Below are 57,671 nucleotides of genomic sequence, written 5' to 3'. Positions count from 1 at the left end.
TGTGGCGGTATACATCATCTGGATTATGTCCGAGCCCCTGGCGCTGTTCTTAATGCAGTTAGCGGTGGCCTTTGGCGAAGGCGCGTTCGGCTGGGATGCACCGGGCAATATGGATAGCCGCGCCCTACAGGCACGGGTGCTGGTGATTGGCTTGTTGATCACCATGGTGCTGCGCTTCGCACCTAAAGGCCTGCTACCCGAGAAGATCAAAAGCCACAGTTGATGGGACACTGGGTATGACTGGCGAGCTAAGCCCCGCAGGTAGCAGCGTTTGCGCGGCACTGCACGCAGTGGTGGTCGCCCAATCTGGCGCTAACGATCACGCTACTTCGCTGATTGCGCTTCCAGCTCTTCGAACAATCGCGCCACTGCTTCAGCTCCGGGATCAATATGCCCCCGGAGCTGCTCGGCGTTGATATAGGCAGCGCGCCCCGCGTTTGCCTTTACGATGGTAGCGGTATGAATAGCCCCTTTTCGCGCCGCTCTGGCGGCGGAGGCGAAGCTTTCTTCGAAGGCATCCAGGGCGGGTTTTAGGGCATCCACCATGGTTCTGTCGCCTAACTTCGCGCCCCCAATTTGCTGCATCCGGTTGAGCCCCTCCTTCAGCGCAGCGACCCTGGGTAGTCCGCTGGACGCTGCATCTCCTGCCGCGGAGAAGAAAATAGCCAGCAGCACGCCAGAGGATCCCCCCATGGTCTGGCTAAGCGCCTGCCCTATGGCGCGGTAAAGCTGGGGATGATCGGCCAGGGGCATTCTATCCAGCGTGTTTAACAGGGCTCTTGCGGCTCCAGCGAGGGTTGATCCGGTATCACCGTCACCTGACTTGGCATCCAGTGCATTCAGATCCGCTTCGGAGTCGATCAGCACCTGACACCACCTCGTCAGCAAGTTGGCTGTCTGATCATGCCAGGAAGGAGTAGGTTGAATAGGCAGTAAGCCGTCGGGAAGCTCTCGTAGAATGATTGGCCTGATGCGCTTGCAGCCAGGCCAGGCGCTGGGGCCACAGGTCGCAGCGAGTAAGGCTTCATCATCCTGGGCGAGCGGATAAACCGATACGGAAAACCCCTGCATGGCCAGTGACGTCATCATGGGCGCTGGCCCGACGATGAGTTTCAGGCGGCTGGCAATGGAAGACGTCAGAAGCTCGTTGGCGAGTACCGACATTTCCAGTGCCGACGCGCCGCCGAGGTTGTTAAGCAGAACCGCATGGGGCTGTTTATCCATGACGGTGGCCAGCTTTTCGGCTACGGCGGCAATGGCGTTTTTCGCGCCGTCGCAAGTAATCTGCTCAACCCCTGCCTCGCCATGGATGCCAAGCCCGAGCTCCGCCATCCCAGGGGGAATGCGTTGCTCTTTGGGCGAGCCGGGCACGCGACAGGTATCCAATGACATGCCGATGCTGTGGGTGTTGGCGATCACCCGCTCAGCGGCTTTGGTCAGGGTTTCAAGATCGGCATCCTGTTCGGCCAATGCCCCGGCTATCTTATGAACAAAGAGTGTGCCCGCCACACCTCGTGCCTGCGGGAGGTCGGGCAAGGCAATGTCATCGTCGACCACCACCATGCCCACCTTGTGTCCTAAGGCACGGGCACGCTCGGCTGCCAGCCCGAAATTCAGGCGGTCGCCCGTATAATTCTTGACGATCAGCAAGCAGCCCGCCGATCCGGTAACCGCCAGTATTGCGGCTAGAACCGCATCGACCGATGGTGAGGCGAAGACGTCACCGCAGACAGCCGCGGTTAGCATGCCCTTGCCGACGAAGCCGGCATGGGCCGGTTCGTGACCAGAGCCACCGCCAGAAACCAACGCCACTCGGGACTTATCCCAGTCGGCCCGCACCACCACTCGAATATGAGGATAGCCATCCAGGCGTGCCAACTGGCCATCGGATGCCCTGATAAGTCCGTCGATCGCGTCGGTGACGGCGTCTTCTTTGCTGTTGATAAAGTGCGTCATGATCTCGCCACCTCTCCTTGTTCGTACAGCCTCCCCCCTGCCCCTACCCAATATAATCGGATACCGCACGGTTGGCGCTCTGGGGACTTGAAATTTTGTCGTTTGCCACCAGCTATTTTTTTGTCAAGGGGCAACCCGAGACGTTGAGTATTTCGATTTACGTCATAGGTAGCAAGATCAGATAGGAGGTGACGTATGAATTTGCAAAAACTCTCTCCCTGGAACTGGTTCAAGAGCGAAAATGCAGATACACCGACTCCGCCGTCCAGCGTGGAGGCGCGCCGCAGTGAGCTCTCCCCATTCATGGGTATGCATCAGGAGTTGGATCGCTGGATGGACAGTGTCATGCGGCAGTTCGGCATGCCCTCACTGGAAAGTCGCGTTGGCGACCTGCCGGGCCTTCTGCAACCGCGGCTCGATATTGCCGAACACGACAGCGAGTATGTGATCAGCGTCGAGGTGCCGGGGGTCGAGGAGAAAGATCTCTCTATCTCCCTGGATGATCATCGCCTGGTCATTGAAGGTGAAAAGCGTCAGGAGAGCCATAGTAAAGATAATAAGCTCCATCGTATCGAGCGCTCCTATGGTCGGTTACAGCGCGTGCTGGATCTGCCTGGGGATGCCAAGGCCGAGGATATCAAAGCCTCTTTCAAAAATGGCATTCTGACGATACGGGTGCCGCGCAGCGAGCAGGCTAAGGCGGCTCGCCGTGAAATCCCCATTCAGTAAACGTGGTTGCTGACGTCATGGGGCTCGCCGACTGGCGAGCTTTTTTTTTGCTGCGCCAGGCATGGCGCTGGCTGGGTTACCTGAAGTGTCGGCAATTTAAGCGATAAACGACCACAAGGTGGGCCTGGCCAAATGAAAAATGCCCAACTTTAATAAGTCGGGCATTTTTAACACTAATGCTGAGAATTAAAGATCAACCTGACCTTTGCTGGTAAAGGTGCCGTCTTCTACAGCCATCTCAACCACTACACCAGGTACGTCACCGTTGTCATCGAACTCATGAGAGCCAGAGGCGCCTTCGTAGTTGATTTCGGTGCCTGCGGCAATCAGTTCAACCGCTTTTTCCCACTCGCCAGGCAGAATGACCTCGCCGGGGGCGCTGGAAACACTGCGCAGTGCTTCGGAAAGGCCTTCACGCTCGGCGCTGCCGTTCTGCTCAATCGCCAACGCGATCAGGAAAGCAGCGTCGTAAGCTTGGGCAGCAAATACCGCACTTGGATCTAAATCAGCGGCTTCGGCAGCTTCGATAAAGATATCAGTACCGGGCAGATCAGGGCTGCCGGGGCGCGTAGCGATCATGCCATCCAGCACGTCTGCACCGATGGCTTCAATAAGGCTATCGCCGACCATGCCGTCAGCACCTACGTACTGGGTAAACATACCGCTTTCATAGGCTTGACGCAGCACGGTCTGACCTGAGGTGTCGGCGTAGGCCAGCACAACGAGAGTATCCACGCCACTGACTGACAGTGAGCCTAGCTCAGAGCGATAATCCGCGCGGTTATCTTCGTGGGCAAGGTTCTCAGTAATCTCACCTCCGCCGGCTTCAAAAGCGGCGCTGAAGGCGTCTGAAAGCCCCTGACCATAATCGTTGTTGACGTAAGTGACCGCCACAGCGTCGATACCTTTTTCAAGCAGCAGCTTGGCAAGGATCTCCCCCTGAAAAGCATCCGACGGCACGGTACGGAAGACGAGATCATTATCGTCCAGCTCGGATACCGCAGGGGCAGTAGAGGCAGGCGATACCATCAGCACACCACCGGGAATGGCGGCGTTGTTAGCTGCGGCAATGGTCGCACCAGTACACAGCGCACCGACAATCGCGGTGACATTTTCCGAGTTCACCATGCGGTCAGCGGCGTTAGAAGCAGCCGATGCATCGGAACAGGTGGTATCGCCAGACGGCATCACCAACGTTTGGCCATCTAGAATGCCGCCCTGCTCATTGATCTGCTCTACGGCTAGCTGAGCACCTTCAAAAATTGGGGGCGTTAAACTTTCAATTCCCCCGGTAAAGCCGCCCAAGAAGCCAACTTTGACCTCCGCCTGTGCGAATCCGGTCATTGCCAGGGTCGAGGCCGCCACAGCGGTGACTAATGCGCGCTTATTGATCATGTTATTTGTCGCTCCCAGTATTTTAAGAGATTGTTTAATTTTTTAGTGTGCCTCAGCGGTCAATCGTTAAGGCTGCTATTAATCTGGAACTGGAATGGCAAAAACACAAGCATCTGTTTCTAACGCTAGTTTGCAAAAATGCACTATAGCCAGCGCTCAAGCTTAAGCGTATGGCTTAACCAGGCGTTGAAATGGCGCCAAAAACTCCCCGGCTCCGTGGTTAAAATTTCCATGTCTCCATCGCGCTCCAGGTGCCAGTTCAATTCGCCTTGGGGTGTGAGCACCACACGGTAGCTCAGTGAAGGGTCTCGGCCTAACGCCACTAACTCATTAAAGGCGTGTATCAGCGACTCGCTGCGGGCCAGGACACCAATTTCCGTATTCCAGTAGATGGAGCGTGGGTCAACGTTGAACGAGCCGACAAAAAGCTGGTCGTCAAAGCGTAACGCCTTAATATGCAGCGCCGAAGCAGAGGCGCCGGGCACTCGCATATCCTCATCCGCGCCTGCCTCCTGCTCTGGACGCAGCTCGTAAAGCGCCACTCCGTGGGATAACAGCTCTTCACGCCAGGGCGCGTAAGCACCGTGTACCACCGCGGCATCCGTGGACTCGAGTGAGTTGGTAATAATTTCGACGGTCACGCCCTGGTCGGCCAACTCGGTCAAGCGCTTCACCCCTTGTTCGGTGGGCACAAAGTAGGCTGATATGATCACCAAATGCTGATTCAGCGACGCAGCAGCGGTTAAATCACCGAGTAGCGTATCTCGCCATTCAGGGGTTGTTGATGACAGCTTACCGGGGGTGTCCCACAGAGCCAGCCCTTCACCCCAGTGCAGGGTTTCCCAAGGTGGTGCGCTGCGCGGTTTACGGCGCAGCTCGGTAAAATATTCCGAGTCGGCGTTGTTATCCAGCCAATCCTCAAGCTCGGTTTTGAGTATTTGCCAGGCGCTATCATCCACTTGATGATAGCGCTCAATGGGCTGCGCCAGACCGTGATTCCAATAAAGGTCAAAACTATCCGACAGCGCTGGCACCACATCGCCAATGGCCACAAAGTCCAAATCGGCGAAATTGCGCGAATCGTTGGCATCAAAATACTCATCGCCCAGATTGCGCCCGCCGACAATGGCGACACTATTATCTGCCACCCACAGCTTGTTATGCATGCGTCGATGCTGCCGTGCAGGATCAACCACCGAGGCCAAAACTCGCGTGAGCATATGGCCACGCCCCACCGCTAACGGGTTAAACACCCGCACATGAATACTAGGATGGCTTGCCAGAGCGGCCAGTCGATCATCTTGGCCAATGGCGCCAATATCGTCGACCAGCAGGCGCACCCGAACGCCCTCTTCCGCCGCTTTAATCAGCTGCGCCAGGATCAAACGCGTGGTCTGGCCATCGCCCAATAGGTAGGTTTGAATATCCAGCCCGCGCTGGGCTTGGCGAATCAATCCCACCCGCGCAGAAAAAGCTTCTTTACCGTCAGCCAGTAGCGCGAACCCGTCGGGGTCGGACTGCTCCGCCAGCGCCTGATGGGCTTGACCACCCAACCATGTATCGCGCGCATCTGCTGGCGCCAGCGCGATGTGGTGTTCGCGTATCACAGCGTGGGTACACCCCACCAACAGACTGCACAGAACCAATATGCTCAGCCAATGAAGCCAACCATTGGCGTTAGGCATCGTCATGGTCTTTGGCTTCAAGGCGCTCTGCCCAACGCTTGCGGGCTAGATTGCGTCGGTAAAGCCGCACTAGGGCAATCGATAACGCCGTGGCTAACATGCCCGCGAGCACCACACCCTGCCAGGGGCGTGCTGCGTTTTCCATGACGGTCTCCAGGGTAATAATCAGAATTAAGCCAATCGCCTGGGAGCCGATCGCTAGCGCGCGCAGCTTATCGAAAGCGGGTGGGGGCATAACGTCTCCGTAATTTTCAGCTCGCATGATATGGTCTCCAGTGTACCTGCTTCACGGCATGCTAACGGGAAACCTAAGTTAAAAAATCTAAGTTAAAAACCTGAACGGGAAACCCATGAACGCCATTGCTCTCGGCCCGCTACTGATTTCGCTACCACGCCTTTACGCCGTTGGCTGCGCACTGCTACTGCTGCTCTGCGCGCGCTTCTTGTTAGGGCTGCCCCGCCCGGCTCAGCAGCGCTGGTTTACCGGGCTTATTATTGTTTGGTTAGTTGGCGCTCGAGTGGGCCATATTCTGCTCAACCTGGATAGCTATAGCGACGCCCCGCTTGAAGCGCTCAAAGTCTGGCAACCCGGCTACCACGGCCTGTGGGGGATGGCCGCAGGATTGGTATGGACGGCTTGGACGCTACGGGCGCGGTTACTGGCTATGGGCGGTGCGATGGCCATGCTAATCGCCGCCTCCAGCCTATGGCTGGTGCTGGTCACCCTGGCGCCCCTGGGCAATGAATTTGCGGTTGACGCCCTACCGGAGATCACCCTTGAGGATGTGGAAGGCAATGAGGTGCATCTGCCCTCACTGACCGACAACGCTGACCTGATTATCGTCAACCTGTGGGCGACCTGGTGCCCCCCCTGCCTGCGTGAAATGCCGCTGCTTGAGGAGGCCGCCCAGCGCGAAGGGGTTAGCGTGGTGGTCGCCAACCAGGGAGAAGACCTGCTACCCATGGTGCGCTACCTGGATGAGCAGCAGCTTGAGTTTCGCTACGCTCTGCGTGACCCCAGCCAGCAGCTGATGGCGCTTTTTCAAGCACCGGGATTGCCCACCACCGTACTGTTCGACGGCCAGGGGAATACCCTGGATGTCCACGTTGGCGAGCTTACCCGCGCCCAGCTGGATCGCTGGTTAAAAGATTGATGCCGATACACCTTAATCCCCCCGCTGCTTTGCGTTAGAATCCCCCGCCCTGTTGCCGCCGGTGCTCACGACCGGCGGCATACGACCCGTTTTGCAGACTCCCCCGAGGCATCATGAGCGATTTTTCTCCCGGCCAACGCTGGATTAGCGACGGCGAAGCTGAGCTTGGGCTCGGCACCGTGCTTAACTGCGACGCCCGTAGCGTTACCATTTTGTTCAGTGCCAGTCAGGAAACCCGTACCTACAACACCCGCCAGGCCCCGCTCACCCGCGTTATGTTCGGCAGCGGCGACCGCGTACTCTCCGCTGACGGCTGGCAGATCGTTGTCGATGACAGCAAAGAGTCCAACGGCCTGATCACCTATATCGGTGAAGATAAAGAAGGCAATCTGCGCGAGCTGCCCGAGGCCAAACTCGCCGATACCATGCAGTTCGACCAGGCCCGCGACCGCCTGCTGACCGGCCAGGTGGATCGCAACGACTGGTTTGATTTACGTTTTCGCACCCTGCACCACTATCAGCGTATCGAGCAACACAGCGCGCTGGGCTTTTCCGGGCCGCGCATAGACCTGATTCCTCACCAGCTCTACATTGCCAATGAAGTCGCCAACCGCCATGCGCCCCGGGTTCTGCTGGCGGATGAGGTGGGCCTAGGTAAAACCATTGAAGCCGGGCTGATTCTGCACCGCCTGCTGCTCAACGGCCGCGTTGAGCGGGCGCTGATTCTGGTGCCCGACAGCCTCACCCACCAGTGGCTGGTCGAGCTGCTGCGGCGCTTCTCGCTTAACGTCACGCTGCTGGATGAAACCCAAAGCCAGGCCCACGGCAGTTACAACCCCTTTGAGAGCGCCCAGCTGGTGTTAGCCAGCCAGGGCTGGCTATTTGCCAACCCGCAACGCCAGGAGCAGGCGCTGGCCAGTCAGTTCGATCTACTGATCGTTGACGAAGCGCATCACCTTGACTGGAGTGAAGAGGGCAGCGGCCCCGGCTACCGGTGCGTCGAACAACTTTCGGCGGTGATTCCCGGCCTGCTGCTGCTCACCGCCACCCCCGAGCAGATGGGCATCAAGAGCCACTTTGCCCGCCTGCGGTTGCTGGACAGCGAGCGCTACCACGATCTTGAGCGCTTCAAAGCCGAAGAGAGCCACTACACCGAAGTGGCCCGCGCCATCGATGCCTTGGAGACACTGCCTGACGACCCTAGCGCCCGTACCGACGTCTCTGCAGTAGCCGATGACCGCGACAGCCAGGCGCTGCTAGCCATCCTATGCAACCCTGAGGCCAGCAAAGAACAGCAGGACGCCGCTCGCGCCCAACTGAGCGAAGCGCTGCTGGATCGCCACGGTACCGGCCGAGTGATGTTCCGCAACAGCCGCCGTCACGTAGGGGGCTTCCCGGAGCGACGCCTCAACCTAGTGCCCTTAGCGCTGCCTTCGGCCTACCGTCGCGTCGTGCGCCGCTTAGAGCGCGATGATGATTACCTCGACGAACTGCTGATCGAGACCGGCATGGATCACCCCGACGTGCTGATCTATCCTGACGCGGCCTACCGCGAACTCAGCAATGACCCGCTCAACGGCGAAGACTGGTGGCACATCGATCCGCGGGTTAACTGGCTACTGGAAAAGCTTAGCGACGACAGTGAGAACGGCTTCGCCAACGAGAAAGTCCTGGTCATTGCCCACCACCGGGAAACCGCCGAAGGGCTTGCTGAAGGGCTACGGGTGCTGGGCGGCTACCACGCACCGGTGTTCCACGAAGACCTCTCCCTGATAGAGCGTGACCGCGCAGCGGCGGCGTTTGCCGATGAGGATGAAGGCGTTCAGGTATTGGTCTGCTCAGAAATTGGCTCGGAGGGGCGCAACTTCCAGTTCTGCCGCCATCTGGTCATGTTCGATATGCCACAGCATCCGGATCAGCTCGAACAGCGCATCGGCCGCCTGGATCGCATCGGTCAGCGCCACGCCATTGAGCTGCACATTCCGACTTTTGAGGGCAGCCCCGGCGAGCGCCTACTGCGCTGGTACCACGAAGGGATGGATGCGTTCAGCGCCCCCCATGGGGTCGGCAACGAGCTGTTTGATGCCTTTGGTGACGCCTTGGCTGACGCCCTGCTGGATGATGAGGCACTTGACGAGATCATCGCCGAAACCCGTGCGATGTTTAGCGCCAAGCTGGCGGAGCACGATGCAGGCCGTAACCGTCTGCTTGAGCTCAACGCCTGCCGCCCCGCCCGCGCTCAGCAGGTGATCGACGCGGTGCGCGAGCTTGACGATGACGCCGCCCTGCCGCGCTATATTGAGCGAGCGCTGGATATTTTCGGCGTGGATAGCCAAGAGATCGGCAAAGGCTTAATGCACCTGCAGCCCAGCCAACATATGCTGGATGGCCTGCCGGGTCTGGTTAAAGGTGAAGAGGGCTTTACCGCCACCTACAGCCGCGCCCAGGCGCTGGCCCGCGACGATGTGCAGCGGCTCTCCTGGGAGCACCCATTGCTGAGGGAAATGATGGGCCGTGTACTGGATGGCACCATGGGCAACTCGGCGCTCGCTCTGCTGCGCCACGATGCCATTCCCAGCGGCCGCTTGATGGCTGAACTCGTGTTCCGCACCCACTGCCCGGCGCCCAAGAAGCTGCACCTTAACCGCTTCTTGCCGCCCACCGCAGTACGCTTACTGCTGGATGAATCAGGCGCCAATCTGACCAGCAAAATCTCTTTCACCGGCTTGGGCAAAAACCTGCAGAAGGTTAACAAGTCGCTGGCACGGGATTTGATCAAGAGCCGTCACGACCAATTGCGTGAACTGCTTACCCAGGGTGAAGGCGAAGCCGAGCGCCAGCTGCCCAGCATCGTCGAGAACGCTGAAGCGCGCATGCGCGCCCAGCTGGACGCCGAGATTGCGCGCTTAACGGCACTTGCCGAGCACAATCCGGCGGTGCGCAGTGCTGAAATCGACGCGTTAAAAGATGAGCGCAAGGCGCTTAGTGAAGCGATTGAGAACACCCGCCTGCGGCTTGACTCAGTACGGGTGATTATCACCGTTGATGCTGACCGCTAGTCGTTAAAGTAAACGGCACAGCGGCGGCGTTAGGGTGCCGCGGGGGCGCTGTAAACCCGTCCCTGGGCGCTACTTTCGCCATCTGACCGCCATGGATGGCGGAAATGCCGGAATTGTTGGGAACATTTTCCGGCCATGGCGAAAGACCCCCGCTTTACCCTAACGCCGCCGCAAGTTGGGCTCGCTAATAGCTAAAGAATCGCCTCAAGCGCCTTGTCTAGAGTAGGGTATTGGAAGTTAAATCCTGCCTCTTCCAGGCGCGCGGGGCGCATATCTGCCCCGGTCAGCAGTAGCCGCGACATTTCTCCAAAGCCCGCCTTCAAGACAAAAGCAGGTACTGGGAAAATGGCCGGGCGGTTGAGATGACTGGCCAGGGTTTTAGTAAAGGTAGCATTGGTCACCGGGTGCGGAGCGCTGCCATTGAAGGCACCGCTCAAGCCCTCTTGATCGATGAGAAACAGGATCGCTGCGACTAAGTCGTCGCGGTGAATCCACGGCATAAACTGCTCGCCGCTACCAAAACGGCCGCCTAACCCCAGCTTAAACGGCGGCAGCATCTTCTCCAGGCTGCCTCCACCCGCCTCTAGCACTAAGCCAATGCGCACAATCGCCAGCCGCACGCCCATGGCCTCAATAGGCTTAGCGGCTGCCTCCCACTGTTTGCACAGACGATGGGCGAACTCATCGTTGGGCATTGTTTCCTCGGTTACCACGCGCCTGCCCTGATCGCCGTAGTAGCCCATTGCTGACCCCGATACCACCACCTTAGGCAGCGGCTGGCCGTTAGCTTTGAGCTGTTCGCAAAGCGCCACCAACTGCTCGGTCGCCGCCACCCGGGAGTTAATCAGTTTGGCTTTCTGCTCATCGCTCCAGCGCTTGGCGGCAATCGGCTCACCGGCCAGGTTAACCAAGGCGTCCGGCGGCGACTCAATGAACGCCTGGGCACTATCGCGAATGTCACAATTGTTCGGCAAACGATCCCGCACTTGGTGAGGCGAGCGGGAGACCACCTGCACCTCGTGACCCTTTTCAACTAACTGCCGGCATAGTCGCTGGCCGACAAAGCCACTGCCTCCGGTAATTAATACGCGCATGGGGTTTTGCTCCTGTTAGATGGCATCGTTGCAAGCCTTCATGGCTGCACTATTGCATAACGGCACTGTTTAGATTCATAACGGCACTATTTATAAAGGCACTGCTTATAACGGCCCTATTTACCGCTGCTTACAGCTGCCTTGGGATAGAAACACAGCTAAGCAAATATAATTAAGATTAAATTGTACGATATTTATACACAAATGCTACAATGCGCTTTCACAACGATTAATTCGACCTCTTTTTCACGTTGCGAGTGCTCATGGCCAAACTGCTACCGCCGCTTCCCGCCTCTCAATCAGTCGCTATCATCGGCGCAGGCATCTCAGGACTTGCCTGCGGAGAGGTATTGGCCAGCAGTGGCGCCAACGTCACGCTGTTTGATAAAGCCCGTGGCCCCGGTGGGCGTATGTCAAGTAAACGTAGACCCAGCGCAACGCTTGATTTAGGCGCTCAGGCATTCAGCGTGCGCGACGTAAACTTTCAACGCGCGGTCGATGAATGGCTTGCAGCTAGCTGCATAGCTGTTTGGCCAACCCGTACCTATCAGGCTAGTTCACGCGGCTGGCAGGCGCACAATGATGGCCAAAAGCGTTACGCCGGCGCGCCCAGAATGAGCGCCTTGACGCGACATATGGCCGATTCGCTAACGGCCCAGCCCAATGCCGAGCTGCATACCGGTACGCCCATCGCCATGCTTGACCCCACGCCCAACGGCTGGCTACTAATAGACGCTGCCGGGTCTCGCCACGGGCCTTATGCCCAGGTCGTGATTAGCGCGCCTCCTCCTCAGGCCCATGCGCTGATCGAACCCTGGGACGATGCTTTGGCAGCAGCCTGTTTAACCCGAACACAGCGGGCCTGTTGGGCGGGATGGGCAATTTTTGACGGGCCGCTCCCCGCCGTACCCGGTGTTGACCCAGATTGGCAGATGGCGCGTATCACGCATCCATCCCAGGGCTCAGTGCTTAATTCAGCGCTTAATATAGTATCCCGCAATCAAACCAAGCCGGGGCGCAACACACAGCCGGAAAGCGTCAGCTTATTGGCGCAGCTTGAGTGGAGCGAAGCTCATTTAGAGCAGCCTGCCGAGTGGGTGGCAGAACAACTACTCACCGCCTTGAAGGGCATTTTCCCCACTGCAGTCACCTTCCCCCGGCTCGTTGAGACGGGCGCCCACCGCTGGCGTTATGCGCAGCCATCAATTTCTTGTAAGCATGATTACTTATACAGTGAGAATGACTTGGCCCTGTGCGGTGACAGCTTCCGCGACGGCCGCGTTGAGGATGCCTGGCTCTCCGGCCACCGTTTAGGAGAGGCACTAATAGGCCGGTCGGTTCAATAAGCAAGGGGCTTAAATGATTAAGAAGGATTCTTATAAAGGTTGTACCGGGTAGCGACAAGTTGTACAAATGGGCATACAGTATCGTGCTAATGTTTAGTTTTTAAATCAGGCAACCTTTAAATGGAACATGAATCACCTTCGCCGCGGCGAACCATGACAGGCCCCTGCAGCGCCGCGCTGCAGTTAACAAAGAGGTACTGGCGCCCATGAGTCTTAAGGCGACCCACCCACCCGATACGCCACTCTATCCAATACGCGAGGTTTCTCGCTTAACGGGGGTGAATTCGGTCACGCTTCGCGCCTGGGAACGACGTTACGGGCTAATTCGCCCCCAGCGCACTCCGAAAGGTCATCGTCTTTACGCTCAGGACGACATTACCCGCATCGAACGCATCCTGCAGTGGCTCAATCGTGGTGTGCCGGTCAGTCAAGTCGCCGACTTGCTTGACCAGCCAGAGACAATTGAAGCCCCGACACCAGATGCCGGCGACTGGGCAAGCCAGCGCCAGCAGTTGCAAGCAATCATCGAAGCGTTGGATCTTCCCAAGCTGGAAGCGGTTTATCACCAGAGTTTAGCGCTCTACCCGCTAAGTGTGGCCATTAACGAGCTCTGGCAACCGGTCATCTTAACCTTAGAGGCCAAGTGGGCCGTTCAAGCGGATCAGTTAGTGCGCCGCACGTTGGAAGCCTTCCTACGCAGCCAGGTGGGCATCCGCTTGCACTACGCCAATCAGGCTACCCGTGGCCCGCTGATTCTACTCAACGCCATGCCCGACGACCCAGGCCCTCTGTGGGTGCTGATGTCGGCGCTAATGGCCAGCGAACAGGGCTACCGGGTGCAGATGCTTGACCACTCGCTGCCGCTGGAGGATCTCCCCCAGGCAGTCGCGCGGCTGCACTCTTCTATGGTACTGCTCTCTAGCGGTCAGCGGGAGAGCGATAGCTACATTAACCAGGCGCTGCCTAAAGCGGCTGAGGCGCTTAACGTGCCCATCGGCGTATGTGGCGAAGTGGCTCGTCTGCGCGAAAACGATTTGCGCGATGGACCGGTACACATGCTGGGTGATGACCTGCCTCAGGCGATTGCCCGTTTGCGCCCACTGTTACGCGAGTCTGGCGTACTCTAACCAGCACGCTTTTATCCTGGCCGTTCGCCTATGTGCGACCGGCCATTTTTTTGTGCCGCAGGAGCCTATGACAGGAGAGCCTATGAAACGTCAGTTGATTTGGCTGCGCAGCGACCTGCGTATTGACGACAACAGCGCCCTCGCCGCCGCCGCGGCTAAGGGCCCTGTGATAGCGGTGTTTTTGCGCAGCATTCCTCAGTGGCAAGCACATGGTCACGGCGCTAATAAGCTGGATTTTTGGGCGCGCGGCGTCGCTGCCGTCAAAACAGCGCTCAACGGTTTGAATATTCCGCTACTGCATCGCGATATTGAACGCTATGACCAGACGCCCGAGGCACTGCTTGAGATCGCTCGCCAATATGATGTTGAGCAGTTGCACTTCAATCACGAATACGCCCTCAATGAGCGCCGCCGCGACCAGGCTGTGCAGGACGCCTTTAAACAGGCCGGGATTACCGCCCATGGCTACCATGATGGCGTGGCTTTTGCCCCCGGCAGCCTGCTAACCGGCAAAGGCGACTACTACGGGGTATTTACGCCGTTCGCCAAGGCGTGGCACAAGCAGGTCAGCGCCGACCAGTTAGCGCTGCGCGCGACGCCACAGGTACAAGCAGCGCTGAATATTAAAAGCGACCCGCTGCCTGCCCTGCCCGAACTTGCAAGCGCCCCTGTCGATGGGCGGCTATGGCCTGCCGGAGAGAACGCCGCGGCAGATAACCTGGCACGCTTTTTACGCTTTCGTGGCCGTCACTATAACGCCCAGCGCGACCTGCCGAAGGTACGTGGCACCAGCGAACTATCGCCCTATCTGGCGTTAGGCATGATCTCCTATCGCCAATGTCTACAAGCGGTGATGAGCGAAAACGGCGGTCACCTGGCCGATGGCGATATCGGCCTTACCACCTGGGTCAACGAACTGATCTGGCGGGAGTTTTATCAGCACGTTGCGGTAGGCTTTCCCCAGGTGTGTCGCTACCAACCCTTCCAGGAACACACCAAGCAGTTAGCCTGGCGCGACGATGATAAAGGCTTTCAAGCCTGGTGTGAGGGGCGAACGGGCTACCCTATCGTGGATGCTGCCATGCGCCAGTTAGTGACGACCGGCTGGATGCACAACCGGCTGCGTATGATTACGGCGATGTTTTTAAGCAAGCACCTGCTAATTGATTGGCGACGCGGTGAAGGCTTTTTTATGCGCCACTTGGTTGACGGTGAATTCTGCGCCAATAACGGCGGCTGGCAGTGGGCAGCCTCAACAGGCACCGATGCCGCTCCTTACTTTCGCATTTTTAACCCCACCACCCAGTCCACACGCTTTGACGCTGAAGGCGAGTTTATCGCCCACTGGCTGCCTGAGCTGGCCAAATTACCCGCCAAAGCGCGCCACGCGCCGCAGCAAGATCTACTCACCGATGTCGACTACCCAGCGCCTATTGTCGACCACAAAGCAGCACGTCAGCGCGCCTTAGAGGCGTTTAAGTCGCTCTCTAAATAAACCTTTTGTTAGCAACTGCTAGGGGAGACCGTGATGGCTGAGCCTGCGGCATTAGAGGCGTTCTGCGCCTTTTTTAATAAACTAGACAATACCTGTACAGAAAAGCTATACGAGGTATATACTGAAGATATTGTATTTAGCGACCCGCTGCATAAGATCGCAGGCCGCAAAGCGTTAGAGCGCTATTTTTCAACCATGTATGAAAATGTTGAGCAGTGCCAATTCCGTTACCACGTTCGGCAGTTACAGGGTCAGCAAGCGTTCGTTACCTGGACTATGACGTTTATCCATCCGCGCTTGGCAGGTGGTAAACCGGTCGAGGTCGAAGGCTGTAGTGCGCTTACCTTTGCTGATGACGGTCGCGTGCAGCGCCATCGGGACTATTTTGATGCGGGCGCCATGCTCTACGAACATTTACCGCTGATGGGCAGCGCCATCCGCTGGTTAAAAAAACGCCTGGCTTAATCACACGATGAATAAGCCGAACACGCTTTGAGGGCTGGTCAGGTGCAACAGGAAGGCCTTTATGAGGAAAGACTTGATGAGCACATGGAAAACGCCCCAACGTATTTGGTTAACCGGTGCCACCTCCGGCATTGGTGAAGCGCTTGCGCGTAAGCTCATCGCCCAAGGCCATCAGGTGGTGCTTAGCGCACGCAACGCTGAGGCACTCGAAACACTGTGCCAAGGCCACACCAATGCCCACCCTCTGCCGCTGGACATCAGCGACCGGCAGGCAGTGCTCAAGGCGGGTAACCACATTCGCGACCAGCTGGGGGCGTTAAATTTGGCGCTCTTTAACGCCGGCACCTGCGAATATCTGAATGCTCAGCAGTTCGATATGGAGTTAGTCGAGCGGGTTTTTAAACCCAATCTATTCGGCACTCTGTACGGCGTTGAAGCCGCACTGCCACTGCTGCGCGCTGCGCGCAAAGAGGGCCTTCCGGCCCGGTTAGCCGCCACCTCCAGCGCTTCGGCCTATTTACCGCTACCCCGCGCGGAAGCCTATGGGGCGTCTAAAGCCGCGGTAAGTTACTTTTTAGAGTCACTGCGCTTGGATCTTGATCAGGAGGGCATTGAGGTCAGCCTGGTTCACCCTGGCTTTGTGAAAACGCCTCTAACCGAACGTAACGACTTCCCTATGCCGATGCAGGTGACGGCAGAGCAAGCAGCCGATGCCATTATCGCGGGGCTGGTGAAGGGGCGGCTGGATATCCACTTCCCACGCCGGTTTACCTATATAGTCAAATTGCTGGGCATTTTGCCCCCCGCTCTGCGCCGTCAGATTGGTCTGCGCATGACCCGCAGCCAAAAGGAGGCGTCATGAGCACCGTGTTATCACCAAGACCGGGGGCGTCACAACGTATCGCCATTGTCGGCAGCGGCATTAGCGGCATGGCAGCAGGTTGGTATCTCTCCGCCCAGCACGAGGTCACCCTGTTTGAGGCGGATTCACGCCTGGGGGGGCACACCGCCACCATGGACGTGAACGTTGCAGGGCAACCCTATGCTATCGATACCGGCTTTATAGTCTTTAACGACTGGACCTACCCGCACTTCCAGCGCCTGATGGCCACCCTGGGTGTCGCCTCACAAGCTACTGAAATGAGTTTTTCGGTACACGAGACAGCGCGGGACTTTGAGTACAACGGGCATACTTTGGGCTCGCTGTTTGCCCAACGACGCAATTTATTGAATCCCTCTTTTTATCGCCTGCTGGGCGACATTCTGCGCTTTAACAAGCAGGCTACCAAAGCGCTGGAGAGCCAACAGCTTCCCGAGCATATGACCCTGGGTGAATACCTGGATCGCAACCACTACAACCGCGATTTTCAGCAGCGCTACTTACTGCCCATGGGGGCTGCCATCTGGTCGGCCAGCATCAGTGATTTACGCGCCTTCCCGCTGGCGTTTTTTGTGCGTTTTTTTCGCAATCACGGCCTGCTATCGGTCAACCACAGGCCCCAGTGGTACACTCTGGTGGGCGGCTCCAAAAGCTATATTCCTAGCCTAACGGCGCCTTATGCGTCGCGCATTCACCTCAATACACCGGTCACCCGGATTACCCGCGACAGCACAGGCGTTGTTATCACTACACCTTCCGGCACCCAGCGCTTTGACCAAGTGGTGCTCGCCTGCCACGCCGACCAGGCCCTGGCCATGCTGGGCGACGCCAGCGGCGACGAGCAAGCGATCCTCGGCGCCATGCCGTACCAGGATAACGAGGTGGTACTGCATACCGACACCGCTCTGCTGCCGCGCCGCAAGCGCGCCTGGGCGAGCTGGAATTACCGCCTGGATCAGCGCGATAGCGAAGCACGGGTATCGGTCACTTACGCTATGAATATTCTCCAACGGATAGAAAGTGACACTACGTTTTGCGTGACCCTGAACGACAGCGCCAGCATCGATCCCAGCAAGGTGCTGGGCCGCTACACATACGCGCATCCGCAGTTCACCCTGGCTGGCCAAGCGGCTCAGGCGAGACACGCCGACATTTCGTCTACGGCCCATCGCACCCACTTTTGCGGCGCTTACTGGCGTAACGGCTTCCACGAAGACGGCGTGTGGAGTGCACTGCGGGTGGCGCAGGCGTTAGGCTGTGATGAAGCCGTCCCACCGCCTGCGGCACCTTCCGCGTTGCCTGCCCATGAACTGCTAACGCCGCAAGGTGCCGAGGGGCTGGGGTGATGGCTAGCATGATCACTGAGACAACGGCTGGAATAACCGCCCAGCCGCGCTCGCGTATCTATCGTGGCACGCTCCGCCACAGGCGCTTTACGCCCAAATCCCACTCCTTTAGTTACCAGCTATGGATGGCCTGGCTGGATCTGGACGAGCTGCCCGAGCTGTTCGACAAGGTGCCCGGCTTTAGTGCTCGTCGCCCTGCGCTGGCACGCTTTCGCCGCGAAGACTATCTGGGCCCGGTTGATCGCCCGTTGAAAACCGCCGTGCGCGAAGAGCTTATTCGTCAATTGGGCAGTGCACCTAATGGCCGTATCTGCGTGCTGACCCAGCTACGCACGCTGGGCTGTATGTTTAACCCTATTTCCGTCTATTACGCCTACGACCACCTGGGGCGACTGACAGCCGTATTAAGTGAGGTCACCAACATGCCCTGGCGCGAGCGCACCTGCTACGCCATCGCTGTGGATCCCTCACGCCATAGTCACCAAGCGCATTTCGATAAAGATCTCCACGTCTCACCGTTTAACCCCATGGAGATGACCTACCGCTGGAAATTTAACGCCCCCGGCGAAAAGCTCTTTTTGCATATGGAAAACTGGCAGGATCAGCAGTGCCATTTTGATGCCACCTTAACCCTTGACGCCTCTCCCGCTATCCGTAGCGCGTTGCTAAAGACCTTGGCTCGCCAGCCATGGATGAGCCTGAAAACCATTGCGGGTATTCATTTTGAAGCGCTTCGTCTGTGGCTAAAGCGCGTGCCCGTCTATAACCACCCCAAGCGCAAGGAGACTTCAAAGTGACGACCCTGCGTTCCACGCCCCCTAATCTTCAGCCGGTTGCGCAAGACCGCTTAACCAAGTGGCTAAAGCCACGTCTGATGGCCCAACTGGACACCTTTCGCGGCGGCCGTATCACTCTGATTGAAGGCAATCAGTGCCATCACTTAGGCCAGCAAGGCCCGCTGCAAGTGACCGTGGTGATACGCCACTCCCGCGCCTGGAAACGCCTCGCCTTTGGTGGCACCGTCGGCGCAGCCGAGTCGTATATGGACGGCGACTGGGACGCCGATGACCTGGTTGCCCTGGTGCGCCTGTTCGCCGCTAATCTTGAGCAGGTGAATACTAAAATGGAGAACGGCAGTGCCCGTTTTGCCCGTTGGCTATTGGGCGCCGCCTACCGCTTTCAGCGCAACAGTTTAAGCGGCTCGAAACGTAATATTGCCGCCCACTACGATATCGGCAACGACCTTTTTTCTACGTTTTTAGATCGCCACCACTGGATGTATTCAAGCGCCGTTTTCCCCTACCCGGAAGCCAGCTTGGAAGAGGCTTCTACCTATAAGCTTGATTTGATGCTTGAAAAGCTCGACGTACAACCACAGCATCATTTGTTGGAAATTGGCACCGGCTGGGGAGGACTGGCGATTCACGCCGCCAAAACCCGTGGCTGCCGTGTAACCACAACCACCATTTCGGACGAGCAGCACGCCCATACTGCTCAGCGCATTCGAGAAGAGGGATTGGAAGATAGAATCACCCTGCTTAAGCAGGATTACCGTCAATTAACCGGCCGCTATGACCGGCTTATTTCGGTAGAGATGATTGAAGCGGTGGGGCATCAGTATCTTGATACCTACCTCAACAAGCTGGATAGCCTGCTCACCGACGACGGGCAGGCCATGCTGCAAGCCATCACCATCCGCGATCAGCGCTTTGAAGAAGCCAAACGCGATATGGATTTTATCAAGCGCTACATTTTTCCTGGCGGCTTTCTGCCCTCGCACCACGCCATGTTAACCAGCGTTATGCGTAAAACGTCGCTGAACATTGTCGCACTGGATGAAATTGGCCCGCATTACGCGCGCACCCTGCGGGAGTGGCGCCACCGCTTTGAAGCCAGCCTGGAGCAGGTGCGAACGCTGGGCTACGACGAACGCTTTATCCGCATGTGGCGTTACTACCTGTGCTACTGCGAGGGCGGTTTTATCGAGCGCTCTATCGGCACTTGCCACCTACTGCTGGCGAAACCCGCGGCGAAACCCATTCCGCTCACCGGCGCGCTCTAAATGGCATCACCCAAGTGGCAAGCGCTGGTGTTGAATGCCCTGCGCTTTGAAGCTGGCTGGCTCCTGTGCGTGCTCGGCGGCTCATGGGTTGCCGCCATAGCAGGGGGCAGCCTGTTGGCCTGGCACCTGTGGCGCCGCGCGCGGCCTGGGGAATGGCAATTTATTGCCGGATTTGCCCTGCTGGGACTGATGATTGATGGCGGTTTGCAGCTGCTGGGTGGGTTCGATTTTAACGATCAAACGTTGGTGTTAGGGCTTCTACCGCTGTGGCTATGGATGCTTTGGCCGCTGTTTGCCACCCTGGTTCATCACTCACTGGCGTGGCTGTGGCGCTATCCATGGCTAGCCGCGCTGTGTGGCGCCATTAGTGGCCCGCTCTCTTATTATGGCGGCGCACTACTGGCAGAGGTAACCCTGGCGGCTTGGTTGCTCCCCGTTCAGGCGCTCGTTTGGGCGTTGCTCTGTATGGGTATTAGCCGCTTTTACAGGCCTTAAGAAGCGGAGGGTGCGGCGATTGGCGCGGGTACTAAACGTTTTTCCAACTCCGCGGCGGCTAGCGGCCGGGCAAAGTAGAACCCCTGTACGGACGTGCACCCGGCATTAACCAGGAACTGACACTGCTCTTTGGTTTCAACACCTTCGGCAATCACTCCTAGTCCCATGCCTTCCGCCATCGCTAAGACTGCCTTAACAATTGAGGCGTCTGCCTGATCGTGTGGGAGGTCTTTAATAAACGCCCGATCCAGCTTGACCTTATCCACAGGCAAGCGCTTTAAATACCCGAGCGACGAGTAGCCAGTGCCAAAGTCGTCAATAGCAATCGCAAAACCTTGATCACGCAGCGCCTGCAGGCGTGGCCCCATATCCCCCGCACGCTCATCAAGTAATACTGATTCGGTCAACTCGAGGCCAATCTGCGAAGGCTTCAACTGATAGCGATTGAGGCAGGTCGCCAATTGACTTTCCAGATCGCCTTGAAACAGCTGCAACGCCGAAATATTGATCCAAATTGTTAGCTTGGGCATAGCGCTATTCCGCCAGTGGGCCTGCTGGGCACAGGCTTTTTCAATTACCCAGGCGCCCAGTTGGCTCATTAAACCGTGCCGCTCGGCCAAAGGAATAAAGTCGCCTGGGGAAATCATGCCATCCTTGGGGTGACGCCAACGCAGTAGCGCCTCCATGCCCACCAGCTCGCCGCTGCCAGGGTCATGCTGGGTTTGATAATGCAGCTCCAGCTGGTCACCGGAAATAAGCGCAGCGCGCAGATCGCTGACTAGCGCCAGCTGAGGGTTATCCTGCTTATCCAGCGCTGGGCGAAAACGCTGGCTTAAGTTACGTCCCAGCCGTTTGGCACTGTAAAGCGCCGACTCTAAGCGCTGGAACAGCACACCTGAGTCGTTACCATCTTCAGGCACGCGACAGCTGCCAATCGTCAGCCCTAAGCGCAGCGAGTGGTCATTAATTTCAAATGGTCGGCTCATATGCTCACGCAGAGTGGCTATCCACTGGTCGTGATCATCAAAGGTGGTGGTGCGAATTACCATAAATTCATCGCCACCCAGGCGCCCTACCACGCTCCCTGCCACATAGCTGGTTAACCGCTGGGCAAAGCGCGCTAAAAGGCGATCACCCTGCTCCACGCCTAGGCTATCGTTGACTGATTTCAAGCCATCGATATCCACCAGCGCCATATCCAGACTCTCACCTGCACGTAAATGGCGTAGCCGTGAGGCAAGCAGATCATGAAGGCGCCGTCGATTGGGCAGCCCAGTAAGCGGGTCTTCATAGCCGATACGACGCAAATCCCGCTCACGCGCTTTTTGTGCCGAAATATCGGTAAACAGATTAATAAAGTGGGTAATGTTGCCACGTTTGCCGGTCACAGCACGGACTTTAAGCCACTCAGGGTACTCGTCGCCGTGTTTACGGCGGCTCCACATTTCACCTTCCCAACGCCCGGTGCTTTTCAACGTACTCCAAAACGTTTGATAAAAGGCTTTATCATGGCGCGGGGCTGCCAGCGTCTCCAGTTTCAGCCCCTGAACCTCTTGGCTTGCGTAGCCGGTAATTTCGGTAAATGCTGGGTTCACAACCATCACGCGATTTTGCGCATCAGTAATCACCATGGCATCGCTGGCGAGGCTTAACGTATCTTGTGAAAGGCGCAGACGTAGCCGCTGTTGACGCTCTTGCTTCCAGGCGTCCCACAGCCCAAGCGCAACTAGCGTGGCAGCCACCAAGCGTAACATCGCATCGGGCAACCAAACACAGGCGGGAAGCGCCGTCAGTGCGACCCAAACTAACGGGCGATTGAGTGAAACTGGAAGCCACATGGCGATTCGCTATACCCTATACAAATTAACGTAAATAAAAATTAGCGTTAGGTGCCATGCTGATCATGCCGCCTAATAAGATACTTGGATACCCTATTTTACGGCAATGAATCGTTTATTGTGCACAATCAGCAGCTGTTGCACTAGATGCTGCCCATTGAAGTGCTATCGGCCAATCCGCGAAAAACTCTAGTTATGGACGATAAATAGCCTGTTACGTGCATTCAGCGGTTTCGGGAAGTAGACTAGCCATACAACCAATTTGATATTCGGAACGATTCAGTGACCAAGCAACATTCCTTTGATCGCGAAGAACTGCTGGCCTGCTCCCGCGGCGAGCTATTCGGCCCCGGCAATGCACAGCTCCCGGCTCCTAACATGCTGATGCTTGATCGTATCAAGCACATTCACGAAGAAGGCGGTGAGCATGGCAAGGGCGAACTGATCGCCGAGCTGGATATCACGCCTGACTTGTGGTTCTTTGATTGCCACTTTCCTGGCGATCCCGTCATGCCTGGCTGTTTAGGATTAGACGCTATGTGGCAGCTCGTTGGGTTTTATTTGGGCTGGCTAGGCCACCCAGGTCGCGGACGTGCGCTTGGTTGCGGCGAAGTTAAATTCAGCGGACAGATTCTGCCGGATGCACAAAAAGTGACCTATAGCATTAATATTAAGCGTATTATTACCCGACGTCTTATCTTGGGTATCGCCGACGGCACCGTAACCGTCGACGGACGCGACATTTATCAGGCTAATGATCTGCGCGTTGGCCTATTTACCTCCACTGCGAATTTCTAAACAGGAGGCTCCCATGCGACGAGTGGTAGTCACCGGCCTTGGCATCGTATCGTGCCTTGGCAACGACCAACGACAGGTTCTGGATGCGCTCAAAACTGGGCGTAGCGGTATTAGTTTTAAGGAAGAGTATGCCGAGCGTGGCTTTCGTAGCCATGTTGCAGGCAGCGTCGATATTGATCTTGACGCACTCATCGACCGCAAACTGCGCCGCTTTATGGGCGACGCGGCTGCCTATGCGTATGTCTCTATGGCCCAGGCCATCGAAGATGCTGGGCTGAGCGAAGAACAGGTATCCAACGAACGTACTGGTCTTATTGCCGGCTCAGGCGGTGCATCAAGCGCTAATCAGGTTGAAGCAGCTGACGTACTACGTGAAAAAGGTCTGCGCCGCGTTGGACCTTATCGCGTTACCCGGACAATGGGCAGCACCGTTTCCGCGTGCCTGGCAACGCCGTTCAAGATCAAAGGCATCAATTACTCTATCTCCTCTGCCTGTGCGACTTCAGCGCACTGTATTGGCAGCGCGATGGAGCAAATTCAGCTTAATAAGCAGGATGTGGTGTTTGCCGGTGGCGGCGAAGAGGAGCACTGGACGCTCTCCTGCCTGTTTGATGCCATGGGCGCTCTCTCTACCCACTACAATGACACCCCTGAACAGGCTTCGCGCCCTTACGACCAGGCGCGCGACGGCTTTGTGATTGCTGGCGGAGGAGGCATGCTGGTGCTGGAAGAGCTCGAGCACGCCAAAGCCCGCGGCGCCAAGATCTATGGCGAACTGGTGGGTTACGGCGCCACTTCTGATGGCCATGACATGGTCGCCCCTTCGGGCGAAGGTGCGATGCGTTGCATGCGCCAAGCGATGGCAACGGTCGACGGTGATATTGATTACATCAATACCCACGGTACTTCGACGCCCGTAGGCGATGTTGCCGAGCTGAAAGCGATACGCGAAGTGTTTGGTAATACAACGCCCGCCATGAGCTCGACAAAATCGCTCACCGGCCACTCCCTGGGGGCTACCGGGGTACAGGAAGCGATCTATTCGCTGCTGATGATGCAGCACAACTTTGTTGCCGCTTCAGCAAATATCACCGATTTGGATGAGCAGGCCGACGGCTTTGATATTGTCACCGAACGCCGCGATGACGTGACGATAGAGCGCGCCTTGTCTAATAGCTTCGGCTTTGGCGGCACCAATGCGTGCTTAGTCTTCCAGCGTTTTAACGACTAACGCTACTCATATGGTGAGCATAAAAGCGGCGCCCAGTGGGCGCCGTTTTCATATTGCAGTCAGAATGCTGTTAGCGAGAGATAGGTCGCGGCACGTCTGAAATTTCCTGTAACTGTGCCTCAATCCACGCCTCGACGTCTGCGAGCACTTCATCGGGCATACGGCCTTCTGTCTCAATCGGCTTACCAATGCGCACACGTAGTACGCCTGGCCGCTTAACCCAGTGGCGGCCTGGCCAGCGCTCGCCAGCGTTGTGGGCCACCGGCAAGACCGGCACCCCCGCACGACACGCCACCACGCTGCCACTTTTGTTATAGCGTTTACGGATGCCGGGATCTACCCGCGTCCCTTCCGGAAAAATCAGTACCGAAAGCCCTGTACCCAAACGCTCGACACCTTGAGTGAGCACTTGCTTCATCGCCCGCGCAGGTTTTGAGCGATCCAAACTGATAGGGCGCAGTAAGCGCAACCCCCAACCAAAAATGGGAAGGCGCAGTAATTCTCGTTTCAGTACGGTACATACCGGCGGCTTCATGACCTGCAGAAACACGGTTTCCCACTCACACTGGTGGTTGGCTTGAATCACACAGGGGCCACTGGGCAGATTTTCCCGCCCTTGAATGTCGTAACGCACTCCACAGGCAATACGAAACCACACCATCAAAAAGTAGTTATACAAATTGAGTAAGCGGTAGCGGCCAGACAGCGGAAGAAACGGCGCAATGGGCAAAAACAGAATGCCGATCATCAGCATGGCCAAAAAATAGCCAGCATAAAAGACCAAGCTGCGAACCACATTTATCAAGCCGACGCTCCTGTATCGCTGACACGATTATTTTCACGGGTTAAACACCACGCATCCAGCATACGCCCAGCCTCTAAGCGCCATGGTTTCTGGTGAACGCCAAAGACATCCAGCACACGTCGGCAGTTCAAAACGCGCCGCAGCTTAGCATCATGGTGGTGTTTAAGCGGCTGAACTTCACCCAGAGTAATCTGCTCGCCGCGCCCCTCAAGGTGCGTTAACAGCTGGGTGCGCACCATGGAAGTAAAGGTAAAGGCGCTGACCGGTTCGGTGCCAGCAAGATGATAAGCCCCCCAGGCCTCAGCACCGCTGACCTGCTGCTGTAGCATGCCAATCAGCGCCATGGCGACAGCATCTGCAGAGGTCGGGCAAAAAATCACATCTTCCGCGGCACGCACCGCCTTCCCGAGCACCAAGTTATCAATGATGTCGTTAAGCCACGCATGACTGCCTTCCAGTGCAAACAGCGGGCCTAAGCGCACAATCAAATGACGCTGAAACTCCGCACGGATGCGATCACCGGTCTGCACCAGACGGCGCAAGCTATCATCTCGCGGTGCAGGCACCACATGCTCATCAATGGGGACATCCAAACCGTCTTCGTAGAGCTGATCGGAGACACACCATATCAACGCCACGTCTTGCGATTGGCAGGCATCCAAACAGAGATCTACCGCATCGGCATGTGCCGTCACATCCGCTGGCGCCATGTTAAGCGGGTGGGCCAACGGTGGAATAATCACGGCGTCAGGGGCTATCGCCTCAAGCCGCGATGACGTGATGGTCGTCCCTTGCTCTATGACTAACTCTGTATCGGCGCGACGGCTTGCTTCCCGGGCCAGCGCCAAGCTTAAGCAGTGTCCTGCATCCAATATTAACAGCTTCAAGACACCTCCCCCCTATAACGCCCAGCCCTATGCTGCGCGGCGAATAGCGTCCTCAGAATGGGATCTCATCGTCGAAGTCGTCGAAGTTACCCGGATCTGGAGCGCCGTAGCTGCTGTTCTGCTGGTTGGGCTTCGGTGCTTGATTGCCCTGCTGCGGCGCTGGGCGAGGCGGCTGCTGTGGACTCTGCCCGCCGGGGTAGTTATTACCGCCTTGGGGCGCCCCACCCTGAGGGGGATAACCACCGCCCTGGTTGCTATGTGCGGGGCTGTTTTGAGCCGGTGCATTTTGGGGGGCGTTCTGAGGAGCATTCTGAGGATAGTTATTTTGCGGAGCGCCGCCTTGGAAGTCACCGCTGCGACCATCAAGCATCTGCATATCGTTGGCGACGATTTCCGTCGAGTAGCGATCCTGACCGTTCTGATCCTGCCATTTACGGGTTTGCAGGCGCCCTTCAATATAGACTTTGGAGCCTTTTTTCAGGTACTGCTGGGCGATTTCAGCGGTTTTATTGAACATCACCACCCGGTGCCACTCGGTGCGCTCTTGGCGCTGACCGCTCTGGCGATCCATCCAGGTATCGGTGGTGGCCAGATTTAAATTGGCCACGGCGGTGCCGCTGGGGGTGAAACGCACCTCTGGATCCTGCCCGAGGTTGCCAATCAGAATGACCTTGTTAATGCCGCGAGCCATAAGGCGCTCCTTTAATAGCTGTCATGTAAAGTGTATTGCCAACCGCCGCCACACTTCATCGGCAAGGCTGGGTTAAGATTTTGGGGGTGCCATGAGCTTGTTCAATGCCGCCTGATCGAGCTGTTGGCGGTTCACCTTTAGATAGACCAAACGCTCTTCCGGCACCACCATGACGTCTTCCACGCCGACCACTTCGGCTAAATGTTCCATCAACAGGTCGAGCGCATCTGCCTGGGTCTCGTGTAGCGCCACCACTTCGCTAGAGAGTGGGGGCGGCGCGGGCATCCGCCACATGGCGATCCACCAGCATAGCGCAAGCCCAGCACAGCCAATAAAGACTGCGTTGAGGCCGCCGTAGTGAGCCAGCAAGCCACCTAGCGTACCGCCTAAAAAAGCGCCTAAAAATTGGCTGGTGGAGTAGACCCCCATAGCAGTCCCTTTGGCGCCCGCCGGGGCCAACTTACTGAGCATGGAAGGTAGCGTCGCTTCCAGCAAGTTAAAGCCGGTGAAGAACACAAATAGCCATACAAACAGCCAGTAGCTTGGCGAGAGTGGCAACCCCAGTCCGGCTAAACTCATCACAATAGCGCCGATCGCAACCAAGCACATCAAGCGCATGCGCTGCTGCTTCTCTGCCACAATAATCAGCGGTACCATGGCCACAAACGATAGCGCCATAATGCCCAGATACGCCAGCCCGTGATACTCAATCGCCACACCGGCGTTTAACAGGCGAAAAGGTACCGCGACAAATATCGCCATCAGCACTAAGTGCAGGGCAAAAATCGACATATCCAGCCGCCATAAATCGGGACGGGTTATCACGCTTTTAAACTGCTGGCGATCCATCCCCACATCGCGGTGGCGTCGCCGCCGTGGCGCAGCAGGCACCCAGCGCCATAGCACCAGCAGCCCAACCAGCGTTAACAGCGCGGTAAACCAGAACACACCGGCAAGCCCCGCCCAGGCGGCAAGCCATGGCCCTAACACCATGGCAATGGCAAACGACACGCCAATTGAGAGCCCAATGGTCGCCATGGCGGCGGTGCGCACTTCTTCACGGGTTTGATCCGCCAGCAGCGCCATAATCGCCGCGGCCACAGCGCCGCAGCCCTGCAGCGCTCGCCCAGCAATAATGCCGGCAATAGTATCGGAAAGCGCAGCGATCACGCTGCCGAGGGCAAAAATCACCAGCCCTATGGCAATTACCCGTTTGCGGCCAATGCGATCGGAAAGAAGCCCAAACGGAATTTGCAACGTCGCCTGGGTTAAACCATAAATACCCAGCGCCACGCCTACCAATAGCGGGGTCGAGCCCTCAAGGGTGTCGGCATACAGCGCCAACACCGGCAGCACCATAAACAGACCCAGCATGCGCGATGCATAAAGCCCGGCCAATCCACTGATCGCACGACGTTCAGAGGCCAGCAATAGTGCGGAAACCTTGCGCATAATGCCCTTTTATATGGTGGTTAAGCATGTGGTGAGTCAGTGTGAATTGTGACAATCCTCTATTCTAGCGGTTTGGGCTGACGCTGGAAACGTCGCGAGTTGCCGCAGGTTATGAAAGCTGTTTTGCCGGGAGGGGGCTGACAAACGTATAATCGCGCTTTTGCCGCGCGATTCGAGGTGTTGATGGACAGCATTCTGGTCAGGGGTGCCCGCACCCACAACCTCAAGCAGATCGATGTGGAACTGCCCCGTAATAAGCTAATTGTGATTACCGGCCTATCCGGCTCGGGTAAATCGTCGTTAGCGTTCGACACCCTTTACGCCGAGGGGCAACGCCGCTACGTGGAATCGCTCTCCACCTATGCGCGCCAGTTCCTGTCGATGATGGAAAAGCCCGATGTGGATCACATCGAAGGGCTGTCACCTGCGATCTCCATTGAGCAGAAGTCCACTTCCCACAACCCGCGCTCGACCGTGGGCACTATCACCGAAATTTACGACTACCTGCGCCTGCTATTTGCCCGTGCCGGGACGCCCCGATGCCCAGAACATGGCGAAGACTTGGAAGCCCAGACCATCTCGCAGATGGTCGATCAGGTCATGAACCTCGCCGAAGGCACCAAATTGATGCTGCTGGCACCGGTAGTCAAAGGCCGTAAAGGCGAACATTTACAGTTACTGGCCGAGCTGCGTGCCCAGGGCTTTGTGCGCGCTCTGGTCGATGGCCAAGTGCTGGAGCTGGACGACATCGCACCGCTGGATAAGCGCAAAAAACACGATATCAGCGTCGTCGTTGACCGCTTCAAAGTGCGCGACGACCTTGCCCAACGTTTGGCGGAGTCCTTTGAAACCGCGCTGAACCTCGCCGACGGCACCGCCATGATTCACTTTATGGACGGTGAGCGCGAAGACATTGCCTTTTCGTCGCGCTTTGCCTGCCCGGTATGTGGCTACTCGCTGGCGGAGCTAGAGCCGCGGATGTTCTCGTTCAACAACCCGGCGGGCGCCTGCCCCACCTGCGACGGGCTGGGTGTACAGCAGTACTTCGACCCGGACAAGCTCATCAGCCACCCGGAGCTGTCGCTAGCGGAAGGCGTCATAAAAGGCTGGGATCGGCGCAATATCTACTACTTTACCCAGCTCCAGGCGCTGGCCAAGCACTACGGCTTTGAGTTGGAAACCCCCTGGCAAGAGCTCGCTCGCCATGATCGAGAGGTTATCCTCAACGGCAGCGGCGACGAGCAAATCCCGTTTGTCTATGTGGGTGACCGCGGCCGCAAAGTCACCCGCGAGCATGCTTTCGAGGGCGTGCTGCCCAATATGCAGCGCCGCTACCGGGAAACCGAATCCAACATGGTGCGCGATGATCTGGCCAAATACATCGCCGTGCAGCCTTGTGCGACCTGTAGTGGCTCGCGACTACGTAAAGAGTCACGCCATGTTTACGTAGATGATCACAACATCGCCGAGATTGTGCGTTTCCCAATTGGTGAAGCGTGGCGCTATTTTGCCGACCTTACACTGCCGGGTCGTAAAGGCGAGATCGCCGACAAGATCGTCCACGAGATCCATGCCCGACTGGAATTTTTAGTTAACGTGGGGCTGGACTATCTCAACCTGGAGCGCAGCGCCGACACCCTATCCGGTGGTGAAGCCCAGCGTATCCGCTTAGCCAGTCAGATTGGCGCAGGTCTGGTCGGGGTGATGTATATTCTCGATGAGCCGTCGATTGGCTTGCACCAGCGCGACAACGACCGACTGTTGAAAACCCTTGAGCGGCTGCGTGACTTGGGTAATACCGTGATTGTGGTAGAGCACGATGAAGACGCCATTCGCGCCGCAGATCACGTACTGGATATCGGCCCAGGCGCTGGTGTGCATGGTGGTGAAATTGTCGCCCAGGGTACGCCCCAGGACGTAATGGACAACCCTAACTCGCTAACCGGCCAGTATCTTTCCGGCTCACGGGAAATTGCCGTGCCGCCCTACCGCATTCCCGGCAATCCAGAAAAGCAGCTGATCGTGCGTGGGGCTACCGGCAACAACCTGCAGAACGTCACCCTTAGCCTGCCGCTGGGGCTGTTTATCGCCATTACCGGCGTTTCCGGCTCAGGTAAATCGACGCTGATCAACGGCACCTTGATGCCCATTGCGGCTCGCGAATTAAACCGCGCGACGACATTGACCGCCGCGCCCTATGAGAAGATCGAAGGGCTCGACCAGCTCGATAAAGTCATCGATATCGATCAGAGCCCCATTGGCCGCACGCCACGCTCCAACCCGGCCACCTATACGGGTATTTTTACACCGATTCGTGAGCTGTTTGCGGGCACCCAGGAAGCGCGTTCCCGGGGCTATAAGCCCGGTCGTTTTAGCTTTAACGTCAAGGGTGGGCGCTGCGAGGCGTGCCAGGGCGAAGGCATGATCAAGGTAGAGATGCACTTCCTGCCGGATATCTATGTGCCCTGCGATGTATGTAAGGGCAAACGCTACAACCGCGAAACCCTGGATATCCACTATAAAGGTAAAACCATCCACGAAGTGTTGGCAATGACGGTGGAAGACGCGCTGGAATTCTTCAGCCCGGTACCGGCGATTGCCCGTCGTTTGCAAACCTTGCTCGATGTAGGGCTCTCCTATATCCGCCTGGGGCAAAGTGCCACCACCCTTTCCGGCGGCGAAGCCCAGCGGGTTAAACTCGCCCGCGAACTGGCCAAGCGTGATACCGGTAAAACGCTGTATATTTTGGATGAGCCAACCACCGGGCTACACTTTGAAGATATCCGTCAACTACTGACGGTACTTCACCGCCTGCGCGATCACGGCAATACCATCGTGGTCATCGAGCACAACCTGGATGTGATCAAAACCGCCGACTGGATTGTCGATCTTGGCCCCGAAGGGGGCTCTGGGGGCGGTCAGATTATCGCCGAAGGCACGCCGGAACAGATTGCCAAGCAGGATGTGTCGCATACCGGCCGCTTCTTAGCCCCGCTCTTGGCGCGAGGAAAACGCACGGCGAAACGCTAAACGCTGCGGCTCTTTGTTATTCTTTTGAGGAAGGGTGGGCGTCAGCCCACCCTAATACTAAATAGCCATGCTAGTTAGTACCTTTGGGCAACGCAGTAGATGGCTACCTTGTTTATAGTGGTGAGCAGATTATAGTTAGCAGGATTATGCAATCCTCTGCCGGAGGGATAAGCCGTGGGTCAAGAAAGTAGTTGTATTATCAAGCATTTCAATCACTACTGTTCGTTAAGCGACGATGAGAAAAAACTACTCATAACGCTTGAGGAGAGCCCAACCGATATTAAGGCGGGCACACTTCTATGGGAAATAGGTGCACCGGCCAATGAGTTCTGCACGCTGAAAAGTGGCTGGGCCTACTCCTACCGTCATTTGGAAAACGGCGACCGACAGATTCTGGAAGTGTTTCTGCCAGGCGACATTATTGGGCTGCGGGAGTTTGCATTCTCCGAGCGTCTTGAGAATGTGCGCATGATTGATGACGGTGTAATTTGTCATTTCCCGCACAAGCGTATTCTGGAAATATTCCGCCAATCGCTCCCGCTGACGTCAGTGATGTTTGCCATTGGAAGCCGTCAACAGGCATTAATGACCGAGCGATTGGTAACGTTAGCAAGACGCAGTGCCCGCCAAAAAATGGCGCACTTCCTTTATGAGATGTATCTAAGGCTGCGACAAACCAACCCGGATATTAGCAACCAGTTCCGCCTGCCGCTTTCCCAGGAGCAGTTGGCCGATGTCCTGGGGCTTAGCCCGGTACACGTTAGCCGCACCTTTACCGCACTGAGCGAAGATGGTCTGGTATTTCGCGATCGTCACCACCTGACAATCCCTGATTTAAAAGCGCTCAGTGTTGAGGGTCAGTTTGACGACTGTTATCTCACCGATAACGTTCGGCCCCTGTTAGGCGAGGCTGAACAAAAAGCCGCGTGCTGACAAGGCACGCGGCGTTACTGCAACGCTAGGTTGTACGGCGGGCATCAAAGCTCGACTATCCACACTTAGACCAGCCGCAGCCTGCATAGCAGGTGGGGCAGCCATCCATCATAATGAGCTCGCCGCGGCACTCGGGGCAGTTACCCACGGTGGCTGGGCCACTGCCCTCAGGCTTTTTTCCCGGCCTTGCCTTATCACCGCCAATAGGCTCTACCGCGCCTGTTTCAACGGGAGCATCATTCGCTTCTTCTTCAGCACCGGGCTGCCAAGCATGGCCGTGAGTCATACGGTGGGCATAACGCTCTACCAGCTTTTCAACCGGCACCTGGTTGCCGTCCCGATCCAGAAAGCCACGGCGATAAAGAATCTGCTGGATTGACCAGGCAATCGCCGCGACTTCCGAATCGTGGAACATTGGCTTGTTCCAGCGGTTCATGCCACAGCGTACCAAGCCTTTATCCCAGGCCACTTTGCGCAGATCCGCCACCGCTTGGGTGACGTAACCGCCGCGGGCCGCCAGCGAGAGGCTGCGCATGGTCGCGGTGATCCACTGGTGCTCGCTTGAGAGCTGTCCTGACGGAAAAAAGAACTCCACCGGGCGCTCAATCACCACGCGCTTACTGCCAATCACGCCCTCTACCGGCATAAACGACACCAGCAAATAGACTTTTTTGCGTCCTTCCGCGCCTACGTATGAAATCTTTTCAGACACGGCTTCCAACGTGCCTTCCGGACGGGAAGGTATACGCACCGTTAGCGGATCTTCATCTTGTAGCTCAGGAACGGGAACGGCCTGCTCCTGCTGCTTGATACGGTAACCAACAATTTTTGAGGTAATTTCTACAGCCATGGTGTTCTCCACTTAGCAAAGGTGTGCGTTTTAAACAGATAGTGCTTAACGCGGCATCACCATTTGCCGTAGGTGCCTTCTTTTAGGCCATCAAAGAGGTTGGCAGCGTTATGCTCTTCACCGTCGTAAATCACCTTCTCATCCCCAGTTAGTTCGAGGGTTTCGCCATTTTCCAGCTCAAACACGTAGGTAGTGTTTTTAAGATCATCCTCGCGCACCAGCACGCCCTGGAAGGCTTCAGGGTTAAAGCGAAAAGTAGTGCAGCCTTTTAAGCGACTTTCATACGCTTGCAGATAGAGATCCTGGAACTGTTCAAAGGGAAACTCGGTAGGCACGTTGACCGTTTTTGAGATCGCTGAATCGACCCAATGTTGAGCCGCGGCCTGAACCGCAACGTGCTGCTCGGGCGAGATTGCATCGGCGGTAACAAAGTAGTCAGGCAGGTCGCTGTCCACCGCGTCAGATGCGATAAAGTGACGGTAGGCGGCCAACTCAAAGGAGACGACTTCGACCTGCTCTTTGGTCTTTTTGCCCGACTGAATAATATTGCGGAAGTAGCGGTGCGAGAAGGAGGGCTCGATACCGTTGGAGGCGTTGTTACCCATTGACAGTGAAATCGTGCCGGTCGGTGCGATCGAGCTGTGATGGGTGAAGCGCGCGCCGTGCTCGGCCAGTTGTGCCACCAACTCCGGCTCAAGCTCGGCCACTTGAGCCATGTACTGACTATAACGGGCGTGCAGGATACGCCCCGGCACCTGATCGCCCACTTCGTAGCCATCTTTGGCCAGTTGAGGCCGCTCGCGCAGCATTTTGGGCGTGATGGTGTGCTCCTGCTCAAGCACCGGCGCCATGCCTTTCTCTTGGGAGAGCTCCAGCGCCTGCTTCCAACCCTCTATCGCTAAGTGACGGCTCACCTCATCGGTGAACACCAGCGACTGCTTAGAGCCGTAAGGGATTTTGAGCATGGTGAGCGTTGACCCTAAGCCCAAAAAGCCCATCCCGTGGCGACGCTTGGCTTCAATTTCACGCTGCTGCTGGGGCAGTGGCAAACCGGCTATCTCGACCACGTTATCGAGCATACGCGTGAAGATCGCGACCACTTTGCAGTAGCGTTCCCAGTCAAAGCACGGCTCGGCGCCGAAGGGGTCAATCACGAACTTGGTTAGGTTGACAGAACCCAGCAGGCAGGCGCCTTCCGGTGGCAGGGGTTGTTCGCCACAGGGATTCGTCGCACGGATATCTTCGCAGAACCAGTTATTGTTCATGCGGTTAACCTGGTCGATCAGGATAAAGCCGGGCTCGGCGTAGTCGTAGGTGGAGGACATGATAGTGTCCCACAACTCCCGCGCTTTAATCACTTCAACAATGCGGCAGGCGACGCGGCCTTCGGCATCAACCGTGTAGCCCTCTTCAATCACCGGCCAGTCCCGGTAGATCAGGTCTTCCGCTTTAACGTCCTCTTTCTCACCGGGGTGTAGCGGAAAGGCCAGCGGCCAGTCGGTATTGTTTTTCACCGCTTCCATAAACTCGTCGGTGATCAGCAAGCTAAGGTTAAACTGGCGCAGACGTCCCGCTTCGCGCTTGGCCTGAATAAACTCGCGTACATCCGGATGCCCCACATCAAAGGTGCCCATCTGAGCGCCGCGGCGGCCACCGGCAGAGGCGACGGTGAAACACATCTTGTCGTAGATATCCATAAACGCCAGCGGGCCGTTAGTGCCCGCGCCAGCGCCGAATACGAACGCACCCTTATGGCGCAGCGTCGAAAAGTCGTAGCCGATACCAGCCCCGGATTTCAGCGTCATACCCGCATCGACCACCGAGTCGAGAATATCGCGCATGGAGTCGCGAATCGTGCGCGAGACGGTGCAATTAATTAGGCTCACCGCTGGCTTGTAAGCTTCAGCCCCCGCGTTGGAAAGAATACGACCGGCAGGAATGGCGCCGTTTTCCAGCGCCCAGCGAAATTTGGGCAACCACTCTTCCGCTTTATCTCCCTCCACCGCTGCCAGGGCGCGAGCGACCCGTTCAAACGTAGCACCGACGTCCTGATCAACGGGTTGGCTATGACGATCCTTGAGACGGTATTTGGCGTCCCAGATCTCCCGTGAGGGGGCCTGCATCGGGACATCATTAGAAGTCTTCATAGCCTTGGTAGCGGTGCTCATGTCGCAAAACTCCTTCACAGCGGGGTGAATTATAGCGCTCAAATAGGGCCATTGTACGTAGCATCGGAGTGAAGTATAGACGTGACTCTCCACTATATGAGGCACTTTTTGTAAAATTTTCTACCATATATAGGAAAATCAGCGCCTTACACTTTTGTCATGTACCAACACGCTATAGACTGTTTTTCCGGTTAATCGTCTAGGAATTTTAATTAGATGTCTCAGATCGTAACGGCTACTCGCACCCTGCATTTTCACTCACCTTCCCTGGTCGCTATGGCAATGGCTATCGCTTTGATGGTCGCAACATCCATGGCTAACGCGACCACGTTTAATACCAACGACGAGGCCACCCACGACCATTGGCAGTCAATGACGCTCTCGCTGGGGGGCGAACGCCACTACCGGGCGGTAGAAACCCACAGCTACTCGGATGCGACGCTGAGCTTGAATGCCACTTCGGGCGTTTGCGATCTACCCTGGCTGGAGATGCGCGTCACCCTTGAGCAGCAGCAGGGAGAGAGTCGTACGGTAAACTTGGTGCCCACTCGGCTGCGCATCGATGAGCGGCCCGTTATCGACACCATGGCGGAATTTATCACTGAGCGCGGCGATGACGGGTTTTATGCCCACTTTTATTTAGGTGACTTGGACTCACTAATGGCCGACATGCGCCAGGGAGAGCAGCTATTTCTCGGCTTCGACCAGGAAGAGCGCGAGCCGTGGTATATGACCTTTAGCCTAAAAGGCGCCGACGCAGCGATCAACCGGATGCTCACCCAATGTGAAAGTAGTGGCCCCAAGGTTTGATTAAAGCAGCACCGCAGGCTGAGGCGCCCTTTCAACGCGGTTGCGTCCGCCATGTTTAGCGCGGTACATGGCGTCATCAGCCCGGGAGATAATGGTTTTACAGCTGTCACCCGGTTGCCAAACGGCGACACCGATACTCACCGTAACCGTTTGCTCGAGCCCCTCTATATGAAGCTCTGCTACCAGCGAGCGCAGCCGCTCGGCCAGACCAATGGCGGCATCAACATCGGAATGAGTCGCCAGCACAATAAACTCTTCGCCTCCCCAGCGCCCCAGATGGTCACAGCCACGCAGCGAGCTTTCCACTAATCGCGCCAGGGCCACCAGCACATCGTCACCCACGCTATGGCCGTGAGCATCGTTGATCTGCTTAAAGTTATCCACATCGAACAGTAGCAAGGCAAAGGCGGCCGCGTAACGCTTGGCAGCCACTAGCTCTGCATTGATCGCTTCTTCAATGCGGTAACGGTTCCATACCTTGGTTAAGGGATCAAAATGTGCTAGTTGCTCGAGACGCTGGTTGGCTTCGGCAAGGGCTTTGCGCTCATGCTCCAAGTGCATATTCAGTGAGCTAATTTCATAGGCTGAAATCGCCAGCGTCAGGTCTTCACCCAAGTCTACCGCTGCTAAGCGCTCTACCCGCAGCCACGCTTCACTCTTACCGACGACCTCTTCAGACCAGGCGACCGATGGGGCCAATATCACGGCCGGTTTAGGGCTGGTGGTGGGCTGCATCGCCCAATACAGCGTTTCCACCTGCTCAGGACGAAAAAAAATCAGCCAGGCACGCTGAGTCGAACTCATCGGCAGCGGCACCGCTAGCGCCCCGCACTGCTCGGGCATGGCTAGCGAAGCGGTTAACGTCTCTTTGGTGATTTCGCGCGTGCACCAAGGGCCGCTATGCACATGGGCTCTTTCAAGACGCAGCACAAATTGGCTAATCGCTTCTGGGGCTGGCGTCACGCCCGCTTGATAAGCGCCCCCATTCACCCACAGCACTACGCCATGGGCGCGAAACAGCTTCATCCAGATAGCCGCCTGTTCATGAAGTAGCTGCTGGGGGCTTTGCGGCTCGCTGCGCGCTCGCGCACTGAGCACCAGACTATCCTGAACCCGCTGCAGGTAGCGGGCTTCTTGACGCGCCCGCAGCAACAGCATGCGCTGGGTGGCCATTTGCACCAGGGTGCGAACGGCATCACGCACGAGGGGCTCAACTGAGTGCGGTGCTGGCGAATGGCAAAACACGAGCCCCCATAAGCCAGTATCCCCCTGCATAGCCAAACTGAATGACCCACGCACTCCCAGTCGGCTTAAATAGCGCTGCCGCTCCGGGGCAGGCGCGCGTAAAAAACTGCCGCTAAGGCTTGCTCCCGAGTGGGCGGGCTCCAGCGTTTCAGGCGACGCATCGACGTCTTCAATTAACCGCATAGGGTAGTGTTGGTAACTTTTGCGCAGGGCAACTGGGAAGTCGCTTGAGGGAAAGCGCTGCCCCAACAGCGAGGGCAGCTGCTTTCCAAGCGCCTCGGCGACCATCAAACCATGCCAATCGCTGTCAAAATGGCATACGGTGACCCGATCATGACCGGTAAGCTGTTGAATAGCGTTAACCAAGCAGTCGAGTAGCTCTTCCTGATGGGTCGCTTCAGCTAAATGCATCAAGCGCTCATTTACCGTACCCAGCAGGCGGCGTCTAACCAGGGGGTTAAGTGGCTCGATCTCGACGATGACCTGCTCACCCGCTCGGTAAGCGTGGAGTTGAAAACGCGCATTGTTGTGCTTGGAACGAATAAACACTAGCGGGCCGGGGAGCCGCTGCCGCCCCTGCAGTTCACGACGCATACGTTGGCTTAGCCGTTTTCCCAGCGCGCAGGCAAGAGTAAGCGACCCATTTTCAGGGCGCTCAATACCGGTCAAGCGAGTTAAGTTGGTGCTACTGGCTTGAATGCGCCGACAATCGGCATCTAAAACCAGCAGAGCGCCAAACGACTGCAACCGCGGGTGGTACATGGACACAAACGTGGCCTCGCAATCTATTCACCCTCGACCTGCTGCCTTAGCAACAGCTCTACGCGACGGTTGGCAGCTCGGCCCTCCGCAGTTGCGTTCGGTTCCATGGGTTGGGTGTCGGCATAACCGACGGCCCGCATACGAGAGATATTGAACCCTTGGCGCTCTAAATGCCTCACCACAGCGATAGCCCGCGCTGATGAAAGCTCCCAATTAGAGGGGAAGCGGGCCGTTGCGATAGGTACGCTGTCGGTGTGGCCTTCTACCGAAATCTGACCGTCAAAACGGGTCAGCACATCGATAAGGCTTTCTACCACATCTTGCCCACGAGCAGTCAGTACAGCTTGGCCGCTGGGAAATAAAAGGCTGGTATCAATGCGTAGTGTGACCCCTTCACTCCCTTGCGAAACGCTGACACCAGGGATGTCGAGCCCGTCAAACTGCGGCTGAATGCCTGAATGGCGAGGCTGAATGCCGGTGGCAAGCGACGCCAGCGGCAGTGATGATACAGCGCTGGCTGAACGCATGAAAGCAGTATCAGCCGCCTCACCGCCGCCCGGCGGTGTCAGTGAAAGCAACAGCACAAAAAGCGTGATGAGCAGCGTCAGCACATCCAAATAGCTGGTAAGCCAACCATCATCTCCATCGCCTGGCGACGGCGTCATTTCCAGTGCGTGGCGTGTATCACGGTCAAGCATCTGGCCTACCCCTTCGTCGCCGAACTAACCGACGAATCAGGCCTGGGTTTGACGCTGTTATCACGAATCTCATCGTGGTAATTAGCCACAAAGGAGTTGAGGGTCTCTTCAATAAACGACGGCAGACGGCGCTTGGTAATCAGGGAAATACCTTCCAGCACCATGTTCATGGTAATCAGTCGATCTTCGGTGCGGCGCTCTAGCTTCACCGCAATAGGCTTAAACACCAAGTTGGCGAGTAAAATACCGTAGAAGGTAGTGAGCAGAGCCACTGCCATGCGCGGGCCAATGACCTGCAGGTCGCCAGCGTCCATGACTTCCAGCATGTTGACCAGCCCCACCAGGGTGCCGATCATGCCAAACGCGGGGGCATAGGTGGCCATAGTGCGAAATATTTGTGCTTCAGCATGCTCCCGCGCTTTAAGGCGAGCAATGCGCCAGCGCAGCATGTCAAAAATCTCATCCTCTTTGGTATTGGCAATCACCAGTTGGATCCCGGTACGTAAAAACGGGTTGCGGGTATGCTCCAACTCGCGCTCGACCGCACGCACATCGCCTTTAAACCACAGTCGCGACATATCGACCAATTCGCGGATATCGTCACGCATGTAGGTGTTTTCACGCCGGAACACCAAGCCCACCAGCCGTACGACGCGGAGTACCTCTTTCAGCGGATAGCTAATAAAGGTCGCCGCTAGTGTACCCGTCACCACGATGGCCAACCCCGGAAAATTGATAAAGCTCTCTGGGGACTCTGCAGTGAAAAACAGCACGCTCACCAACAGCAGGATGCTGGCAAATATGCCTATCAGCGTCGAAGGATTCATCCACGGCTCCTTGCCGGTCACAAGTGAGTAAAAAACGTTGGCGTTATGCCGAGTCGTGTAAACGCGCGCGTAAACGACTCACGGCTTGGCTGTGCAGTTGAGAAACGCGTGATTCCGTTACGCCCAACACAGCTCCGACTTCCTTGAGGTTGAGCTCTTCTTGGTAATAAAGCGCCATTAGCAGCTTTTCACGCTCTGGAAGCGCTTCAATAGCGTCAATCAACGTTTGCCGCTGCTGACCATCAAGCAACTGCTCGAACGGTGAATTGCCCAGCTCATTATTTATCGGCTCGCCGCCTTCGGCCACCAGCTCTTCAAACGGCAACAGTTGGCCGCTGTTAGTGTCATTGAGCAACTGCTGATACTCGCTCAACGGCATCTCGAGGTGTTGAGCAATTTCGTTCTCTTCCGGGGCTCGCCCCAGCAGTTGCTCTAATTGGCGAACGGCGCCCTCAACCGCACGCGCCGAACGGCGAACGCTGCGGGGCAGCCAGTCGCGGGTGCGTAACTCATCCATCATTGCGCCGCGAATACGTTGACTGGCGAAGGTCGCGAACGTTGCCCCCTGGGTGGCATCAAAACGGCCCAGCGCTTCCAGCAGCCCCACCATTCCAGCCTGAATAAGGTCGTCGAGCTCAATACTTGCTGGCAACCGAACCTGTAGCGTCAAGGCCTGACGTCGCACCAGTGGCATGTATTGCGTCAACAGCTCATTTTGTTTGATTCTGCCCTGTGCTGTGTACATATTCTCGCCTCGCGGCTATCCAGCCTTCACTGATAGTTCACAATCAATTGTAACCCTTGCACACGAACAGGCCGTTGGCCTGGGCGTAAGGCGAAGCGAAAATGCAATGGCGCATCGGCGGCTCGCCCCACTAATGCGGTGGTAGAACCACGCATACCGGTTAATGCAACGCACTGCTCAGGATGACATAGCCAAGCGTTTAATAGCGCGCCGGGGGAGTGTTGAAACTGCCAATGAATGCGCCCAAGCTGAGCCGACTGCACGTTGTTAGCGGCAGTTGGCGGGGTAGCCGCTTGGCTAGCGCTTGCCCGATCACCCATCGCCACCATTAGCCCAGGTATCTGGCTGCTCCAACTACCCGGCGCCGCCTGAGCACTCCCCGTTAACCCTGTTAGTAGCCAACCTGCCACTAGTACTAAGATCAGTGGCAGTTTCCCTCTTAATAGCCAGCTTAGCATGCTTAGTCTCCTCGGCAGAGTGGGCTCATCGTGCAAGTACCAGTAACTCCATATTTAAGTAGTAATCAGCGGCCTCGCGCAAGTTATCGAGCAACCCCTGGCGCGGCAAGTGGGGCTCGTGGAGCGCCAGCAAACGACGCGGCCCGCCACGCTCATGTAGCAGGCGCAAGGTACGGAACATGGCTGCGAAAGTATCGGCATCGCTACTGATCCATAGCGCCCAACGATTATATTGATCGCGTAGCTGAGCAAGGTCGGACGTTTCCGCCATGACGATACGAATATCCCAATCATCAGGATCCCCGGCCCAACTTCTACCTAGCGTTGACCACTGCCCCAGTCGCGCTTTGACCTTGCTTACCTGGGCCGCACCACTACCGGGTAGCCCGACCACAATAAGCGGAATTTTGGGCTTGGGCGGAGCCACCGTCGTTGGCTCTTCCGCCGCCGCTACCGTTGGCGATAATAAGGGTGAGGTGTGTTCGGACACAGGCTCTGCCGCCGCGACATCAACAGCACCCTCAGTCTGCTGCTGTTGGCGCTGTAGATTTGCCCACTTGCGCAGTCCCGCGGCTTGATCTTGTTCGCTCACGCCACGCCCTCTCGACTAACACTGCCCATTTGGCGAATCGCATCCCGCGCCATAAAGGCATAGACCAGCGCATCGAGCATACCGGTGTCACGGCGACGGCGGCTGGTACCTAATAGGTTGAGCAGATCACCACGCAGCGTCTGCGCCTCTTCATCATCAGCGACATCGAGATGTCCGGCGACTGACGCCACACCGCTGGCCATTAACAGGCGAACTTCAGCATTTAGGTCGCCACTATCAGCCTCTTTTAACTGCTGCCAAGCGCGCCGCGTCAAGGCGGCCAGGCTTTCGCTTTGCAGTTGGGTTAACAGGAGGGAGAGCACTTCTGCCCCTAAGCGAGCCGGGGTAAGCCAGTAGCGGCGCACCACCACTTTGGCGCTTTCCGGATCGCGCACCTCCCCGTACCAGGCGAGCAGGGCACAGCCGCTGGCATCCTCAACTTCGGCGTAGGCAGTCCAAAGCTGCACCGATTGACCACGAAAACGCACACCCACATGGTGGGTTAGCACACTGTCATTAAACAGCTGGCGAACCGTCTGGCGCTCGTGGTGAAAGAGTACTCGATGATTGGGGGCTACTTGGCTGACCCAGGTCAAGTGCTCGGCTTCCAGCCACGCGAGTGCATCCGATTCGGGAAAGCGCGGTAGTAGGTGTACCGCGACGCCGTTTGATGAAGTCAAGGCAGCTAAGCGCGGCTGCCACCCCGCGGGGTGGCGATGCTGTAGCCAGGGAAGCGCCAGCCATGCGCCATCAGTGTCCAGACCAATGTCCGGCATTGCCCAATCGCAGCCGCGTTCGTTACGCCGCGCGAACCACGCCATACCTAAAGTAGTTTCCGCCGCGGGATAGCCGGCGAGCAGTGCATCCAAACGCTCTTCCTGCACACGGCTTGGTAGAGCGGCTAAGTTCCAGAGCTCTTCTAAATCCGCAAATCCTGTCACGCGCTGGCGCAGGCGTGCCAATAGCGACGACAAACGACGCCCTTGGCCCAATACATCCCGGGACCAGCGCGGCATCCCTGTCGGAGTGTCTACGCTTTGCAACCGTTCACGCTGAGGGGTCGCCGTGCTCAGCGCTTGATCCACTAACGCGGCAGGAGCGGCAATCGCCATATCTTCGGGCACCTGCTGCCCATTTGAACCAAACAGCACGCGCATGCCGTGACGCATAATAATGTCTAACACCGGCGCCAGACGGCCCGCCTCATCCTGCTTGGTAATAATGCAGTCATCTAACTCTGCGCCCGCCGCGCGCGCGGCCTGACGGTAGCGCAACACGACTTCCTCGAGGGTTTCCGGTTGACTGGCGGCATTGAGCAGCAGTACCAAACGTACCTGCGAGCGTCCACCCTGAAGGTGAGCAATCTGTTCGATCACCCGCTGGTCACGCTGACTCATACCCACGGTGTCGATAATCACCCACTGCTTGCCCTGCAGGCGGCCCAGCAAGTCGTCGATGGGTTGCTCGGCGTCAAGCGCGTACATCGGGGTATCCAGCAGGCGCGCATAGATGCGCAGCTGCTCGTGGGCACCAATCCGGAAGCTATCGGTGGTGACCAGCGCCACCGGGCGCGTACCGTGACGCATCACAAAACGAGCGGCTAGCTTGGCGGTAGTGGTGGTTTTACCCACCCCCGTGGGCCCCACCAGGGCGACAATACCAGTTTGATCAAAAAAACTTGCTTCATCGTTCAGCACGCAGAGGCGATCCATTAACTGCTGACGCAGCCATTGCAGCGGCGCTTCGCTATCGCCGTCTAACTTGGTTAGCGGCGCTGGCATTCCCGCAAGCAGCTCATCGGCGAGCTCACCGCTAAAGCCGACGTTCCATAGCAGTTGGCGAAGTCGCGCCGCCGTTCCAGTGAGCGTTGCTGGCGCTGTTGAAGCAGCATGGTTTGACTGGCTGTTTGCCAGCAGTGCTCGCATATCCTGCATTTCGCGCAGTAAGCGCTCGCTCATCGCCTGCATAGGGTCTTGCGGTGGAGGCGATGGTGGCGTTTCGGGGGCGGCGGGTTCAGGTGAAGGTTCAAAGTGGTCAATGGCTTCGTCCGCCATGGCCAAAATTTCAACGCCCCCTTCGGTACGCCGATTAGCCACAATCAAGGCGTCTTCACCGAGCGTTTCGCGCACTTGGCGCATCACATCACGACTGTTGGCTCCCACGAAACGTCTAACGCTCATGATTTACCCTTGCCTATTCTGGAAATGGTCGACGCTAGCCTATCACGGCGTGTCATCATTAACGTCCGCCGACTATTGTGGTCACTCTTAATGTGCGGTCATCGGGAATTTCAGCCTGGGACAGCACTGACATATGGCGTAGACGTCGGCGTAAGAATCGGGACAGTACCGCTCGCAGCGAGTGCTGCACAACCAGCACCGGCGGCTCGCCTGAGCTTTCGTGACGTTCCAGCGCCTGCTGGGCCTGAGTCATCAGCGTTTCTGCCAACCCTGGCTCCATGGCGCCGTTGCCATTCATGGCCTGAACCAGCACTTGTTCCAACTGGGCATCCAGTCCCATGACATTAAGCGTCTCTTGCCCCGCAAACCACTGCTGGACGATGGCGCGCCCCAGCGAAACACGCACCAGCGCCGTCAGCTCGTTAGGATCTTTTTGCTGGGTGGCGTACTCCGCCAGGGTATCGAGAATAGTGCGCATGTCGCGGATAGAGACATCTTCATCAAGCAGGTTTTGCAAGATACGCTGCAAAACCGTCAATGAAATCGCTTTCGGGATCACCTCTTCTACCAACGCTTTCTGCTCATCGCCCATTTTATCCAGCAGTTTCTGGACTTCCTGTCGACCCAGCATCTCGGGCGAATGACGGTGCAACAGGTGGTTCAAGTGGGTCGCTATGACGGTACTGGCATCCACGACGGTGTAGCCATACACCTGAGCATGCTCACGCTGGTTGCTATCAATCCAGACAGCGGGCAAACCAAAGGCGGGATCTTGGGTTTGGGTGCCCTGCAGCTCGCCCGATACCTGCCCCGGATTGATCGCCAGCCATTTACCCGGCTGTGCCTCAGCGCGGCCAATCTCGGCACCTTTCATGGAGAGTACATAGGCGTTGGGCGGCAGCTCCAAATTATCGCGGATATGCACCACCGGCGGCAGGAAACCCACTTCCTGGGCAAACTTTTTACGCACGCTTTTAATCCGCCCAAGCAGCTCGCCTTTTTGACGCGAGTCGACCAGCGGTATTAAGCGATGCCCCACTTCCAGACCGAGGGTATCGACCAATTGCACATCTTCCCAGCTCGCTTCAGGGGTCTCTTGTAACGGTACAGGCGCAGTCGCAATTTCCTCCTTGACCAACAACTGCTCTTTTTGGCGCATAATAAACCACGCCAAACCCGCTAGCAGCGCGGTAAAGAGTAGAAATACTAAATTGGGCATGCCGGGCACCATGCCCAATAGCCCCATCACTATGGCGGCCAATATCAGTACCTGGGGATTTACGAACAGTTGGCTGAGCATTTGCTGGCCAATGTCCTCGTCTGTATCGGTACTCACCCGAGAAACCGTGACACCCGCTGCGGTCGAGATCACCAGAGCCGGAATTTGCGCCACCAGACCGTCGCCGATCGCTAGCAGCATATAGGTCTGGCCAGCAGCGCCAAAGCTCATATCGTGCTGCAACATACCAATCAACAGCCCACCGATAATATTGACCACCATAATTACCAAACCGGCAATGGCATCACCACGGACAAACTTACTTGCGCCGTCCATGGAACCAAAGAAATCAGCTTCTTGAGCGACTTCCGCGCGTCGCTTTTTGGCGTCTTCCTCGCCAATTAAGCCAGCGTTCAGATCGGCATCGATGGCCATCTGCTTACCGGGCATTGCATCCAGGGTAAAGCGCGCACCGACTTCGGCAATACGGCCAGCACCTTTGGTGATAACCATAAAGTTGATGATGACGAGAATCAGGAAAACCACTAGGCCTACAGCGAAATTACCGCCGACCAGGAATGCCCCGAACGCTTCAATGACCTTACCCGCCGACGCACCGCCCTGGTGACCCTCCATGAGCACCACCCGAGTGGAAGCCACATTGAGCGACAGACGCAGCAGCGTGGTAAACAGCAACACAGCTGGGAACGCCGCAAAATCCAGCGGCTTCTGTGTAAACATGCTAACCATTAACACCATAATGGCCAGCGCGATATTAAAGGTGAAGAGTAAATCCAGGGCAAAGGGAGGCAAGGGCACAATCATCATGCCCAAAATCATTAGGATGAGCAGCGGCCCGACCAGCAGCTTCATGCGCACATCACCCATCCAGTCGCGCCTACCTACTAGCTGACTCAAGCCTTTCATGGTTGCGCCTCATTACCACCGGCGCCATGCCCGGGGCTTTCCATCTCCGGTGGTACCGGCAGGTTATCGGGGGTTGGGGGCACCTCGCCTCCTTGTTTTGCTACTTGCTTGAGGCGATAGGCCCAGGCCATTACTTCCGCCACAGCGGTATACAGTTCAGCCGGCACCTCCGCCTCTAGATCCACGTGATGATACAGGGCACGCGCCAATGGTGCTGCCTCCAATCGTGGCACGCCAGCCTCTTCGCCGATTTCGCGAATGCGCGCAGCCACTGCGTCGGCGCCTTTTGCCACCAACCGTGGCGCCCCCATACTGCCTTCCTGATAAGTCAGCGCTATCGCGTAGTGCGTGGGGTTGGTAATGATAACGTCTGCCTGGGGCACTTTGCTCATCATCCTGCCCCGCGCCATGATCTGCTGCTGCTGGCGAATGCGCGCTTTCACATGGGGGTCGCCTTCAGACTCTTTGTGCTCACGCTTGATCTCTTCCTGACTCATGCGCAGCTTTTTAGCATTGTCCCAGAGCTGGAAAGGGACATCGATCAAAATGACCACGATCAACACCAGCACCATGAGCCCAGCGGCCTGAGCCGCCATGGTGAGAGCGTTGGTCAGCGCTTGCTGGATAGGCTGATCCATTAGCGCCATAAATTTGCCGATGTTGAAATACAAAAATGTCGCGGCGACGCCCCCTACCAGAACCGACTTGGCGATCGCTTTTGCCAACTCGATCAATGCCTGGGTGGAGAAGATGCGCTTTACGCCCTTAATAGGGTTTAGCTTGGAAAACTTGGGCTGCATCGATTTAGCCGATATCAGCCAGCCTCCCATCAATCCAGGGGCGACTAATGCAATAATTACTAGCAGTAAAAACAGCGGCATCATGGCAAATAGCGTTCGCTGGCCAAGATCCAGGGCATTGACCAACATCGGAGTACTTTCCATTGCCTGGCGGCGCTCAAACAAGAAAGCCTGCTCCATCACCGCGCCCAACTGGTCGTAGAGCATTTTGCCCATACTGTAAAGGCCAATCACCCCGCCCAACAGCAGCAAAAATGTATTTAACTCCCGGGAACGGGCAACCTGGCCCTCTTCACGGGCTTTCTCTTTTCGCCTGGGCGTGGCCTCTTCGGTCTTTTCCTGGTCGCTATCGTTATCTGCCATGCGGGTATCCGGCCAGGTGAAGCGAAGCTTAACACGTATTCAGCCGTCCATAGGGACGGCTGAATAGCGTGCTTGCGTGCCCAGAGGGCGTGTAATAACGCGCTTTAAAAGCCTAATTCATCCAACAAGTCGTCTACTTGATCTTGCCCAGAGACGGTATCAGGAACATTATCCTTCACTTGTGGGCCATTCAAAAGGTCTTCGTTGCGCCGTGCATTGTCGCTTTTCCACTGATCCTCGGCCTTGCGCTGCAGCGTTTCTCGTGCATGGGCACCCGGCGCGTTATCGATAAGCACCTGAACCAGCTGATGCTCAATCTCATGGATCACGTCCATCATCTTCTTAATCACCTGGCCGGTCAGGTCTTGAAAGTCCTGGGCCATCATGATTTCCATCAGTTCTTTGTTAGTGGCTGAAACCACATCGGGCACGTCGCTGAGATAAGTACGCGTCTCGACGACGAGCGCCTTGGCCTCATCCAGCTCTTTCGGCGCTTCAAACCACTCGGCCCAGCGCTTATCCAGCGCCTCGGCTCGATCCGACAATTGATCCTGCAGCGGCTGAGCACGGTCAACGGCATTGAGCGCTCGATCTGCTGCCTGCTCCGTCATGGTGGCGACATAGTGCAAGCGGTCGCGTGCGTCGGGGATGGCTTCGGCCGCTTTCTCAATCTCTTTATCAAGACCTAGTTCACGCATGTTCTCGCGCAACATGCGCGTCAACTTCCCAATGCGATGAATTAAGTCTTCAGCGGCTTGCTCAGACGATTGGGCAGAATCAGACTGCTCATTCTGGCTCATAATGGTGTCTCCTCGTTAACTAAGCACATAGGCTCAGTCGCTCACATACCCAGTTTGTCGAAGATTTTGTTGAGCTTCTCTTCCAGGGTAGCGGCAGTGAACGGCTTGACGACATAGCCATTAGCACCCGCCTGAGCAGCCGCTATAATGTTCTCTTTCTTCGCTTCTGCGGTCACCATCAGTACTGGGAGGTCTTTCAAGGCGTCATCCTGTCGGATCTCCTTGAGCATCTCCAAGCCGTCCAGGTTCGGCATATTCCAATCAGAAACGACGAACTCAAACTTGCCGGAGCGCAGTTTATTGAGCGCATCTTGGCCATCTTCAGCTTCATCCACGTTGGTGAAGCCCAGCTCCTTAAGCAGGCTACGCACAATCCGACGCATGGTAGGAAAGTCGTCTACAACCAGGAAACTCATATTCTTATCTGCCATGGGTCATCCTCTAATCAATCGGTATATGGCACGGGAGTGACTGAAAAGCACAGTCAGGGATTTAAAACTGTTTCTTAAGCGCTATTCCTAAAACTCGTCCTTAAAACTCTTCCCACTCTTCGTGGTCGCTGCGTTTGGCGGCAGGTCGACTCGTTTGCGGCTGGTCGACCTTGGGGGCAGGCATGGCACTCGCTGTTGGCGAGACGGAGGGCAGCACCTGATGTGACGCACCTTGCATACCTAACAATTTAAACACGGCGACTGCTTGCTCCAAACGGTTGGCCTGTTCCTCAAGGGAGGCGGCTGCCGCAGAGGCTTGCTGTACTAGCGCAGCGTTTTGCTGAGTGACTTGATCCATCTGGCCCACGGCCTGACTCACCTGCTCAATACCATCACTCTGCTCTTGGGAGGCGGCGGAAATTTCATCCATAATATCAGTTACGCGGCGCACCGCAGTCACCACATCCGACATCGTGGTGCCAGCCTGCTCGACCAGGGTAGAGCCTTGCTGAATCTGCGACACCGAGGCCTCAATCAGGTTTTTAATCTCTTTAGCCGCATCTGCGCTACGGCTGGCCAAATTGCGCACTTCCCCAGCTACGACGGCAAAGCCTCGACCTTGCTCGCCAGCACGGGCGGCTTCTACCGATGCATTGAGCGCCAGGATGTTGGTTTGAAAGGCAATCGAATCAATAACGCTGGTAATGTCGGCGACTTTTTTCGAGCTCGTGGAAATACCGTGCATCGTCTGCACCACCTGCTCCACCACTTGCCCACCGCGCTCGGCCGTAGTGGAGGCGTCTGCGGCCAATGTACTGGCTTGGCGGGCATTGTCGGCATTCTGTTTTACTGTCGCGGTCATCTCTTCCATGCTGGCAGCGGTTTGTTGAATCGATGCGGCCTGCTGTTCCGTGCGCGATGAAAGATCAGCGTTACCGCTGGCAATCTCTCGGGTGCCGTGGTGGATTTCGTTACTGCCTTCGCGTACGCGACTAACAATATTGGTGAGGTTCTGCTGCATGGTGCCCATAGCGCCAAACAGACGACCAATTTCGTTTTTACCCGCTTCGGGCAGCGGATCGGTTAGATCGGCCTCGGCAATCGCATCCAGGCGTTGAATGGCACCTCTTAGCGGCGCAATCACTGTACGGCGTAAACCAAAGTAAATAATCAGAGTCATCACCAGAGCAAAGAGCACCGCTACCGCTTTGATAATATTGAACAGATTACTCTGAGCTTCAGAGTCCTCTCGAATGGTGTCTACCCGCTGGAAGCCATAATCGACAAATGCGGTCATGCTTTCGTTCAAACTAAGCAGCGGCCCCTCCAACTCCTCACGCAAGGTGTTGTAGCGGGTTAGATTCATAGATTCGAAGGTTTCATGCTGCTGTTTAACCAACGCCATGACAGTATTAAAATCTTCAATCAAGGCGTTTGCCAATGCCTCGCCTTGGGGGGAGAATGTGTTTGCAGCGAAGCGCTCAAAACGCTGTTCAGAACGCTCTATGCGATTGGCCGCTATATCCACCTGCTCATTAGACTGACGGGTCTGGCCCACCATGAGGTAGTTGGAAGCCGTTTCCATCGCCAGCATGGCTTGGTTCAGCAGCGAGTCGGCGCGGTTAATCTCATTGAGCTGTTCGCTGCTAATGTTGTTAAGTACATCAATATTATTTTGTGCATCACGGTCAGCTACAACACCCAAACCCGCAATCACCAAAATCAGCACGCCAAAGCAGCTAAGTGCCGTGACCACAGCGGCGTGAATACTCAAATTGCGCAGTAAACGACTCATTGGCGATCCCCTTGCGAGCTTATTAAGTTTTTATGCTTAGTTCTTATACCAAGTCACTTATAATAATGCGTATCAATCTCACTAAACACGTTGAGCTCTACCCGATGCAGCGATCAGCGCCATCATTCGCGTGGGAACATCGTCCAAAGCCACCACTTCCACCGCGCCACCCATCGCGATGGCTTCTCGCGGCATACCGAAAACCACGCAGGTCTGCTCATTTTGAGCGATGGTGGGCGCACCCGCTTGGCGCATTTCAAGCAGTCCGGCAGCGCCATCCTTTCCCATACCGGTAAGAATCACGCCAATGGAGTTTTTACCTGCGTGCTGAGCCGCTGAGTGGAAAAGCACGTCTACCGATGGGCGATGGCGGTTTACCGGCGGGCCGTCATCTAATCGCGCCACATAGTTAGCGCCGCTACGTGCCAACTTGAGGTGCTGATCCCCCGGTGCGATATAAGCGTGCCCGGGTAGAATCCGCTCGCCATCGGTGGCTTCTTTAACCGTAATCCGACACAGCCGGTCTAGACGTTCGGCAAACGAGCGGGTAAAACCGCCAGGCATATGCTGGGTAATCAATATCGCCGGGGCATTTGCCGGTAATGGCTCTAGCACCGCCCGAATCGCTTCAGTGCCGCCAGTGGACGCGCCGATAATGATCAACTTTTCGCTTGATACCAGCGGCGCCTTCAAGGCCGCTGGCGGCGGCGTGTTTTTATGCCGCGCCTGGCGGGGACGTGAGCGTGCCGCGGCACGAAGTTTTTCGGCAATTTCGTCGGCGTACTCCATCATCCCATTGCGGATTCCCAGACTCGGCTTGGCGACAAAGTCCAGCGCACCGAGCTCAAGCGCACGTAGGGTGATTTCCGAACCGCTTTGGGTTAGCGACGACACCATTAACACCGGCATAGGACGCAAGCGCATTAAACGCTCGAGAAAATCCAAGCCGTCCATACGTGGCATTTCCACATCAAGGGTTAACACATCAGGATTGTGCTGCTTGATCAAATCCCTGGCGGCAATAGGATCAGGCGCTACCGCAACGACTTCCATATCGGGCTGGGAATTAATAATTTCTGTTAACAAATCGCGAATTAGCGCCGAATCATCGACACACAATACTTTGATTTTGGCTGCGCTCAAAGCACGCCTCCTCTTGCTGTAGACGCCTGATGTGTGATTGCAACCGCCGGAGCCACAGCGCCTAAAGCGATTATAAAGACACGATAATTGTTCATTTTTTGGCCACGGTATAAACGGTCTGGCCACGCAGTTTGAACGCATCACTTATATACGAGAAGTTTTCTGAGTGGCCTGCAAATAGCAAACCATCGGGCTTCATCAGTGGCGCAAACCGTTTAAGAATTTTTGATTGAGTATCTTTATCAAAATAAATCATGATATTTCGGCAGAACACCGCATCAAAAGGGCCTTTAATTGGCCATTGCGGCGCCAGCAAGTTAAGTGGCAGAAACTCCACCAGTGCGGATACCTCTGGGCGTACCCGTGCAAAGCCCGCATGGTTACCGGTGCCTTTCTGAAAAAAGCGTTTGACCCGCGCTTCATCGAGCTTGCGCACCTGCTCCAAGGGATAAACACCAGCGCGGGCCCTAGCCAACGCATCGGTATCGATGTCCGTTGCGATCACTTTGGCCTGCGCCGCTTTAGCGCCTAGCGTTTCCAACAACGTCATCGCCAGCGAGTAGGGCTCTTCCCCGGTGGAAGCTGCCGAACACCAAATAGTGACCGGATCTTGCTTGTTCTTTATGTGCTCAGCCAGCAGCGGAAAATGGTGCGCTTCACGAAAAAAGGCCGTGAGGTTGGTGGTCAGCGCGTTCGTGAACGCCTCCCACTCTTTGGCCTCTGGCTGGCGCTCCAGGCGCACCAAATAGTCGGTAAAGCGCGTCATACCATGGTGACGTAGACGCTTGGCTAAGCGGCTATAGACCATTTCACGCTTATGCTCAGCCAGTACGATACCCGCGCGCTGATAGATCAGCTCGCGAATACGCGTAAAATCCGCATCTGTCAGTACCAGATCCCTTTCAATCTGACTGCTTGATGTCCACTGACCAGCGTCTAAAGCCCGTTCACGTTGTTCGGTCAAAACTCTTCCCACTCCTCTACTGAGGCTGTTTGCCGTTTAACGGGCGAGTTATTCGACGGCGCTGTGCTAGGCAGTTGAGCCGCGTGCTTGGGTGCTGTCACTGCCGGCGGGCGTAGAGCCCCCTGGCTGTTTAATCGAAATGCTTCCACCGATAGCGCTAATAGCCCTGCCTGTTTCTCTAGAGAAACTGCCGCTCGTGCGGTTTCCTGTACCCGCACCGCATTGCGCTGGGTGCCTTGATCCATCTCTGCTACTGCCTGATTAACCTGGGCAATGCCATGACTCTGCTCTTCAGAGGCGGCCGATATCTCGTGCATAATCTGCGTCACACTGCGCGCAGCTTCTGCCACTTCGCTAATCGCAACTTCAGCTTTAGTCACCAAACTAGCCCCAGCGCTAACTTCTCGGTTAGAGCCATCAATCAGGCCACGAATTTCTTGAGCGGCGCCAGCGCTGCGGCCAGCTAGGTTACGCACTTCTTCAGCTACAACGGCAAACCCCCGCCCATGCTCCCCTGCCCGAGCCGCTTCTACCGATGCATTCAGCGCCAGAATATTGGTCTGAAAGGCGATTGAGTCGATCACATTGATAATATCGGCCATCTGCTGGGAGCTTTGAGTAATCCGCTGCATATTGTCGACCAGCTGTGTCATCAACTCGCCGGTATTCGTCACCTGAATAGCATTGTTATCGGCTAGACGACGGGCTTCTTGAGCGTTTTCGCTGTTTTGTCGAACGGTAGCGGTCATTTCTTCCATGCTGGAAGCGGTTTGCTGCAAAGAGGCCGCCTGTTGCTCGGTTCGCGACGATAGCTCTTCGTTACCACTTGCGATGTCCCGGGCCGCCGGGGTAACGACGTCAATGCCACTTTTTACGTCGCCAATGATACTACTGAGGCTTTTACGCATGGTGTTCAGCGAGTCCATTAGCTGGCCCACTTCATCGCGTCGCATGGCGGGCACTTTAGCCGCCAAATTGCCGCCGGCAATTTGCAGCGTAAAACCTGCGGCACTTTTTAGTGGTCTAGTAATCGCCCGCAAGGTGACCAAGCCGATCACAATAAGTAGCAGCAAGCCAATCCCAAGGACGATGGCCTGCGCGCCCAGCATTGTGGTTTGACCTTGCTGAGCTTCATTGGCCATGATTTCAGCAGCCTGCTGTTTCTGACCAATAAGTTGATTCACCATGCCTGAAAGGAAGCGACCCTCCTCGGTCATCACGCTAATAACCGCATCAAGGCCGGTAAAGGCTTGATACGCCTCTTCTGCCTGAAGAACACTGGCGGCTTGGCCCATACCATTCTGCAAGAACACCTGCAGCTGCTGATCAAACTCGGCGGCAAGCTCGGTCATATTAACCTCCCGCGAGTAGTACTCTTGCCATGCAGCAGCGACCTCTGCAGCATTAGCAGCAATACTTTCACCCACTTCAAAGCGCTGCTCAATCAGCTCCATACGCTCCGGCTGAATGATCGCTTGGCGAGATTCAGCAATGGTTTGATCAATTTGCTGCAGGCGAATAACGTCACGCAAACCATCATTATTCAGTTGTTCCAAACGCTCGCCCGAAGCATTCAAACCATACAAGCCTAAGCCGCCGCTAATTAACAGCAACAGTCCTGCCACGATAATCATGCCGACTAACTTGGCGCGTATGGTATCGAGGCGCACTCGAGCTAAACGCTTAACCACCCCTTTCTGGCGTAACCGACCTTTATCTAAGTAAAGCCGTTTATTGCGGCCTTCACGTATTTCAGTGTACGCCTGCTCTGCCTGCGCAATGGCTTTCCGGCTTGCCTGCACGCGCACCGAGGTGTAGCCAACTACCTGCCCATCTTCGACAATCGGCGTCACACTGGCGTTTACCCAGTAGTGGTCGCCATTTTTGCAGCGATTTTTGACCAGCCCGCGCCACGTTTCACCCGCTTTAACGGTTTGCCAAAGGTTTTCAAAAGCCGCTGGTGGCATATCCGGGTGACGTATCAGGTTATGCGGCGCACCTATCAACTCTGCGTGCTCAAAGCCGCTAATATCGATAAACGCTGGGTTAGCATAGGTGATGCGCCCCTTGGTATCGGTACGCGAGACTAAGAAATCGTCCTCTTTTAGTTCAATTTCGCGCTGAGTGACTGGCTGGTTATTACGCATGATTTGCCTTTTTTAGTGTTTTATTTTTAAAAGAGAGCTTGCCCGCCCTGCCAAGCAAATTAAAACGACGCCCACTCATCTACCTCTTCCGCTGGCTGCTTGTGCCGCGTAGGAAGGCTTGGCGCTGCCGAAGGCATAAGAGTCCGTGATACTGGGGTGCGATGGGCAAACGCTTCAGTGACACGAAAGCGCTCCACAGCCTCACGTAAACGAGCCGCTTCACTTTCAAGCTCATTCGCACTACGCGCGGCCTGCTGAACCAGCTGAGCATTTTGTTGCACGACCTGATCCATTTGCGCCACGGCCTGGTTCACTTGACCAATGCCGCTACTCTGCTGCTCAGAAGCGGCGGCGATCTCATCCATAATATCGCTGACGCGCTGAACAGCACTCACCAGATCCTGCATCGTTTGACCGGCCTGGTTGACGCGCTGTGTGCCGGTATCAACCTTGCTGAGCGATGCGTCGATCAGCGTGCGAATCTCTTTGGCGGCAGCGGCACTGCGACTGGCTAAGCTGCGTACTTCCTGTGCCACCACGGCGAACCCCCTACCATGCTCACCAGCACGCGCCGCTTCCACCGAGGCATTTAACGCCAGGATATTGGTCTGAAACGCAATGTTATCGATCACGGTAATAATATCAGCGACCTGATGAGAACTTGCGCTGATATCCTGCATGGTACTGACGATCTGGCCTACCTCTTCGCCACTACGGCGGGCCGTCAGGGTCGCGCTTCCGGCCAGCTGGCTGGCTTGACGGGCATTTTCAGCGTTATGGCCCACCGTGGAGGCTAGCTGCTCCATGCTGGAAGCCGTTTCTTCTAATGAAGTCGCCTGCTGCTCGGTGCGTGAAGAGAGGTCGTTATTACCACTGGCAATTTGCTGTGAGCGCTCATAAATTGATGTACCGCTGGTACGCACGGTGCCTACTGTTTGAGAAAGTGAGCCCTGCATATGTGCCATGGCGCTATAAAGCCGTCCTATCTCATTGTTTCCCGGCGAGGTGATAGTCTGGCTTAGATCGCCCTGCGCCATACGCTCAAAATGGCCCACCAAGCGGTCTAGCGGTCGCAACACATTGGCCGTTACCCCCCAGATAACCACGATAACCGTAGCAACTGTCATGATCACAACGCCGAGTAGCGCCCAGCGAATCGTTGCGGCAAAAGCGCTAAAAGCAGCCTGTTGCGCCTGTACATCGTCAGATGCCTGTACGATTGCCGCGCCATGATGCAGGGCATAAAGGCCGATACCACTGGCAATTAAGACAAGTACCGACAGCGTCGCTAAGACTAAGCCCCAACTTAAACGCACCGTCATATTATTCATTAATTGCCGCATTTGCTGTGTCACGCCCTTTTCTCCACGCACAACCTGCACTCGCAGGCGCTTTCCGTAGCACGAGAATGCATCATTAGGTAGAACCGATTCGGCACGCTCCCTGTGCCATGCGTTTTAGTCTTAGTGGTTGCTGGTACTTTCCACTAGTGCCATCTCGTCGCTGGTGAGCAACTTATCGATATCCACAAGTACCAGCATGCGATCATCCAGACTACCCAAACCACTCAGGAAATCAGACGACAGCGTGACACCGAATTCGGGCGCTGGCTTGATCTGGTCAGGGGTCAGCGTCATCACGTCGGAAACGCCGTCCACTACGATGCCGACCACACGGTCTGCAACATTGACCACGATCACCACCGTTTGGCCACCGTATTCGACTTTATCAAAGTGAAACTTAATGCGCAGATCGACAATCGGCACAATGACGCCGCGTAGATTGGTGACCCCTTTGATAAAGTCAGGTGCATTGGCAATTCGGGTTACATTTTCGTAGCCACGAATTTCCTGCACTTTCAAAATATCAATGGCGTACTCCTCATCGCCTAATGAGAACACCAGGAATTCGCGGTTTTCGGCTTCTGCGGCTAGTACCGCACCACTGTTGGCTTGACTCATGACGGCTCAGCCTCCTTAAAAGATGATAGGTTTTGATTGTTTACTACTTTTTTGCCTGCCTCTTTTTTATATCGGCTCAGGCGGTGTAAACCAGTAATGTCCAGAATCAACGCAACGCTACCGTCGCCTAAAATGGTCGCGGCCGAGATCCCTGGTACTTTGCGGTAATTGTCTTCCAGATTTTTGACCACGACCTGCTGCTGTCCGATCAACTCATCGACCAACATGGCGTAACGGCGGCCTTCGCCCTGCACAATGACAGCGATGCTTTTGGTCGGGTCAGTAATCGCGTTCTCAACGTTAAGCACTTCGTGAATGGCTATCACGGGCAGATACTCGTCGCGTACTTTGATCACCACGTCGTCACCGGCCATGGCATACATATCGTCTTTAGCGGGCTGAAGCGACTCAAGTACCGTGGAAAGCGGTAAAATAAACGTCTCGCCGCCGACTTTAATCGACATACCGTCCAAGATAGCCAGCGTAAGCGGTAATACGATACGGGTGTTGGTGCCCTCGCCTAGCTTCGACTGAATTTCTACCCGACCGCCCATGCTCTGAATATTCCGCTTCACCACATCCATGCCCACGCCACGACCGGATACGTCAGTCACTTCTTTAGCGGTTGAGAAACCGGGGGCAAAAATGAGCTGGAAGACCTCTTCATCGGACATGGTGTCAGATACGTTAAGGCCATTTTCCCGCGCTTTGGCAAGCAGGCGATCACGATCCATACCGGCGCCATCATCGCGCACTTCAATCAGAATATTACCGCCCTGATGACGCGCCGATAGAGTTAGTTTCCCAATGCGAGGCTTACCAATGGCTTCGCGGACATCAGGCATCTCTACGCCATGATCAAGGCTATTACGCACCAAGTGCGTTAACGGGTCGGTGATCCGTTCCACCAAGCTCTTATCCAGCTCGGTCGATTTGCCTTCGGTAATTAGTTCGATCTCTTTGCCCAGCTTACCGGCAGTATCGCGCACAACCCGGGGGAAGCGGCTGAACACAAACTCCATGGGGATCATTCGTATCGACATGACCGCTTCTTGGAGATCGCGGGCGTTACGCTGCAGCAGGCTCATTCCATTTTGCAATGAGGCATTGCCAACTGATTGATCTTCCAAGTCGCTTACTGTTTGGTCAAGCATCGACTGAGTAATGATCAGCTCACCCACCAAGTTGATGATTTGGTCGACTTTATCTACAGATACGCGGATAGACGACGACTCGGCGGCGGCTTTTTTGGGTTTCTCTTTGGCAGCAGCCTTTGCCGGGTTCGCCTTAGCGGCAGTGCTTTCGGCAGGCGCTTGTGGCATAGGGGCAGCAGGCGCTGAAGCTACTGGCTCCGGCGCAGCAGGGGCTGGCTCCTCTGCCACCCCCTCGACGGTCGTAATCTCAATCTGATCAGGTTCGATAATAAAGCACATGACCGCTTCAATATCGTCAGCGCTGTCGCTGCTTTTAAGGATCACCTCGTAGCGCTTTGCATCACCGGACTGGGATTGCACCTCGCCCAGCTGCTCTAGCTCTTCAACCAGTAAGATGCGGTCTTTATCTTCAACGTTCAGCAGCGCCACTAACAGGTGACTATTCGCAACCTTCTCTTGGCTACTTTTTGCTTCTGCGCCGTTTTCACTTGGGGTAGGAGAAGCCTTGGGCTCAGCAGCTGGCGTAGCCGGCCCATCTAACTGTTGACCGATTTCATCCAGGGCAATTTGTTGCAGCGTTTGGCAAATGCGCTCAAATGCCTCTTGATTAGGCTCCTCTTCGCTGCGGTAGGCATCGAGTTGCTCATGCATGATGTCTTTAGCCTCTAAAAAGGTATCC

At 56.3% G+C, this 57,671-nt stretch carries 48 protein-coding genes (2 of these 48 cut by a window edge); 18 read left to right on the top strand and 30 right to left on the bottom strand.

Annotated features, from left to right (window positions below; genetic code table 11):
- A protein-coding gene (locus KF947_RS12420) for a branched-chain amino acid ABC transporter permease (protein WP_227404090.1) crosses the window boundary here: on the top strand, window positions 1-223 show its 3' portion. It extends 1,103 nt beyond the left edge of the window; only the last 223 of its 1,326 coding nucleotides appear in the window; its start codon lies beyond the left edge, outside the window; its stop codon occupies window positions 221-223.
- Window positions 224-324: 101 nt separating this feature from the next.
- Here KF947_RS12420 and KF947_RS12415 read toward each other — a convergent pair whose 3' ends face one another.
- On the bottom strand, window positions 325-1,956 hold the full coding sequence (locus KF947_RS12415; RefSeq protein ID WP_227404089.1) for a dihydroxyacetone kinase subunit DhaK: 1,632 nt from the start codon (window positions 1,954-1,956) through the stop codon (window positions 325-327).
- Window positions 1,957-2,151: 195 nt separating this feature from the next.
- Here KF947_RS12415 and KF947_RS12410 point away from each other — a divergent pair, with 195 nt between their 5' ends.
- Window positions 2,152-2,685 (top strand): Hsp20/alpha crystallin family protein, encoded by a 534-nt coding sequence (locus KF947_RS12410; protein ID WP_227404088.1) that lies wholly within the window; start codon window positions 2,152-2,154, stop codon window positions 2,683-2,685.
- 186 nt (window positions 2,686-2,871) lie between these two features.
- Here the strand turns inward: KF947_RS12410 and KF947_RS12405 are convergent, their stop codons facing one another.
- From KF947_RS12405 to KF947_RS12395, 3 genes are all read right to left on the bottom strand, one after another.
- Window positions 2,872-4,080 carry an ABC transporter substrate-binding protein gene (locus KF947_RS12405; protein ID WP_227404087.1) on the bottom strand — a complete coding sequence of 403 codons (1,209 nt, stop codon included), beginning with the start codon at window positions 4,078-4,080 and terminating at the stop codon, window positions 2,872-2,874.
- 143 nt (window positions 4,081-4,223) lie between these two features.
- A complete protein-coding gene (locus KF947_RS12400; protein ID WP_227404086.1) occupies window positions 4,224-5,765 on the bottom strand; it encodes a phospholipase D family protein in 1,542 nt (513 codons plus the stop codon).
- Window positions 5,758-6,000 carry a hypothetical protein gene (locus KF947_RS12395; RefSeq protein ID WP_133731713.1) on the bottom strand — a complete coding sequence of 81 codons (243 nt, stop codon included), beginning with the start codon at window positions 5,998-6,000 and terminating at the stop codon, window positions 5,758-5,760. Before KF947_RS12395 ends, KF947_RS12400 begins: the two co-directional genes overlap by 8 nt.
- Window positions 6,001-6,115: 115 nt before the next feature.
- Between KF947_RS12395 and KF947_RS12390 the strand changes: the two genes are divergently transcribed.
- Window positions 6,116-6,919 carry a TlpA disulfide reductase family protein gene (locus tag KF947_RS12390; protein WP_227404085.1) on the top strand — a complete coding sequence of 268 codons (804 nt, stop codon included), beginning with the start codon at window positions 6,116-6,118 and terminating at the stop codon, window positions 6,917-6,919.
- Between the two features lie 113 nt (window positions 6,920-7,032).
- Window positions 7,033-9,978, top strand: a complete 2,946-nt coding sequence (gene rapA / locus KF947_RS12385; RefSeq protein ID WP_227404084.1) for an RNA polymerase-associated protein RapA — start codon at window positions 7,033-7,035, stop codon at window positions 9,976-9,978.
- 191 nt (window positions 9,979-10,169) lie between these two features.
- Here the strand turns inward: rapA and KF947_RS12380 are convergent, their stop codons facing one another.
- Entirely contained in the window at window positions 10,170-11,072 is a 903-nt protein-coding gene (locus KF947_RS12380; protein ID WP_227404083.1) for a TIGR01777 family oxidoreductase, read from the bottom strand.
- A 263-nt stretch (window positions 11,073-11,335) separates the two neighbouring features.
- Between KF947_RS12380 and KF947_RS12375 the strand changes: the two genes are divergently transcribed.
- The 9 genes from KF947_RS12375 (at window position 11,336) to KF947_RS12335 (ending at window position 20,288) form a co-directional block, all read left to right on the top strand.
- Window positions 11,336-12,418 (top strand): NAD(P)/FAD-dependent oxidoreductase, encoded by a 1,083-nt coding sequence (locus KF947_RS12375; RefSeq protein ID WP_227404082.1) that lies wholly within the window; start codon window positions 11,336-11,338, stop codon window positions 12,416-12,418.
- 206 nt (window positions 12,419-12,624) lie between these two features.
- Complete coding sequence (locus KF947_RS12370; protein WP_208862676.1) at window positions 12,625-13,545, top strand: MerR family transcriptional regulator; 921 nt, start codon at window positions 12,625-12,627, stop codon at window positions 13,543-13,545.
- A gap of 82 nt (window positions 13,546-13,627) precedes the next feature.
- Entirely contained in the window at window positions 13,628-15,040 is a 1,413-nt protein-coding gene (gene phrB / locus KF947_RS12365) for a deoxyribodipyrimidine photo-lyase (RefSeq protein WP_227404081.1), read from the top strand.
- Window positions 15,041-15,073: 33 nt separating this feature from the next.
- A complete protein-coding gene (locus KF947_RS12360; RefSeq protein WP_227404080.1) occupies window positions 15,074-15,505 on the top strand; it encodes a nuclear transport factor 2 family protein in 432 nt (143 codons plus the stop codon).
- Window positions 15,506-15,581: 76 nt separating this feature from the next.
- Window positions 15,582-16,367 carry an SDR family NAD(P)-dependent oxidoreductase gene (locus tag KF947_RS12355; RefSeq protein ID WP_227404079.1) on the top strand — a complete coding sequence of 262 codons (786 nt, stop codon included), beginning with the start codon at window positions 15,582-15,584 and terminating at the stop codon, window positions 16,365-16,367.
- Window positions 16,364-17,731: an NAD(P)/FAD-dependent oxidoreductase gene (locus KF947_RS12350; protein WP_227404078.1), complete on the top strand. Its 1,368-nt coding sequence runs from the start codon at window positions 16,364-16,366 to the stop codon at window positions 17,729-17,731. Before KF947_RS12355 ends, KF947_RS12350 begins: the two co-directional genes overlap by 4 nt.
- Window positions 17,732-17,739: 8 nt before the next feature.
- Complete coding sequence (locus KF947_RS12345; RefSeq protein WP_227404077.1) at window positions 17,740-18,528, top strand: DUF1365 domain-containing protein; 789 nt, start codon at window positions 17,740-17,742, stop codon at window positions 18,526-18,528.
- A complete protein-coding gene (locus KF947_RS12340; RefSeq protein WP_133731723.1) occupies window positions 18,525-19,793 on the top strand; it encodes an SAM-dependent methyltransferase in 1,269 nt (422 codons plus the stop codon). Before KF947_RS12345 ends, KF947_RS12340 begins: the two co-directional genes overlap by 4 nt.
- A complete protein-coding gene (locus tag KF947_RS12335; protein WP_227404076.1) occupies window positions 19,794-20,288 on the top strand; it encodes a DUF2878 domain-containing protein in 495 nt (164 codons plus the stop codon). It begins immediately after the preceding gene.
- Here the strand turns inward: KF947_RS12335 and KF947_RS12330 are convergent.
- A complete protein-coding gene (locus KF947_RS12330) occupies window positions 20,285-22,126 on the bottom strand; it encodes a putative bifunctional diguanylate cyclase/phosphodiesterase (protein WP_223288619.1) in 1,842 nt (613 codons plus the stop codon). The genes KF947_RS12335 and KF947_RS12330 overlap by 4 nt on opposite strands.
- Before the next feature lie 282 nt (window positions 22,127-22,408).
- Between KF947_RS12330 and fabA the strand changes: the two genes are divergently transcribed.
- Both fabA and fabB read left to right on the top strand, forming a co-directional pair.
- Window positions 22,409-22,924 (top strand): 3-hydroxyacyl-[acyl-carrier-protein] dehydratase FabA, encoded by a 516-nt coding sequence (gene fabA / locus KF947_RS12325; RefSeq protein WP_022520895.1) that lies wholly within the window; start codon window positions 22,409-22,411, stop codon window positions 22,922-22,924.
- Between the two features lie 13 nt (window positions 22,925-22,937).
- A complete protein-coding gene (gene fabB / locus KF947_RS12320) occupies window positions 22,938-24,155 on the top strand; it encodes a beta-ketoacyl-ACP synthase I (RefSeq protein ID WP_133731726.1) in 1,218 nt (405 codons plus the stop codon).
- A 70-nt stretch (window positions 24,156-24,225) separates the two neighbouring features.
- Here fabB and KF947_RS12315 read toward each other — a convergent pair whose 3' ends face one another.
- From KF947_RS12315 to KF947_RS12300, 4 genes are all read right to left on the bottom strand, one after another.
- The gene (locus KF947_RS12315; RefSeq protein WP_133731727.1) at window positions 24,226-24,960 is read right to left on the bottom strand and encodes a lysophospholipid acyltransferase family protein; all 735 of its coding nucleotides are present in this window, start codon (window positions 24,958-24,960) and stop codon (window positions 24,226-24,228) included.
- On the bottom strand, window positions 24,957-25,847 hold the full coding sequence (locus KF947_RS12310) for a sugar nucleotide-binding protein (RefSeq protein ID WP_227404075.1): 891 nt from the start codon (window positions 25,845-25,847) through the stop codon (window positions 24,957-24,959). Before KF947_RS12310 ends, KF947_RS12315 begins: the two co-directional genes overlap by 4 nt.
- A gap of 52 nt (window positions 25,848-25,899) precedes the next feature.
- Entirely contained in the window at window positions 25,900-26,538 is a 639-nt protein-coding gene (locus tag KF947_RS12305) for a single-stranded DNA-binding protein (RefSeq protein ID WP_133733464.1), read from the bottom strand.
- Between the two features lie 72 nt (window positions 26,539-26,610).
- The gene (locus KF947_RS12300) at window positions 26,611-27,990 is read right to left on the bottom strand and encodes an MFS transporter (RefSeq protein ID WP_133733463.1); all 1,380 of its coding nucleotides are present in this window, start codon (window positions 27,988-27,990) and stop codon (window positions 26,611-26,613) included.
- A 183-nt stretch (window positions 27,991-28,173) separates the two neighbouring features.
- Here KF947_RS12300 and uvrA point away from each other — a divergent pair, with 183 nt between their 5' ends.
- Together uvrA and KF947_RS12290 are read left to right on the top strand one after the other, a co-directional pair.
- On the top strand, window positions 28,174-31,020 hold the full coding sequence (gene uvrA, locus KF947_RS12295; RefSeq protein WP_133733462.1) for an excinuclease ABC subunit UvrA: 2,847 nt from the start codon (window positions 28,174-28,176) through the stop codon (window positions 31,018-31,020).
- 174 nt (window positions 31,021-31,194) lie between these two features.
- Window positions 31,195-31,953: a Crp/Fnr family transcriptional regulator gene (locus tag KF947_RS12290; RefSeq protein WP_133733461.1), complete on the top strand. Its 759-nt coding sequence runs from the start codon at window positions 31,195-31,197 to the stop codon at window positions 31,951-31,953.
- A gap of 55 nt (window positions 31,954-32,008) precedes the next feature.
- On the opposite strand, the gene KF947_RS12285 is transcribed toward KF947_RS12290, so the two are convergent.
- Window positions 32,009-32,803, bottom strand: coding sequence for a ribonucleoside-diphosphate reductase (locus KF947_RS12285; protein WP_133733460.1), 795 nt, complete (start codon window positions 32,801-32,803; stop codon window positions 32,009-32,011).
- A gap of 56 nt (window positions 32,804-32,859) precedes the next feature.
- Window positions 32,860-34,971 carry an adenosylcobalamin-dependent ribonucleoside-diphosphate reductase gene (locus tag KF947_RS12280; RefSeq protein WP_133733459.1) on the bottom strand — a complete coding sequence of 704 codons (2,112 nt, stop codon included), beginning with the start codon at window positions 34,969-34,971 and terminating at the stop codon, window positions 32,860-32,862.
- A 216-nt stretch (window positions 34,972-35,187) separates the two neighbouring features.
- Here KF947_RS12280 and KF947_RS12275 point away from each other — a divergent pair, with 216 nt between their 5' ends.
- Window positions 35,188-35,781, top strand: a complete 594-nt coding sequence (locus tag KF947_RS12275) for a hypothetical protein (RefSeq protein ID WP_133733458.1) — start codon at window positions 35,188-35,190, stop codon at window positions 35,779-35,781.
- Here KF947_RS12275 and KF947_RS12270 read toward each other — a convergent pair whose 3' ends face one another.
- From KF947_RS12270 to cheA, 18 genes are all read right to left on the bottom strand, one after another.
- The gene (locus KF947_RS12270) at window positions 35,782-37,788 is read right to left on the bottom strand and encodes a diguanylate cyclase (RefSeq protein WP_246638215.1); all 2,007 of its coding nucleotides are present in this window, start codon (window positions 37,786-37,788) and stop codon (window positions 35,782-35,784) included.
- Window positions 37,789-37,811: 23 nt separating this feature from the next.
- Window positions 37,812-38,486, bottom strand: a complete 675-nt coding sequence (locus tag KF947_RS12265; RefSeq protein ID WP_133733456.1) for a flagellar motor protein MotB — start codon at window positions 38,484-38,486, stop codon at window positions 37,812-37,814.
- 5 nt (window positions 38,487-38,491) lie between these two features.
- Window positions 38,492-39,313 carry a motility protein A gene (locus tag KF947_RS12260; protein WP_133733455.1) on the bottom strand — a complete coding sequence of 274 codons (822 nt, stop codon included), beginning with the start codon at window positions 39,311-39,313 and terminating at the stop codon, window positions 38,492-38,494.
- Between the two features lie 43 nt (window positions 39,314-39,356).
- Window positions 39,357-40,058, bottom strand: coding sequence for an RNA polymerase sigma factor FliA (locus KF947_RS12255; RefSeq protein ID WP_133733454.1), 702 nt, complete (start codon window positions 40,056-40,058; stop codon window positions 39,357-39,359).
- A gap of 26 nt (window positions 40,059-40,084) precedes the next feature.
- Window positions 40,085-40,516 carry a flagellar protein FlhE gene (locus tag KF947_RS12250; protein WP_133733453.1) on the bottom strand — a complete coding sequence of 144 codons (432 nt, stop codon included), beginning with the start codon at window positions 40,514-40,516 and terminating at the stop codon, window positions 40,085-40,087.
- 25 nt (window positions 40,517-40,541) lie between these two features.
- Complete coding sequence (locus KF947_RS12245) at window positions 40,542-41,108, bottom strand: hypothetical protein (protein ID WP_133733452.1); 567 nt, start codon at window positions 41,106-41,108, stop codon at window positions 40,542-40,544.
- The gene (gene flhF, locus KF947_RS12240) at window positions 41,105-43,288 is read right to left on the bottom strand and encodes a flagellar biosynthesis protein FlhF (protein WP_227404074.1); all 2,184 of its coding nucleotides are present in this window, start codon (window positions 43,286-43,288) and stop codon (window positions 41,105-41,107) included. Before flhF ends, KF947_RS12245 begins: the two co-directional genes overlap by 4 nt.
- A gap of 58 nt (window positions 43,289-43,346) precedes the next feature.
- Window positions 43,347-45,434 carry a flagellar biosynthesis protein FlhA gene (flhA, locus tag KF947_RS12235; RefSeq protein WP_133733450.1) on the bottom strand — a complete coding sequence of 696 codons (2,088 nt, stop codon included), beginning with the start codon at window positions 45,432-45,434 and terminating at the stop codon, window positions 43,347-43,349.
- Entirely contained in the window at window positions 45,431-46,597 is a 1,167-nt protein-coding gene (flhB, locus tag KF947_RS12230; RefSeq protein WP_133733449.1) for a flagellar biosynthesis protein FlhB, read from the bottom strand. The genes flhA and flhB overlap by 4 nt, the downstream gene beginning before the upstream one ends.
- Window positions 46,598-46,701: 104 nt before the next feature.
- Window positions 46,702-47,397 carry a protein phosphatase CheZ gene (gene cheZ, locus KF947_RS12225; RefSeq protein WP_088702022.1) on the bottom strand — a complete coding sequence of 232 codons (696 nt, stop codon included), beginning with the start codon at window positions 47,395-47,397 and terminating at the stop codon, window positions 46,702-46,704.
- 41 nt (window positions 47,398-47,438) lie between these two features.
- Window positions 47,439-47,828 carry a chemotaxis response regulator CheY gene (gene cheY, locus KF947_RS12220; protein ID WP_133733448.1) on the bottom strand — a complete coding sequence of 130 codons (390 nt, stop codon included), beginning with the start codon at window positions 47,826-47,828 and terminating at the stop codon, window positions 47,439-47,441.
- Between the two features lie 100 nt (window positions 47,829-47,928).
- Window positions 47,929-49,623 carry a methyl-accepting chemotaxis protein gene (locus KF947_RS12215; protein WP_133733447.1) on the bottom strand — a complete coding sequence of 565 codons (1,695 nt, stop codon included), beginning with the start codon at window positions 49,621-49,623 and terminating at the stop codon, window positions 47,929-47,931.
- An 81-nt stretch (window positions 49,624-49,704) separates the two neighbouring features.
- Complete coding sequence (locus KF947_RS12210; protein ID WP_133733446.1) at window positions 49,705-50,766, bottom strand: protein-glutamate methylesterase/protein-glutamine glutaminase; 1,062 nt, start codon at window positions 50,764-50,766, stop codon at window positions 49,705-49,707.
- 91 nt (window positions 50,767-50,857) lie between these two features.
- Complete coding sequence (locus KF947_RS12205; RefSeq protein ID WP_133733445.1) at window positions 50,858-51,730, bottom strand: CheR family methyltransferase; 873 nt, start codon at window positions 51,728-51,730, stop codon at window positions 50,858-50,860.
- Window positions 51,727-53,877 (bottom strand): PAS domain-containing methyl-accepting chemotaxis protein, encoded by a 2,151-nt coding sequence (locus KF947_RS12200; protein ID WP_227404073.1) that lies wholly within the window; start codon window positions 53,875-53,877, stop codon window positions 51,727-51,729. Before KF947_RS12200 ends, KF947_RS12205 begins: the two co-directional genes overlap by 4 nt.
- Window positions 53,878-53,936: 59 nt before the next feature.
- Window positions 53,937-55,208 carry a methyl-accepting chemotaxis protein gene (locus KF947_RS12195; protein WP_227404072.1) on the bottom strand — a complete coding sequence of 424 codons (1,272 nt, stop codon included), beginning with the start codon at window positions 55,206-55,208 and terminating at the stop codon, window positions 53,937-53,939.
- 132 nt (window positions 55,209-55,340) lie between these two features.
- Entirely contained in the window at window positions 55,341-55,838 is a 498-nt protein-coding gene (gene cheW / locus KF947_RS12190) for a chemotaxis protein CheW (protein ID WP_071694952.1), read from the bottom strand.
- On the bottom strand, window positions 55,835-57,671 hold the 3' portion of the coding sequence (gene cheA, locus KF947_RS12185) for a chemotaxis protein CheA (RefSeq protein ID WP_227404071.1). Its footprint extends 257 nt past the window's final position; only the last 1,837 of its 2,094 coding nucleotides appear in the window; its start codon lies beyond the right edge, outside the window; it ends in the stop codon at window positions 55,835-55,837. Before cheA ends, cheW begins: the two co-directional genes overlap by 4 nt.

It is taken from the genome of Halomonas sp. FeN2, assembly GCF_020595105.1.
In the GTDB taxonomy this organism is placed as follows: domain Bacteria; phylum Pseudomonadota; class Gammaproteobacteria; order Pseudomonadales; family Halomonadaceae; genus Vreelandella; species Vreelandella neptunia.
The sequence above is the reverse complement of the archived record's forward strand: the minus strand, read 5'-3'. Positions and strand labels throughout refer to the sequence as shown.

Bases quoted from the DNA above. Each gene is read 5' to 3' on its own strand.
- KF947_RS12415 (WP_227404089.1), bottom strand. From the start codon at position 1,956: ATGACGCACTTTATCAACAGCAAAGAAGACGCCGTCACCGACGCGATC.
- KF947_RS12410 (WP_227404088.1), top strand. From the start codon at position 2,152: ATGAATTTGCAAAAACTCTCTCCCTGGAACTGGTTCAAGAGCGAAAAT.
- KF947_RS12405 (WP_227404087.1), bottom strand. From the start codon at position 4,080: ATGATCAATAAGCGCGCATTAGTCACCGCTGTGGCGGCCTCGACCCTG.
- KF947_RS12400 (WP_227404086.1), bottom strand. From the start codon at position 5,765: ATGCCTAACGCCAATGGTTGGCTTCATTGGCTGAGCATATTGGTTCTG.
- KF947_RS12395 (WP_133731713.1), bottom strand. From the start codon at position 6,000: ATGCCCCCACCCGCTTTCGATAAGCTGCGCGCGCTAGCGATCGGCTCC.
- KF947_RS12390 (WP_227404085.1), top strand. From the start codon at position 6,116: ATGAACGCCATTGCTCTCGGCCCGCTACTGATTTCGCTACCACGCCTT.
- rapA (WP_227404084.1), top strand. From the start codon at position 7,033: ATGAGCGATTTTTCTCCCGGCCAACGCTGGATTAGCGACGGCGAAGCT.
- KF947_RS12380 (WP_227404083.1), bottom strand. From the start codon at position 11,072: ATGCGCGTATTAATTACCGGAGGCAGTGGCTTTGTCGGCCAGCGACTA.
- KF947_RS12375 (WP_227404082.1), top strand. From the start codon at position 11,336: ATGGCCAAACTGCTACCGCCGCTTCCCGCCTCTCAATCAGTCGCTATC.
- KF947_RS12370 (WP_208862676.1), top strand. From the start codon at position 12,625: ATGAGTCTTAAGGCGACCCACCCACCCGATACGCCACTCTATCCAATA.
- phrB (WP_227404081.1), top strand. From the start codon at position 13,628: ATGAAACGTCAGTTGATTTGGCTGCGCAGCGACCTGCGTATTGACGAC.
- KF947_RS12360 (WP_227404080.1), top strand. From the start codon at position 15,074: ATGGCTGAGCCTGCGGCATTAGAGGCGTTCTGCGCCTTTTTTAATAAA.
- KF947_RS12355 (WP_227404079.1), top strand. From the start codon at position 15,582: ATGAGCACATGGAAAACGCCCCAACGTATTTGGTTAACCGGTGCCACC.
- KF947_RS12350 (WP_227404078.1), top strand. From the start codon at position 16,364: ATGAGCACCGTGTTATCACCAAGACCGGGGGCGTCACAACGTATCGCC.
- KF947_RS12345 (WP_227404077.1), top strand. From the start codon at position 17,740: ATGATCACTGAGACAACGGCTGGAATAACCGCCCAGCCGCGCTCGCGT.
- KF947_RS12335 (WP_227404076.1), top strand. From the start codon at position 19,794: ATGGCATCACCCAAGTGGCAAGCGCTGGTGTTGAATGCCCTGCGCTTT.
- KF947_RS12330 (WP_223288619.1), bottom strand. From the start codon at position 22,126: ATGTGGCTTCCAGTTTCACTCAATCGCCCGTTAGTTTGGGTCGCACTG.
- fabB (WP_133731726.1), top strand. From the start codon at position 22,938: ATGCGACGAGTGGTAGTCACCGGCCTTGGCATCGTATCGTGCCTTGGC.
- KF947_RS12305 (WP_133733464.1), bottom strand. From the start codon at position 26,538: ATGGCTCGCGGCATTAACAAGGTCATTCTGATTGGCAACCTCGGGCAG.
- KF947_RS12300 (WP_133733463.1), bottom strand. From the start codon at position 27,990: ATGCGCAAGGTTTCCGCACTATTGCTGGCCTCTGAACGTCGTGCGATC.
- uvrA (WP_133733462.1), top strand. From the start codon at position 28,174: ATGGACAGCATTCTGGTCAGGGGTGCCCGCACCCACAACCTCAAGCAG.
- KF947_RS12285 (WP_133733460.1), bottom strand. From the start codon at position 32,803: ATGGCTGTAGAAATTACCTCAAAAATTGTTGGTTACCGTATCAAGCAG.
- KF947_RS12280 (WP_133733459.1), bottom strand. From the start codon at position 34,971: ATGAGCACCGCTACCAAGGCTATGAAGACTTCTAATGATGTCCCGATG.
- KF947_RS12275 (WP_133733458.1), top strand. From the start codon at position 35,188: ATGTCTCAGATCGTAACGGCTACTCGCACCCTGCATTTTCACTCACCT.
- KF947_RS12270 (WP_246638215.1), bottom strand. From the start codon at position 37,788: ATGTACCACCCGCGGTTGCAGTCGTTTGGCGCTCTGCTGGTTTTAGAT.
- KF947_RS12265 (WP_133733456.1), bottom strand. From the start codon at position 38,486: ATGCTTGACCGTGATACACGCCACGCACTGGAAATGACGCCGTCGCCA.
- KF947_RS12260 (WP_133733455.1), bottom strand. From the start codon at position 39,313: ATGAATCCTTCGACGCTGATAGGCATATTTGCCAGCATCCTGCTGTTG.
- KF947_RS12255 (WP_133733454.1), bottom strand. From the start codon at position 40,058: ATGTACACAGCACAGGGCAGAATCAAACAAAATGAGCTGTTGACGCAA.
- KF947_RS12250 (WP_133733453.1), bottom strand. From the start codon at position 40,516: ATGCTAAGCTGGCTATTAAGAGGGAAACTGCCACTGATCTTAGTACTA.
- flhF (WP_227404074.1), bottom strand. From the start codon at position 43,288: ATGAGCGTTAGACGTTTCGTGGGAGCCAACAGTCGTGATGTGATGCGC.
- flhA (WP_133733450.1), bottom strand. From the start codon at position 45,434: ATGAAAGGCTTGAGTCAGCTAGTAGGTAGGCGCGACTGGATGGGTGAT.
- flhB (WP_133733449.1), bottom strand. From the start codon at position 46,597: ATGGCAGATAACGATAGCGACCAGGAAAAGACCGAAGAGGCCACGCCC.
- cheZ (WP_088702022.1), bottom strand. From the start codon at position 47,397: ATGAGCCAGAATGAGCAGTCTGATTCTGCCCAATCGTCTGAGCAAGCC.
- cheY (WP_133733448.1), bottom strand. From the start codon at position 47,828: ATGGCAGATAAGAATATGAGTTTCCTGGTTGTAGACGACTTTCCTACC.
- KF947_RS12215 (WP_133733447.1), bottom strand. From the start codon at position 49,623: ATGAGTCGTTTACTGCGCAATTTGAGTATTCACGCCGCTGTGGTCACG.
- KF947_RS12200 (WP_227404073.1), bottom strand. From the start codon at position 53,877: ATGCGTAATAACCAGCCAGTCACTCAGCGCGAAATTGAACTAAAAGAG.
- KF947_RS12195 (WP_227404072.1), bottom strand. From the start codon at position 55,208: ATGAATAATATGACGGTGCGTTTAAGTTGGGGCTTAGTCTTAGCGACG.
- cheW (WP_071694952.1), bottom strand. From the start codon at position 55,838: ATGAGTCAAGCCAACAGTGGTGCGGTACTAGCCGCAGAAGCCGAAAAC.